Origin of the sequence: Devosia sp., assembly GCF_028290625.1 — a bacterium.
Taxonomy (GTDB): domain Bacteria; phylum Pseudomonadota; class Alphaproteobacteria; order Rhizobiales; family Devosiaceae; genus Devosia.
In genome coordinates this window covers 283,998-331,577 of record NZ_JAQGJM010000008.1, presented here as the reverse complement: position 1 = coordinate 331,577, position 47,580 = coordinate 283,998, and the positions used below count along the sequence as shown (strand labels likewise).

General features: G+C 63.1%; 40 protein-coding genes (1 of these 40 cut by a window edge). 24 read left to right on the top strand and 16 right to left on the bottom strand.

The window, feature by feature from the left end:
- On the top strand, positions 1 to 2,442 hold a 2,442-nt coding region (locus tag JWR51_RS03690), incomplete at its 5' end, for an efflux RND transporter permease subunit (RefSeq protein WP_299743803.1).
- A 4-nt stretch (positions 2,443 to 2,446) separates the two neighbouring features.
- Here JWR51_RS03690 and ugpC read toward each other — a convergent pair.
- The 4 genes from ugpC to JWR51_RS03670 form a co-directional block, all read right to left on the bottom strand.
- Positions 2,447 to 3,460 carry a sn-glycerol-3-phosphate ABC transporter ATP-binding protein UgpC gene (gene ugpC / locus JWR51_RS03685; protein WP_299743801.1) on the bottom strand — a complete coding sequence of 338 codons (1,014 nt, stop codon included), beginning with the start codon at positions 3,458 to 3,460 and terminating at the stop codon, positions 2,447 to 2,449.
- Between the two features lie 12 nt (positions 3,461 to 3,472).
- Positions 3,473 to 4,318, bottom strand: a complete 846-nt coding sequence (locus tag JWR51_RS03680; protein WP_299743798.1) for a carbohydrate ABC transporter permease — start codon at positions 4,316 to 4,318, stop codon at positions 3,473 to 3,475.
- The gene (locus tag JWR51_RS03675; protein WP_299743795.1) at positions 4,318 to 5,298 is read right to left on the bottom strand and encodes a sugar ABC transporter permease; all 981 of its coding nucleotides are present in this window, start codon (positions 5,296 to 5,298) and stop codon (positions 4,318 to 4,320) included. The genes JWR51_RS03680 and JWR51_RS03675 overlap by 1 nt, the downstream gene beginning before the upstream one ends.
- 97 nt (positions 5,299 to 5,395) lie before the next feature.
- The gene (locus tag JWR51_RS03670) at positions 5,396 to 6,661 is read right to left on the bottom strand and encodes an ABC transporter substrate-binding protein (protein ID WP_299743793.1); all 1,266 of its coding nucleotides are present in this window, start codon (positions 6,659 to 6,661) and stop codon (positions 5,396 to 5,398) included.
- Between the two features lie 498 nt (positions 6,662 to 7,159).
- Here JWR51_RS03670 and JWR51_RS03665 point away from each other — a divergent pair, with 498 nt between their 5' ends.
- Positions 7,160 to 8,182 carry a substrate-binding domain-containing protein gene (locus JWR51_RS03665; RefSeq protein WP_299743790.1) on the top strand — a complete coding sequence of 341 codons (1,023 nt, stop codon included), beginning with the start codon at positions 7,160 to 7,162 and terminating at the stop codon, positions 8,180 to 8,182.
- A 123-nt stretch (positions 8,183 to 8,305) separates the two neighbouring features.
- Here the strand turns inward: JWR51_RS03665 and JWR51_RS03660 are convergent, their stop codons facing one another.
- The 4 genes from JWR51_RS03660 to JWR51_RS03645 form a co-directional block, all read right to left on the bottom strand.
- Positions 8,306 to 9,397 carry a DUF1513 domain-containing protein gene (locus tag JWR51_RS03660; protein WP_299743787.1) on the bottom strand — a complete coding sequence of 364 codons (1,092 nt, stop codon included), beginning with the start codon at positions 9,395 to 9,397 and terminating at the stop codon, positions 8,306 to 8,308.
- 2 nt (positions 9,398 to 9,399) lie between these two features.
- Positions 9,400 to 10,470, bottom strand: a complete 1,071-nt coding sequence (locus tag JWR51_RS03655) for an imelysin family protein (protein WP_299743785.1) — start codon at positions 10,468 to 10,470, stop codon at positions 9,400 to 9,402.
- On the bottom strand, positions 10,470 to 11,981 hold the full coding sequence (locus tag JWR51_RS03650; RefSeq protein WP_299743781.1) for a di-heme oxidoredictase family protein: 1,512 nt from the start codon (positions 11,979 to 11,981) through the stop codon (positions 10,470 to 10,472). Before JWR51_RS03650 ends, JWR51_RS03655 begins: the two co-directional genes overlap by 1 nt.
- Positions 11,982 to 12,214: 233 nt before the next feature.
- Complete coding sequence (locus JWR51_RS03645) at positions 12,215 to 13,477, bottom strand: imelysin family protein (RefSeq protein WP_299743778.1); 1,263 nt, start codon at positions 13,475 to 13,477, stop codon at positions 12,215 to 12,217.
- A 664-nt stretch (positions 13,478 to 14,141) separates the two neighbouring features.
- Here JWR51_RS03645 and JWR51_RS03640 point away from each other — a divergent pair.
- The 4 genes from JWR51_RS03640 to JWR51_RS03625 all read left to right on the top strand — a co-directional run bounded on the left by JWR51_RS03640 (position 14,142) and on the right by JWR51_RS03625 (position 18,056).
- Positions 14,142 to 15,242: an ABC transporter substrate-binding protein gene (locus JWR51_RS03640; protein ID WP_299743844.1), complete on the top strand. Its 1,101-nt coding sequence runs from the start codon at positions 14,142 to 14,144 to the stop codon at positions 15,240 to 15,242.
- Between the two features lie 76 nt (positions 15,243 to 15,318).
- Positions 15,319 to 16,206 (top strand): ABC transporter permease subunit, encoded by an 888-nt coding sequence (locus JWR51_RS03635; protein WP_299743775.1) that lies wholly within the window; start codon positions 15,319 to 15,321, stop codon positions 16,204 to 16,206.
- Positions 16,203 to 16,994, top strand: coding sequence for an ABC transporter permease subunit (locus JWR51_RS03630; protein ID WP_299743773.1), 792 nt, complete (start codon positions 16,203 to 16,205; stop codon positions 16,992 to 16,994). Before JWR51_RS03635 ends, JWR51_RS03630 begins: the two co-directional genes overlap by 4 nt.
- A gap of 3 nt (positions 16,995 to 16,997) precedes the next feature.
- Positions 16,998 to 18,056: an ABC transporter ATP-binding protein gene (locus tag JWR51_RS03625; protein WP_299743770.1), complete on the top strand. Its 1,059-nt coding sequence runs from the start codon at positions 16,998 to 17,000 to the stop codon at positions 18,054 to 18,056.
- 55 nt (positions 18,057 to 18,111) lie between these two features.
- Here JWR51_RS03625 and JWR51_RS03620 read toward each other — a convergent pair whose 3' ends face one another.
- Entirely contained in the window at positions 18,112 to 18,594 is a 483-nt protein-coding gene (locus JWR51_RS03620; protein ID WP_299743768.1) for a cupin domain-containing protein, read from the bottom strand.
- 71 nt (positions 18,595 to 18,665) lie between these two features.
- Between JWR51_RS03620 and JWR51_RS03615 the strand changes: the two genes are divergently transcribed.
- Both JWR51_RS03615 and sseA read left to right on the top strand, forming a co-directional pair.
- Entirely contained in the window at positions 18,666 to 19,265 is a 600-nt protein-coding gene (locus JWR51_RS03615) for a TetR/AcrR family transcriptional regulator (RefSeq protein WP_299743765.1), read from the top strand.
- Between the two features lie 65 nt (positions 19,266 to 19,330).
- A complete protein-coding gene (gene sseA, locus JWR51_RS03610) occupies positions 19,331 to 20,164 on the top strand; it encodes a 3-mercaptopyruvate sulfurtransferase (protein ID WP_299743762.1) in 834 nt (277 codons plus the stop codon).
- Between the two features lie 284 nt (positions 20,165 to 20,448).
- Here sseA and mmsB read toward each other — a convergent pair whose 3' ends face one another.
- The 4 genes from mmsB to JWR51_RS03590 all read right to left on the bottom strand — a co-directional run bounded on the left by mmsB (position 20,449) and on the right by JWR51_RS03590 (position 24,626).
- Positions 20,449 to 21,720, bottom strand: a complete 1,272-nt coding sequence (mmsB, locus tag JWR51_RS03605; protein WP_299743759.1) for a multiple monosaccharide ABC transporter permease — start codon at positions 21,718 to 21,720, stop codon at positions 20,449 to 20,451.
- Positions 21,717 to 23,249 carry a multiple monosaccharide ABC transporter ATP-binding protein gene (gene mmsA, locus JWR51_RS03600; RefSeq protein ID WP_299743758.1) on the bottom strand — a complete coding sequence of 511 codons (1,533 nt, stop codon included), beginning with the start codon at positions 23,247 to 23,249 and terminating at the stop codon, positions 21,717 to 21,719. The genes mmsB and mmsA overlap by 4 nt, the downstream gene beginning before the upstream one ends.
- Before the next feature lie 124 nt (positions 23,250 to 23,373).
- The gene (gene chvE, locus JWR51_RS03595) at positions 23,374 to 24,447 is read right to left on the bottom strand and encodes a multiple monosaccharide ABC transporter substrate-binding protein (RefSeq protein ID WP_299743755.1); all 1,074 of its coding nucleotides are present in this window, start codon (positions 24,445 to 24,447) and stop codon (positions 23,374 to 23,376) included.
- A 26-nt stretch (positions 24,448 to 24,473) separates the two neighbouring features.
- Positions 24,474 to 24,626, bottom strand: a complete 153-nt coding sequence (locus JWR51_RS03590) for a hypothetical protein (protein WP_299743753.1) — start codon at positions 24,624 to 24,626, stop codon at positions 24,474 to 24,476.
- A gap of 271 nt (positions 24,627 to 24,897) precedes the next feature.
- Between JWR51_RS03590 and JWR51_RS03585 the strand changes: the two genes are divergently transcribed.
- The 16 genes from JWR51_RS03585 (at position 24,898) to JWR51_RS03510 (ending at position 43,724) form a co-directional block, all read left to right on the top strand.
- Complete coding sequence (locus tag JWR51_RS03585; RefSeq protein WP_299743750.1) at positions 24,898 to 25,662, top strand: FadR/GntR family transcriptional regulator; 765 nt, start codon at positions 24,898 to 24,900, stop codon at positions 25,660 to 25,662.
- A 69-nt stretch (positions 25,663 to 25,731) separates the two neighbouring features.
- Positions 25,732 to 26,685, top strand: coding sequence for a sugar-binding transcriptional regulator (locus JWR51_RS03580; RefSeq protein WP_299743747.1), 954 nt, complete (start codon positions 25,732 to 25,734; stop codon positions 26,683 to 26,685).
- Positions 26,686 to 26,847: 162 nt separating this feature from the next.
- Positions 26,848 to 28,155 carry a sugar ABC transporter substrate-binding protein gene (locus JWR51_RS03575; RefSeq protein WP_299743746.1) on the top strand — a complete coding sequence of 436 codons (1,308 nt, stop codon included), beginning with the start codon at positions 26,848 to 26,850 and terminating at the stop codon, positions 28,153 to 28,155.
- A 202-nt stretch (positions 28,156 to 28,357) separates the two neighbouring features.
- A complete protein-coding gene (locus JWR51_RS03570; RefSeq protein WP_299743743.1) occupies positions 28,358 to 29,230 on the top strand; it encodes a sugar ABC transporter permease in 873 nt (290 codons plus the stop codon).
- A gap of 9 nt (positions 29,231 to 29,239) precedes the next feature.
- On the top strand, positions 29,240 to 30,070 hold the full coding sequence (locus JWR51_RS03565; RefSeq protein WP_299743741.1) for a carbohydrate ABC transporter permease: 831 nt from the start codon (positions 29,240 to 29,242) through the stop codon (positions 30,068 to 30,070).
- A 12-nt stretch (positions 30,071 to 30,082) separates the two neighbouring features.
- Entirely contained in the window at positions 30,083 to 31,087 is a 1,005-nt protein-coding gene (locus JWR51_RS03560; RefSeq protein WP_299743739.1) for an ABC transporter ATP-binding protein, read from the top strand.
- A 117-nt stretch (positions 31,088 to 31,204) separates the two neighbouring features.
- Entirely contained in the window at positions 31,205 to 32,683 is a 1,479-nt protein-coding gene (locus JWR51_RS03555) for a mannitol dehydrogenase family protein (protein ID WP_299743738.1), read from the top strand.
- A gap of 151 nt (positions 32,684 to 32,834) precedes the next feature.
- A complete protein-coding gene (locus JWR51_RS03550) occupies positions 32,835 to 33,518 on the top strand; it encodes an HAD family hydrolase (protein ID WP_299743736.1) in 684 nt (227 codons plus the stop codon).
- Between the two features lie 2 nt (positions 33,519 to 33,520).
- Entirely contained in the window at positions 33,521 to 35,107 is a 1,587-nt protein-coding gene (locus JWR51_RS03545) for an FGGY-family carbohydrate kinase (RefSeq protein WP_299743733.1), read from the top strand.
- Between the two features lie 275 nt (positions 35,108 to 35,382).
- Positions 35,383 to 38,727 carry a transglutaminase family protein gene (locus JWR51_RS03540; RefSeq protein WP_299743730.1) on the top strand — a complete coding sequence of 1,115 codons (3,345 nt, stop codon included), beginning with the start codon at positions 35,383 to 35,385 and terminating at the stop codon, positions 38,725 to 38,727.
- 10 nt (positions 38,728 to 38,737) lie between these two features.
- Positions 38,738 to 41,149, top strand: coding sequence for a circularly permuted type 2 ATP-grasp protein (locus JWR51_RS03535; RefSeq protein WP_299743728.1), 2,412 nt, complete (start codon positions 38,738 to 38,740; stop codon positions 41,147 to 41,149).
- 167 nt (positions 41,150 to 41,316) lie between these two features.
- Positions 41,317 to 42,195, top strand: coding sequence for a transglutaminase family protein (locus tag JWR51_RS03530; protein WP_299743726.1), 879 nt, complete (start codon positions 41,317 to 41,319; stop codon positions 42,193 to 42,195).
- A gap of 129 nt (positions 42,196 to 42,324) precedes the next feature.
- Positions 42,325 to 42,492, top strand: coding sequence for a hypothetical protein (locus JWR51_RS03525; RefSeq protein ID WP_299743723.1), 168 nt, complete (start codon positions 42,325 to 42,327; stop codon positions 42,490 to 42,492).
- Between the two features lie 46 nt (positions 42,493 to 42,538).
- Entirely contained in the window at positions 42,539 to 42,697 is a 159-nt protein-coding gene (locus tag JWR51_RS03520) for a DUF3309 family protein (RefSeq protein WP_082092705.1), read from the top strand.
- A gap of 203 nt (positions 42,698 to 42,900) precedes the next feature.
- Positions 42,901 to 43,275, top strand: a complete 375-nt coding sequence (locus JWR51_RS03515) for a DNA gyrase subunit B (RefSeq protein WP_299743720.1) — start codon at positions 42,901 to 42,903, stop codon at positions 43,273 to 43,275.
- Positions 43,276 to 43,280: 5 nt separating this feature from the next.
- Positions 43,281 to 43,724, top strand: a complete 444-nt coding sequence (locus JWR51_RS03510) for a phage holin family protein (protein WP_299743718.1) — start codon at positions 43,281 to 43,283, stop codon at positions 43,722 to 43,724.
- 168 nt (positions 43,725 to 43,892) lie between these two features.
- On the opposite strand, the gene JWR51_RS03505 is transcribed toward JWR51_RS03510, so the two are convergent.
- The 3 genes from JWR51_RS03505 to JWR51_RS03495 all read right to left on the bottom strand — a co-directional run.
- Positions 43,893 to 45,413, bottom strand: coding sequence for an HWE histidine kinase domain-containing protein (locus tag JWR51_RS03505; RefSeq protein ID WP_299743715.1), 1,521 nt, complete (start codon positions 45,411 to 45,413; stop codon positions 43,893 to 43,895).
- Positions 45,414 to 45,517: 104 nt separating this feature from the next.
- Positions 45,518 to 46,444 (bottom strand): diacylglycerol kinase family protein, encoded by a 927-nt coding sequence (locus JWR51_RS03500; protein WP_299743713.1) that lies wholly within the window; start codon positions 46,442 to 46,444, stop codon positions 45,518 to 45,520.
- Positions 46,445 to 46,460: 16 nt separating this feature from the next.
- Positions 46,461 to 47,580: the 3' portion of a CHASE3 domain-containing protein gene (locus tag JWR51_RS03495; protein WP_299743711.1), read on the bottom strand. Its footprint extends 302 nt past the window's final position; the window shows 1,120 of its 1,422 coding nt (coding positions 303-1,422); its start codon lies off the right edge, out of view — the gene reads right to left on this strand; the stop codon is at positions 46,461 to 46,463.

Below are 47,580 nucleotides of genomic sequence, written 5' to 3'. Positions count from 1 at the left end.
TTCGAGGATATCATCATCAATGGCCGCGTGCGGCTGGGTGATGTGGCCGGCGTGGTGTTCGCACCAAAGTCCAGCGCCAGCGGCCTGCACGCCAATGGCAAGACCGGCATTGGCCTGGGCATCGTGCGCCAGGCGCAGTCCAATTCCATCCAGATTTCCGAGGGCGTGCACAAGGTTGTCGACAGCTTCAAGACCACGCTGCCGGCCGGGGTCAACGTCAACGTTTCCAGCGACGATTCCGTGTTCATCGAAGGCGCCGTGCACGAGGTGGAGGTCGCCCTGATCATCGCCGTGGCCATCGTCATCGGCATCATCTACCTGTTCCTGCTCGACTGGCGGGCCATTGTCGTGCCGGCCCTGTCGATGCCGATCGCCCTGATCGGCACCATTGCCGGCATCTATCTCGCCGGCTTCTCGCTCAATATCCTGACCCTTCTGGCGCTGGTGCTGGCGACAGGTCTTGTGGTGGACGATTCCATCGTTGTGCTGGAAAACATCGTGCGGCGACGCGCCATGGGCGCCGGACCGCGGGCTGCCGCCGTGCTGGGCACCAAGGAAGTGTTCTTCGCCGTGGTCGCAACCACGGCAGCGCTGGCTGCGGTGTTCATTCCGCTATCGTTCCTGCCCGGGCAGACCGGGCGGCTGTTCCGCGAGTTCGGCTTTACCCTTGCCATGTCAGTGGGTCTCTCGGCAGTGGTGGCGCTGACGCTGGGGCCGATGCTCGCCTCGCGCATGCTCAAGAGCCACGACGAAATGGTTGGCGGCAAGAAGCGCAAGCCCAATCTGATCCAGCGCTTCGGCGGCGTTCTGGCCGATATTTATCGGGTCACCCTGCGCTGGTGCCTCAATATGCCGATGGTGATCCTGCTGGTGGCGCTGCTGTTCGCGGGCGCGGCGTATCTGGTTTTCGGCACGCTGCGGCAGGAACTGACGCCGACCGAGGACCGGGCGCAGATCAGCCTGCGCATATCGGCGCCGGCGACGGTCAGCCTCGATTTCACCCGTACGCAGATGCAAAAGATCGAGGACATGCTGCAACCGCTGCGCGCCTCCGGCGAAGTCCAGTCGATCTTTTCGATCTCGGGCTTTGGCAGCAACACCAGCAACGGGTTTTTGACGCTGACACTGGCGCCGTGGGACAAGCGCCTGCGCAGCCAGCAGGCGATCGCGGCCGATGTGACGCAGATCGTGCAGCGCGTGCCCGGCGTCAGGGCGCAGGTGAACCAGCCGAACAGCCTTGGCATTCGCGGCGGCGGCGCGGGCCTGCAGTTTGCCGTTGTCGGCGACAACTACGTAACGCTTGCCGATGCCGCCAACAAGATCAGCACCGAGATGCAGAAGGACCCGCGCTTTGGCCGGGTCACCGTCAACTACGATACCTCGCAGCCCCAGCTGACGCTCACCATCGATCGCGACAAGGCGGCGCAGTTGGGCATCGACATCAACGGCCTCGGCACCACCATGCAGGCGATGATCGACGGCACCAAGGTCGCAACGGTGTTCATCCAGGATTCGAGCTATCCGGTGAACATCCTTTCGACCAGTAACCCGGTGAACGATCCGCACGATCTCGAAAGCATCTTCGTCAAGACTTCAGACGGGCGCTTCGTCCCGATGTCGACCATCGTTTCGATCAACGAGGGACCGATTTCGCCCTCGCTCGGCCGCGAGCAGCAACGCCGGGCCGTGTCGATCACCGCCGCGCTCAGCGACAGCCTGGCGCTGGGCGATGCCTACACCATGGCATATGCCATGGCGAAGCCATTGCTGCCGGCGGGCGCTGCCATCCTGCCGCTCGCCGAAGCCAAGACCATCGGCGAATCCAATAACGGTCTCGCCGTCACCTTCGGCTTTGCACTGGTGGTGATCCTATTGGTGCTGGCGGCGCAGTTCGAGAGCGTCTGGAGCGCCGTTATCGTGATGGCGACGGTGCCGTTTGGCCTCGCCTGCGCGATCTTTGCGCTGCGCCTCACCGGAGGGAGCCTGAACGTCTATAGCCAGATCGGGCTGATCCTCGTGGTCGGCATCATGGCCAAGAACGGCATCCTGATCGTCGAATTCGCGAACCAGTTGCGCGACCAGGGGCTGAGCGTGCGCGATGCCATCGAGCAGGCCTCCAATATCCGGCTGCGGCCGGTGATGATGACGATGATCGCGACGGTTCTGGGCGGCGTGCCGCTGGTGATCGCGCATGGGGCCGGCGCCGAGGCGCGGCAGGCGCTGGGCTATATCATGGTCGGGGGCCTGGGCTTTGCGGCGATCTCGACGCTCTACCTCACCCCGATCGCCTATCTGGGGCTGGCCCGCTTCTCGAAGCCCAAGGCCGAAGAAGAGGCGCGGCTGCATCGTGAGCTGACGGAAGCCAGCCACATCTATGCCGGCCACGCGACGGTCAGCCACCTGCCGCCTGCCGCCGAGCCGGATAGGCTGGCGGCGGAATAGGATTTTACGCGTCGAACGGCTTGCCGACGGCGTCGAATTTGTGCAGCTTTTCGCCTTCGATGAGGCCAACGCTCAAGACGTCGCCGGCCTGGTGCAGGGCGGTGCCGTTCTCGCGCACGATCAGCGGCTCATCGGAGCCGACATTGACATAGATATAGCTGTCCGAGCCGAGGTTTTCCGAGTGGATCACCTCCCCCTTCCAGAGGCCTGAGCCATTGCTCTTGACCTCGAGGTGCTCGGAACGGGCGCCGATAGTCTTGGCCTTGAAGGGTTCGGCGAACTTGCCGGTAAGGAAGTTCATCTTCGGCGAGCCGATGAAACCGGCGACGAACAGCGATTGCGGGTTTTCGTAAAGTTCCAGCGGCGTGCCGACCTGCTCGACCAGCCCATCGCGCAGCACGCAGATGCGATCGGCGAGCGTCATCGCTTCGACCTGATCGTGCGTCACATAGACCATGGTGACGTTGTGCATGTCGTGATGGAGTTTTGCGATCTCGAGCCGGGTGGCAACGCGCAGCGCAGCATCGAGGTTGGAGAGCGGCTCGTCGAACAGGAACACTTTCGGATCGCGCACGATGGCGCGGCCGATGGCGACGCGCTGGCGCTGGCCGCCGGAGAGCTGCTTGGGCAACCGGGCGAGATAAGGCGTGATCTGCAGCAGTTCGGCCGCCGCTTCGACGCGCTTCTTGATCTCTTCCTTGCCGCCGCCCTGCAGCTGCATGCCGAAGGCCATGTTGGCGTAGACCGTCATGTGCGGATAGAGCGCATAGGACTGGAACACCATGGCGATGCCGCGCTTGGACGGGGCCAGGCCATTGACGATCTTGCCGTCGAACGACAATTCGCCCGAGGTGATGTCTTCGAGGCCCGCCACGAGGCGCAGCAGCGTGGATTTGCCACAACCCGACGGGCCGACGAACACCATGAATTCGCCGGACTGGATATCGAGATCGATGCCCTTGATGACTTCGACGGCGCCGAAGGCCTTGCGGACGTTGCGGAGTTGAATATTTGCCATTGTGGTGTTTCCCTAACCCTTGACGCCGCCGGCGGTCAGGCCGGAAACAATTTTGCGCTGGAAGATCAGCACCAATACCACCAGGGGCACGGTGACGATGACGGAGGCCGCCATGATGGCGCCCCACGGAATTTCGTGGCTCGAGCCGCCCGAGAGCAGCGCGATGGCCACCGGCACGGTGCGCGTGTCGTTCGACGAGGTGAAGGTCAGCGCGAACAGGAACTCGTTCCAGGCCCCGATGAAAGCCAAGAGGCCCGTCGTCACCAGCGCCGGCCACATCAGCGGCATGAATACGCGGGTGATGATGACCCAGGGCGTCGCCCCGTCGACGATGGCGGCTTCCTCGATCTCGAGCGGCAAGTCGCGCATGAAGGTGGTCAACACCCACACGGTGAACGGCAGCGTGAAGATCGTGTAGCTGAAGATCAGCGCCCAGGGGGTGTTGTAGATACCCAGCGAGCGGATGACTTCGAACAGGCCGGCCAGCACCGCAATCTGCGGGAACATCGAGACGGCCAGGATCGTCATCAGCAACAGGCCGCGACCACGGAACCGCACGCGGCTGAGGGCGAACGAGGCGGTGATGGCCAGGAACAGCGCCAGCAGCACCGTGGTGGCCGAGATGAACACCGAGTTGAGCAGGTTACGCGGGAAGCTGCCGGTATTCAGCACCGCCGCATAATTGCCCCAGCTAAACGAGTCCGGCCAATAGCTGACGCGGAACAGGTCGGTGCCGGTTTTGAAGCTGGTGAGGATCGCGTAGTAGAACGGAAATACCGACTCCACGACGATGAAGATGACCAGCAGGTAGAACAGGGTCGTCTTGGTGGCGCCCCACAGATTGAATGTGCCGACCATCAGCGATCTCCCCCGTCGAAGCGAACTTTGCCGAGCCAGATATAGAGAATGGTCAGGATGGCGATGATCAGGAACAACAGGGTCGACATCGCCGAGCCGTAGGCGAACTTGTCGAAATCGAACAGGTTCTCGCGCGCCAGCACGGACATGGTCTTGGTGGAGTCGCTGTTGGGCGTCAGCACATAGATCAGGTCGAAAATACGCAGCGCATCGAGCAGGCGGAAGATAATCGCCACCATGAGAGCAGGCCGCACCAAGGGCAGCGTGATGCGGAAGAACTGCTTGACCGGATGCACGCCATCGATCTCGGCGGCCTCATAGATATCCTTAGGGATCATCTGCAGGCCGGCCAGGATCAGCAGCGCCATGAACGGCGTGGTCTTCCAGATATCCACGATCAGCACCGCCGTCATGGCGGTATCGGAATTGGCGGTCCAGGCGACTTTCTGGCTCAGCAAGCCCAGGCGCATGCCCAAGTCGTTGAGAATGCCGAACTGGTCGTTGAGCATCCAGCTCCACATCTTGGCCGAGACGATGGTCGGAATTGCCCAGGGGATCAGGATGGCGGCGCGGACGATGCCGCGGCCCTTGAATTCGGCGTTCAGCACCAGCGCGACGATCATGCCGAAGATAGCTTCGAAGGTGACCGAATAGGCGGCGAACCGCAGGGTATTGCCGACGGCACCCCACCACTTCGGATCGACCAGCAGACCGCGATAGACGGTCTTGCCGCTGTCGAGCGTGGTCCAGCGCAGGTAATTGTTAAAACCGACCCATTCGGCGCCATACAGGTTGTTCAGCGAGGCATCGGTGAATGAGAAGTAGATCGAACGCAGCAATGGCCAGCCCGCCACCACCGCCAATGCGATCAGCATGGGCAGGAGGAACCAACGGGCGGCGCGTACGCGCTGCTGCATCAGTTCCGATTTGATTCTTACGCCGGGCATTGCCATCGGCGGCGCTAGAGTGTCCGTCGCCATCGTTCAGTCTCCTCCCCAGTTTTAAGCTTATCTTTGCGCAAAGCGGACGGCGGGGAAAGCCCTGCCGCCCGCTTCGCGTGGCTTGGTTGGAGGACGCTTACCAGCCGGAGCCCTTGAGGTCGTTCAGATCGGCTTCGAGCAGTTCCAGGTTTTCAGCCGCGGTGCCGTCACCAGCGAGGGTGTTGTGCACGGCGCTCCAGAACTTGGACGACACTTCGTTGTAGTTGGCCTTGGTGGGAGCCGAAGGACGCGGCACGGCATTCTGGAAGATTTCCTTCCAGGCGGCCATGAACGGCGCGGCCTTGAGCACGTCGGCATCGTCATAGAGCGATGCGATCGTGGGCAGGTTGGTCTGCTGGATGGCGCGGTTCTTCTGCACTTCAGTGGAGCTCAGGAAGAGCGCCAGCTTGATCGCCTCGTCGGGCGACTTGGAATACTTGGACACGGCATAGTTCCAGCCGCCCAGCGTTGCTGCCGAGCGCGCATCGGCGCCTTCGCCAGCCGGCAGGGGAGCCACGTCGAACTTGCCCTTGATGGCCGAGTCATCGCCATTGCCCAGCGCATAGGCATAAGGCCAGTTGCGCATGAACACGGCATTTCCGAGCTGCCAGACGCCACGGCTTTCTTCTTCCATATAGGCCAGGTTGCCTTCAGGAGAGATGGTGCCGACGAAGCTCTTGATCTCTTCGAGAGCGGCAATAGCCTGCGGGTTGTTGATCGAGATGGTGCCATCGGCTTCCACGATCTGGCCGCCGCCATAGGACTTCACCCATTCCAGGGCGTTGCAGGTCAGGCCTTCATAGGCGTTGCCCTGGAACACGAAGCCATAGATATCCGGGTTGGAGGCGCGTTCGCCGTCCTGGATTTCCTGGGCAGTTGCCTTGAGCTCAGCCCAGGTCTTCGGCACTTCCTTGCTGTACTTTTCCAGCAGATCCTTGCGGTAGAACAGGGCGGGCGCATCGGTATAGGCCGGGATGGCGACGAGCTTGCCGTTCACGGTCTGGGATTCGATGATCGAGGGGAAATGGTCGGCCACGACGCCCTTGGCGGCATCGGTCAGGTCCAGGAACTGGTCGGCGAGCTGGGGAGCCCAGATCACGTCGGTGGTGTAGACGTCGATATCGGCATTGCCGGCAGCGAGCCACAGCTTGTACTGGCCGAACTGGTCAGTGGTCGAGGATGGCATCGGCACGATGGTGACGGTGTTGCCGGTATCAGCCTCGAACTTCTTGAGCTGTTCCTGCAGGAACGCCAGGCCATTGCCGGTATCGCCGGACACGACGGCCAGCTCGGCTGCCTGGGCAACGCTGGCAATCAGCGTGACGCTGGCGAGCAGACCGGCTAGCAACTTATTGATTTTCATAGATATCCTCCCGAATGAACCAACAGTCAGGGAGAGCGCCCAAACCGGCTGCCGCGCATGGGCGCCAACCAGGTTTCGCAAGTCCTCCCCCAAAAAGCGCCCCGGATCGGTGACTGAAATCACTCGAGTTCCCAAAGCGCTTTGGGGAGAAAACAACCAGAGCGCACAATTTCTGTCAAGCGGCGGTGACACAGATTCTCAGGACAATTTAAGACTTTCAGAATTTATCTTTTATTTACAATGGCTTGTAGAGGAGCAAATCCTAACGTTCGGCTTGCTGCCGGAATCCAGGGTGAGGAACGTACCTCACGAAAACCACGCCAAAATCCGGGCTTGCGCAAAAATTTGAAATCGCTTTGAATGATCCCAGGAGGAGATGCGCGAAACCGCTGTTCAAAGCGGACGCGTGCCCCTAAGGCAAGTTTCAGACAGTCCAAATCGCCCGGTTTTACCGGCATTGCGCGACTGTTCAATGATGGCCCGGGGCAGTTTCAATCAATGCGGCTGAAAGATCTCGCTGAACATCTGGGCCTGTCGCAAACCACGGTAAGCCGCGCTCTGAACGGCTATCCCGAGGTCAATGAGGCAACACGCCTGCGCGTTGCCGAGACCGCTGCGAGGCTGGGCTACCGCCCCAATGCCAGCGCCTTGCGCCTGGCCACCGGCCGCGCCGGGGCCATCGGCATGGTGCTGCGAGCCTCGACCGAATTCGGCCCGCATTCCAGCGAATTCCTTGGCGGCGTCGGGGAGAGGCTGGCGGCCGAGGAGATCGATATCCTGGTCTCGACGGTCGAGACTTACCAGGACGAAATCGCCGCCTATCGCCGCTTCGCCGCCAGCCAGCGCGTCGATGCGGTCATCCTGCAATCGCCCAAGCTCAACGATCAGCGCGCCGAACTGTTGATGGATCTGGGCCTGCCCTTCGTGCTGCACGGCCGCACCAATGCCGCCCGGCCGCTGGCTTGGCTCGATATCGACAATACCGGCGCCATCGAACGCGCCACCTCGCATCTGCTCGATCTTGGGCACCGGCGCATCGCCCTGCTCAATGGCATGAAGGGACAGACCTTCGCGGAGCACCGCCAACTAGGCTATCTGGCCGCCCTGTCGGCCCGTGGGGTGTCTTTTGACCCCGCGCTGATGGGCAATTCCACCTTCACCGACGAAGTCGCGTTCCGCCTGGCCCAGGCCATGCTCGAACTACGACCGCGGCCTACGGCCTTCCTGGCCGGCTCAATGATGACCGCCCTGGGGGTATTCCGCGCCATCCGGCAGGCCGGGCTGACGCTGGGGCAAGAGGTCTCCATGATCGCCCATGACGACGTGTTCCCGTATCTCAATGCCGACAACATGTATCCGACCATGTCGACGACGCGGTCGTCCATCCGAACCGCCGGGGTGCGGATCGCCGAGCTGATCCTGCAGATTTTGTCGGGCAAGCCGGTCGCGGATATCCACGAACTATGGCCGGTGGAACTGGTGTTGCGCGAGAGTTCGGGACCGGTGATGGCGGAGAAGTAGGCCCCCCTTACCCGCCCTTCGGGCACCCTCTCACACGAGGGGAGAGGGGTGGCACCGAGTGTAAAGCGCCCGCAGAGTTTCCCCTCGTGGGATAAGGGGAAACTCAGCGACGGATGAGGGGGCCTACCCTACCCGCAACATGTGATTGTCGAACATGAAATCGAACTGTCGGCGGGCTTCGCCCGAGCCGGCAATGCCGATCAACTCGCCTTCGCCGCTGCTGGCGACGAAGCCGGTGCCATCGGGCGCCAGGCCACAGCCATTGCGCAGGGTTTCGACCAGCACCGGGCGCTTGCCTTCGGCGTCGATGGCAACCAGCAGGTCGCCTTCCGGGGACGATACGGCGATGGTGGTGCCATCGGCCGAGGCGGCGACGGAGCCGACATAGTTGCGCAGATCAAGCAGCGTATCGGAGGGAAGTTCGATCAGCTTGATTTCGCCGTCCATGGTGGCGTAGCCGACCAATTGCGGGCTGGCGCTGGCGCTGCCGCGGAACTGGCAGCCGAACCAGACGCGGCTGCGCGCATCGATGGCCATGTGGCGGATGGAGAGCTGGTGCAGGCCGGCATCGAGCCGCAATTGGCCGATGAGTTCGCCGGTCGTGCGGTCCACGAAAGCCACGGAAGGGTCCATGGTATCGAGGTTAAGCTCGGTGCGGCCGTAATCGGGGTGGGTCTCGATGCCGCCATTGGCGATAACCAGCGTCTTGCCATCGGGCATCAGCAGCAATTCGTGCGGGCCGGTGCCATAGGTGGGAAATTCGGAGATGCGCTGGTAGCCGCCGACGGTGTCATAGACGCCGATGACGCCCTTGGCGGCTTCGAAATCGCTTTCGGTGGCGTAGAGCAATTTGCCATCGGGCGAGAACACGCCGTGACCGTAGAAATGGCGGCCCTCGGGACTGGTCAGGGTGATCGGGGCTTCTTTGCCGGCGGGATCGAATACGACGGCAAACGTACCCGGCTGGCGGGCGAACACCACGCCCCTGCCCGCTTCAAAGCTGACGGTGATGTCATGGCCACGATCCGGCAGCGCCAGCGTGGTGATGACATCGCCACGTTCGCCCATCAGCACGGCGCCATAGCCGCCGGCCTTGGTCTGCACCGAGGAGGCGAAGACCAGCTCGTTCCGCTCCAGCGCCATAAGCTGTTGCGGCATGAGGCTTGCCGCGAAGCCGACGCCGGCCGCTTTCAGGAATGCCCGCCGTTGCCACATGGTCAATCTCCGTCTAGGGAGGAAAATCCGACGCTCAGCCCCAGCGCGGCGGAGAGTTGCTCGCCGATCAGCACGCCAAGCTGTTGGGTCGCGGTGACGACGTCGGCCAAAGCCTGCGCCTGGGTGGGATCGGCGACAGCGGCTTCGACAGGTTCGGTTACGAGGTCCAGCGCGACATCGGCATTGGCGAACTCGGCGGCGATGGCGATTGGCAAATCCGCCTTGTCGTTTGGCACGCCGCCGCTGATGCCGGAGAGCGCGAACAGCGATTGCAGGCCATCGATATTGGCGCGGATCATCGGCACGGTCAGGCCGGAGCGCCAGAACAGCGCCAGCTTGGGCTTGGCGGTGGCATCGCCCTTGGCGAGGAATGGATTGAGCCGCGTATCGCGCACCGCCTCGATGCCATGCGACAGGATGCCGACCAGCTCCTCCTGCGCCTCGATGGGCGTGCGGAAATCGGTGAACGTGGCGTCCGGCTTCATCAGGTGCAGCGCAATGCCGTCCTCGGCATTCCAGGCGGCAACCAGTTCATTGGCGACGCCGGCAACGCTCTGGGCAATGGCCGAGCCGTACTGGCACCGGAAGGCGCCATCGGCGGTTTTCAGCGTGTCGAATCCGATGCCGTAAAGCACGAATTCCAGCGCCGTCAGCCCCTGCACGGCCACGCTCTTGCTGCGCAGAGTATCCGGCGAGGTCGCACTCTCGTCCTGGCTCGACAGAATGGCCTGCACTTGCTTGAGGGCGATACCCTTGCGGTCGGGCCAGAACAGCAGACGCTCGGAGCGGTTTTCCTCCATGATCGGTCCGACGCGGATCGCTTCGATCCGGCCGAACGCGAGCGCGGTATTAGCAAAGGCGGTGTCGACGGCGCTCAGATTGGCTTGCGATGGCGTGGCGCAAAGTTGGGCCACGGCAGTGCTCAGTGCATCGGCCTTGCCGCCGAAATCGGTCATCGCCGGGCGGATGAAGTTGTTGACCGCGCCGCGCATCACCTCGCCGGGCGACGTCGACAATTGCGCCATGGCCGGGCCGGCGCTCAACGCGAAAAGCAGAGCCAGCACAATCCGCATCACAGCGACTCCAGGAAGGCGATGAGGTCATCGCGGGTGGCCTTGGGCAGCTCGGCAAAGGCGTCGCGCGCCTTCTGACCCTCGCCGCCGTGCCACAGGATGGCTTCGGTCAGATTGCGCGCGCGGCCATCATGCAGGAACTGCGTATGCGCCGAAACTGTCTGCGTCAGCCCGATGCCCCAGAGCGGCGGTGTGCGCCATTCGTAGCCATCGGCCTGCCCCTCGGGGCGGTTGTCGGCAAGGCCCTCGCCCATGTCGTGCAGCAGAAAATCCGAATAGGGCCAAATGAGCTGGAACTGGTGGATTTTTTCGGGCGCGTCGCGGCTGGTGACGAATTTGGGCATGTGGCAGGAGGCGCAGCCGGCGCCGTAGAACGCCGCCTTGCCGCGCAGCACCGCCGCATCGCCGACATTGCGCCGCTCGGGCACGCCGAGGGTTTGCGAATAGAATGTGACGAGGTCCATAACCGGGTCTGGCGCTTCCGACACACCCAGCCGCGCCTGCTCGCCGGTGGGCATGGCAAGGCATTCGGGCTGGCCTTCGGTGCAATCGCCATGCGGCAGATTGTTGATGGGCGTCGAAATGCCGATGTCGCCTGCAAAGGCCCCCGCCGATTGGCTACGCACTGTTGCCATACCAGCTTTCCAGCCGAAGCGGCCGAGCATCACCGTATTGCTGACGGGATCGATGGTCCAGTTCGCCTTGCCGGAAATGCCGTCGCCATCAAGGTCTTCGGGATCGGCATGGGCGAGGATATCGGCGGCCGGAATCTGCTCGACCAGCCCCAGCCCGATCATCGGCGGCGCCACGCGGGGCGACAGCATGACATCGGGCGCCATCGGACCGTAGTTGAGGTCGGCGACGGAATAATGCGGGTTCTGGAGGGTCACCACGGTGCCATCGCCCAGCGTTGCCGGCAGATCGGTATAGTCGATCACCATGCGGCCCTCAGCCTTGAGGCCGGGCACGGCGAAATCCTGCAATTGGGTGCCATAGGTAGCGTCGCCCACCTCGCCCGCGATGACGCCGTCCATGGCCAGGCGCGTGTCATGCTCCCCGGGCGGCACCGAGAGGCGGAGGAACATCGAGACGCCGTCATTGCCGATGGTCGGCGGATGTCCGCGACCGTCCTTGAGATGGCAGCTCTGGCAGCCGCGCGCGTTGAACAGCGGGCCCAGCCCATCCGATGCCTGCGTCGAGGACGGCGAGGAGACCCAGATCTTGCGGAACAGCGCATTGCCGAGCTTGAAGGTTTCTTCCTGCTCAAAGCTCAGATTATCCATGAAATGGGAGAACGAGTCGGCATTGACCGTGAATTTGGTCGTGCCCTTGCCCGCCTGCAGGTTTTCCGAAGCTTCGGGCTTGGAGAAATCCGTGGTCGGCGCGGTGACGCGGAGGACGCGGGCGAGGTCTTCGGGGCTCAGGTCGGTGCGGACATTGACCTTGTCCTGCGCGAAGGCAATGCCGCTGGCGAGGAGCGCGACGAGGGTGAGGGTCAGGCCGATTTTCATGGGTGCTGCTTTAAGCGTTTTGCCGGTGAACTCAAGCCGTTCATGGCAGTTTGGCTGCGGCGATGTCGCAGCATGGTTAGGTTTGCCCCCACCCTGTCCCTCCCCCGGACCTGGGGAGGAGACCCTCTCAATCAACCTTTGTAGCCACCAACTCTGTCCAAGCGGTTCATCGTCTCCTCCCCCTCGAGGGGGAGGGACAGGGTCGGGGTGTTTCCCCACCCACGCTTTGTCAGTTACTCGAACACCGAATCCGGGTTCGACAGGCTGTCGCTGTCTTCGATGGTGACGTTGTCGAGCTGCAGCAGCGCCACGGCGCGTTCAATGCCGCGGGTCTGGGCGATCAGCGCGTCGATGCCGGCCTGTACGGTGGCATTGCCTTCGACATTGCCTTCGGCGATCTGCTGGTCATAGGCCTCGCCATTTTCGGCGCGGGTGGCGATGGCGGTCAGCTTGACCACTGTGTCGTCGAGCAGCGCCTTGATTTCGGTGTCCAGCGCCGGGTCCTTGGCGGCCACGAGTTGCGACAGCGACGCGCCTTCGACGACCGAGCCGTCCACGCGGGTATACTTGCCCAGATAGACATTGCGCACGCCGATGCCGTCATTGAGATGCGACACATGGGTGTTGTCGGAGAAGCAATCGTGCTCTTCCTCGGGATCGTGCAGCAGCAGGCCCAGCTTCATGCGCTCGCCGGCCACTTCGCCATAGGACAGCGAGCCCATGCCGGTCAGGATCGAGGCGATACCCAGGCCCGGGCTGGCTTCGCGGGCAGCGCCGCCCTCTGCCCAATCGCCGACCATTTCTTCCAGGTCGGTGACCAAAAGCGTCGTCGCAGCCTTCAGATAGGCGGCGCGGCGGTCGGCATGCTCGGCGGTCGAGTAATCGGTATAGGGGCGCTCGCCGGCGCCCGGACCGGTGCCGTGCAAGTCCTGGCCCCAGAGCAGGAATTCGATGGCGTGGTAGCCGGTTGCCACATTGGACTCGACGCCAGCGGCTTCCTGCAGGCTATCCTGCAGCAGCGCCGGGGTAATCTCGGTGGCGTCGATTTCCTTGCCGTCGACGGTGATCTTCGGATTGGCGATGATATTGGCGACATAGAGCGCATTGCTGTCGCTTTCGGTGCCGTAGCTGGCGTCGACATAGTCGATCAGGCCTTCATCGAGCGGCCAGGCATTCACCTTGCCCTCCCAATCGTCGACGATCGGGTTGCCGAAGCGGAACGCCTCGGTCTGCTGGTAGGGAATGCGGGCGGCCTTCCAGGCGTCGCGGGCGGCGGTCAGCGTAGCCTCGCTGGGTGTCGCGATCAGCGCATCGACGGCTGCTTCCAGCGCCTTGGCGGTGCTCAGCGCATCGCCATAACCGGCTTCGGCAATGTTGGCATAATTGGTCAACACATCGGCATCGGCCGGCGCCTGCGCGAAGGCAGCAACGGGCGCGACGGACAGTGTGAGAACCAGGGCGAAGCGCTTGAGCGCTTTGGTGCCGGTCAGGACCATGGAAAATTCCTCCAGAGGATTAATTTCTGCGCGGGCCACTGGCATGGGACGCGACGATCCAAAGCGGACTATCAATATCAACTTATAAAATCAATAACAATTCCAGTAGTTTAGAAGAGGTCTAAACTGCACATTGATATGCATCGCTTAGCTCGCGATAAAAAACCTGTGCGGTTTCCGATGCTTGCCTCTGTCCATTGCGATTCCCTCGCGCGCTCACGGCAAGTTTCCAAAAATTCCATATGACGGAGTCCGACGTTTCGTTCTGTCATGGGTAAAGTGTCGTAATTGCCTCTCGCAACGTTGCAGCACCAATTTTTGACCATCTGGACTAAGTTCATCCAAACATGCACTGTCACAATTGCAATCGGGGGGATGCTCATGGACCACACAGACAGTCGAACGAACCGGTCGCAGCGGTGCGCATAGCCCGCTGAAACGGTCCTGAGGGCCGTTTTGCTCCGTCATTCAACTGTCATGTCGCCTCATTACTTCACCGGCACTTCGCCAGCGCTCCGGAGACGGGGCCATGGCGTGTGACCGGCGAAACGGGGCACCACATTCGCCGGACTTGCGACAAATCTACCCGCCTGGCGCCCCGTTCCGACCTGTCGGCACGGATAGCGTGAGGCAAGTCAAAAAATCAGGGAGACTGAACATGATCATGAAGAAGGCGCTCGCGGCATCGGTATCGATGCTCACCGTGATGGCAGTAAGCGCTCCGGCGTTTGCCCAGGCCGATCTGACTGCACTCTACGACGCCGCCAAGGCTGAAGGCCAGCTGACCACCATCGCGCTGCCGCATGACTGGTGCGGCTATGGCGCCGTGATCGAAGGCTTCAAGGCCAAGTATCCGGGCATCACCGTCAACGAACTGAACCCCGATGCCGGCTCGGCCGACGAAATCGAAGCCATCAAGGCAAACCAGGGCAATACCGGCCCGCAGGCTCCCGACGTGATCGACGTTGGTCTGGCTTTTGGCCCGCAGGCCAAGGCCGATGGCCTGATCCAGGCTTACAAGGTTTCGACCTGGGACTCGATCCCGGCTGACGCCAAGGACGCCGATGGCTTCTGGTATGGCGACTATTACGGCGTCATGGCGTTCCTGGTGAACAAGGACATCGTGACCACCATGCCAACCGACTGGGCCGATCTGGCCAAGCCGGAATACGCCAACGCCGTCGCCCTCGCCGGTGATCCGCGTGCGTCTTCTCAGGCCATCCAGTCCGTCTACGCTGCCGGCCTTTCGACCGGTGCCGACGCCGCTGGTGCGGCTGACGCGGGCCTCAAGTTCTTTGGCGACCTGAACAAGGCCGGCAACTTCGTTCCCGTGATCGGCAAGTCCGCATCGCTGGCTCAGGGCACCACCCCGATCGTCGTCGCCTGGGACTATAACCTGCTAGCTTGGCGCGATAGCTTCGCCGGCAACCCGGCAGCCGAGATCGTCGTTCCCGCCACTGGCGTCGTCGCCGGTGTCTATATCCAGGCCATCTCCGCCTACGCACCCCATCCGAATGCTGCCAAGCTGTGGATGGAATACCTCTATTCGGACGAAGGTCAGCTCGGCTGGCTGAAGGGCTATTGCCACCCGATCCGCTTCAACGATCTGGCTGCCAAGGGCTCGATCCCGCAGGACATGCTTGACGCGCTGCCGCCGGCAGAAGGCTATGCCAAGGCTGTGTTCCCGACCATCGACGAACAGAACGCCGCCAAGACCGTCATCACCGGTCAGTGGGACGCCGCTGTCGGCGCCAACGTTCAGTAAGCTTTAGACGACAAAACGCTCTCTCACCCATCGGTTCGGGCGAGAGAGCAAAATCCTCCGGGGGTACGAGGACAGCATGACCACACTGGATACCGGCACGACCGCGCCGGGCAAAAAGCGCGCTCTATCGTTTGAATGGCTCGGGGTCGCGCCATTCATCGTCTTTGCCATCATGTTCCTGATCCTGCCGACGCTCTATCTCGTCGGTGCCGCTTTCGTCGATGAGCAGGGCGGCTTCACGCTGGCCAATTTCGCCGGCCTCGGCACGCCGCAGATCGTCGCCGCCTACTGGATTTCCATTCGCATTTCCGGCGCCTCGGCCATTTTGGGCGCGCTGATCGGGTTGGCTATCGCCCTGGCGCTGATCCGAGGCAAGCTGCCTTCTGGCCTGCGCGCCGCAGTCATGACGTTTTCGGGCGTCGCCTCCAACTTCGCCGGCGTGCCGCTGGCCTTCGCCTTCATCTCGACCCTTGGGCGCCTCGGATTGGCGACCGTCATCCTCAAATTCGTCTTCGGCATCGACATCTACAAGGCCGGCTTCAACCTGCTGAGCTTCTGGGGCCTGACCATCACCTATCTCTACTTCCAGATCCCGCTGATGATCCTGATCATCGCCCCGGCGATCGACGGGCTGAAGAAGGAATGGAGCGAAGCCGCCTCGACGCTGGGCGCCACTCCATGGCAGTTCTGGCGCTATGTCGGCCTGCCCATCCTGTGGCCCAGTTTCCTCGGCACACTGTCGCTGCTGTTCGCCAATGCCTTCGGCGCGATCGCCACGGCGTACGCGCTGACCGGCTCGTCGCTGAACATCGTGCCCATCCTGCTCTATGCGCAGATTCGCGGCGATGCCCTGCAGAACCCCGGCCTTGGCGCCGCACTTGCCGTCGGCATGATCCTGATTACCGGCTTCGCCAACGTCATCTACCTTGTCATCAGTTCGCGCGCCGAGAGGTGGCTGAAATGAAACAATCCCGCTTCTGGGCCTGGCTGGTCTTTGGCATCGGCGCCGCCTATTTCCTGATCCCGCTGATCGCCACCTTCGAGTTTTCGCTGCGCATGCGGCGCGGCTATTACAGTTTCGACAGCTACGCCTCCGTGTTCTCCGACCCCAAATTCCAGCAGACCTTCACCTATTCGGCGGTGATTGGCCTGCTGTCGATTATCGTCGGCATCCTGGTCGTGGTGCCGGCGGTTTACTTCGTGCGCCTGCGTATGGCCTGGCTGCGGCCCTACGTGGAATTCCTGACCTTGCTGCCGCTGATCATCCCGGCGATCATCCTGGTCTATGGCTATATCCGGCTCTACAATTCCAGCTCGATCATTCCGTTTACCGGCAGCGCCGTGGGCACCGATATCCTGCTGACCTTCGCCTATGTCACCCTGGCCCTGCCTTATATGTATCGTGCCGTCGATACCGGCATGCGCACCATCGATGTGCAGACCCTGACTGAGGCGGCCCAGATCGCCGGGGCCAGCACTCCCCAGATCATCGGCCGCATCATCCTGCCCAATATCCTGGTCGCGGTGCTGTCGGGCGCCTTCCTGACCTTCGCCATCGTCATCGGCGAATTCACTATCGCCAGCCTCCTCAACCGGCCGGCGTTTGGACCGTACTTGCAGAATATCGGCGCCAACCGGGCCTATGAGCCGGCGGCGCTCGCCATCATCTCCTTCATCATCACCTGGGGCGCCATGAGCATGATCAACCTGCTCTCGCGCTTTGCCCCCCGCACTTCCGCCCGGACGGACTGACCCATGGCCGAATTCCTTCGCGTCGACAACCTCGTCAAAAGCTTCGGCACCACCACGGTGGTCAAGGGCGTCAATTTCACCTTCAACAAGGGTGAGTTCGTCTCGCTGCTCGGCCCGTCGGGCTGCGGCAAGACCACCATCCTGCGCATGATCGCCGGCTTCGAGAACCCAACCAGCGGCTCGATCACAGTCGATGGGCAGGACATTACCCATCTCAAGCCCAACCAGCGCCAGCTCGGCATGGTGTTCCAGGCCTATGCGCTGTTCCCGAACCTGAACGTCGGCGACAATATCGCCTTCGGCCTCAAGATCGCCGGCATGCCGGCCGAGCAGCGCCGCGCCCGGGTCGAAGAGATGCTCAAGCTGATCGGCCTACCCGGCTTCGAGAAGCGCTATCCTTATGAAATGTCCGGTGGCCAGCAGCAGCGCGTGGCTCTGGCCCGCGCCATCGCGCCCCGCCCCCGCATGCTGCTGCTCGACGAGCCGCTTTCGGCGCTCGACGCCAAGATCCGCGTGTCGCTGCGCGAGGAGATCCGCGCCATCCAGCTCGACCTGGGCATCACCACGATTTTCGTGACGCATGATCAGGAAGAAGCGCTGTCGATCTCCGACCGCGTCGTGGTGATGAATGCCGGCAATATCGACCAGCTCGGCGCCCCGCACGAAATCTACAACAAGCCCGCGACCCGGTTCGTGGCGACCTTCGTGGGTCACCTCAATACCATCGAGGCGACGGTGGCGAGCGCCGCCAATCATCAAGTCAATATTGATGGCCAGACCGTGACCCTGCCGAGCTTGCCGTCAGGCGCCAAGGACAACGCACCGATATCGCTGACCCTGCGCCCCGAAGTGCTGTCGGTCGGCGAACGCGCCGGCTCCGACATCGCGCTGACGGGCACGGTATCCGATGTCACTTTCCTGGGCTCGGTGATCCGCGTGCGGGTCGCCCTGGGCAAGAACATCATCAGTCTCGATACCTTCAACGACCAGCGTACCGCCCCTCCCGCGCGCGGCGATGCCATCACGGTGAGCCTCGCGAGCAAGGATCTGCTGATCCTTTAGACTGGAAATATCGTCGGTGTGGCACCCGTGCCCACACCGACGATTTCGCTTCATCCTATGCCTGCGGTGGCAAGAACTCGATGCCATAGCGCGCGGCGGCGGCGCCCAAACGGGGCATGTCGGGCGCGGCGGGAGCGGGAAAACCTGCGCCGACGGCAATCGGGTCACCAGCTTCGAGGAAGAAGTTTTCGTGCAGCCCACCTGGCGAATTGATGATCAGCATCTTCGCCGGGGCCGTGCCGGTATTGCGGAATGCATGCGGCTCACCGCGTTTGATGAACACGTAAGTTCCCGGCACTCCCTTGATGGTTTGGCCATTGTGCATGAACTCGTAGCTCCCCTCGAGCACGAAGAAGGCTTCATCGTCTTCCTTCTGAAAATGCGGCGGAGTGCCGGCGCCCGGCGCCGTGGTCACTTCCACCAGCGAATAGGCATTGCCGGTCGCGGCGCCGACGGCCTTGAACTGTATGAGATTGCCCAGGAGATGGACGACATTGGGCCGGCCGTTGATTTGGGCAGACGTAGCTTGCAAAGTCATGATCGTATCCTATAAGTTTGTGCGAATTGAATCTCGTTATGAGATTTCTGTCTCATAAGGAACGCGATAGAATGAGTCAAGCCGATGTTGGCCGCGTCCAGCAAAAACAGCGGACCCGTAATGCTCTGCTCCTGGCGGCCCGAGAAATGTTAGGCGCTGGCCGGGAGCCGACATTGCAGGAAGTGGCCGATCACGCCGCCATTTCGCGGGCGACCGCCTATCGCTATTACTCCAGCATAGACACCTTGTTGCAGGAGGCGGTGCTCGATGGCATTGCCGTTCAGGTCGAGGGCCTGCAACTGGCCCAAAACGCCCAGGACGCCGATGGCCTGGAGGAGCGCGTGGACGTCGCCGTCGCCGCCATTGTCGATATGGTGCTGGCCAACGAGGCTCTGTTCCGCACCTATCTCAAAGGGGTCGTCGCCGGTGACGATCGCCAGGGCCGCGGGGCCCGCCGCATTCGCTGGCTACACGATGCCTATGGTTCCGATACAACGCGCATCCCTAAGGCGCTGGTCGATCGGCTGACCCATGCGCTGGCGCTGCTGACCGGCATCGAGACGGTGATCGTCGCCAAGGATGTGTGCGGGCTCGATGACGCGGGCACGCGGTCCCTCGTGCAGTGGACTGCGCGCGCCGTTCTGACCGCTGCGCTCCGGGATATGCGTTAGCGCATTGACCCGCTTCCGCGGTCGCGCCATCTTCGCCGCCGCATAACCGCATCGCAGGAGCCGCCATGAACAATCCCTTCGTCACCACCGACTGGCTGGCCCAGCACCTGAGCGATCCCAATCTCGTTGTGCTTGACGGTTCCTGGCACATGCCGGCGGCCAATCGCGATCCACATGCCGAATATCTCGCCGGGCACATTCCGGGCGCGGTGTTCTTCGATATCGATGCCGTGGCCGATACCAGCACCGACCTGCCGCACATGCTGCCCTCGCCCAATGACTTCGCCCGCATGGCCGGCGCGCTGGGCATTGGCGAGGACATGACCATCGTCGTCTATGACGAGGTGGGCCTGTTCAGCGCGCCGCGCGTGTGGTGGACGCTCAAGACCATGGGCGCGACGGATGTTCGCATTCTCGAGGGCGGCGGGCCGAAATGGCGGGCTGAACGCCGGGCCATCGAGGCCGGCGCAGTATCGCGCCCGGCAGCGAGCTTCCGCACCAGCTTCGATCCCGCGCGCGTCGTTGATTTCGACACCGTGCGCGATCGCAGCAAGGATCACGCCGCCCAGATCGCCGATGCACGCGCCGCCGGCCGCTTCACAGCCGAAGTGCCCGAGCCCCGCGCTGGCCTGCGTGGCGGCCACATCCCCGGCAGCGTCAATGTTCCGGTGGGGTCGCTGACGGTGGACGGCAAGATGAAGCCGGTGGCAGAGCTGCAGGCGCTGTTTGCCGAGCAGAAGCTGGACCTCAACAAGCCCATCATCACCAGCTGCGGCTCTGGCCTGACGGCGGCAAGCCTGGCTTTGGCGCTGGAACTCAGCGGCGCCAGGCAGGTCGCAGTCTATGATGGGTCATGGACGGAGTGGGGTGGACGGAAGGACGCTGAGGTTGAGATGTGAAGGCGTAGGCGGCATTCGAGATATGAACCGCCACGTTTGCCGCTAATCACCACATCCTCCCCAAACTCGCCCTTCCCGCGGACTTGATCCGCGGGCCCCTCGCAGCGCGGCGTGAGTGGTTAGTGGCCCGCGGATCAAGTCCGCGGGAAGGGCGGTGGGTGGGGTAAATACCGTGTCTCAGGACACGGGCCTCCAGAGGAGGCGTCTCAAAACACCCCCCTCAAAACAAATCCGCCGCGATCGTGCGATCGCGGCGGATTCATAAACTCCCGATCGAAAACCGATTAGGCCTTGTTCTTATTGTACAGATCGAACACCACGGCGCCGAGCAGGACGACGCCCTTGATCATCTGCTGCAGATCGATGTTGATGCCCAGGATCGACATGCCGTTGTTCATCACGCCGAGGATGAAGGCGCCGATCACCGCGCCCGCGACCTGGCCCACACCGCCCAGCGCCGAGGCGCCGCCGATGAACACGGCAGCGATCACGTCGAGCTCGAAACCCTGGCCGGCCTTGGGCGTCGCGGTGTTGAGGCGCGCCGCGAAAATCAACCCGGCCAATGCCGCCAGCGCACCCATGATGGTGAACACGTAGAAGGTCAGCCGCTCGGTCTTGATGCCCGAAAGCTGCGCCGCCTTGGGATTGCCGCCCAGCGCATAGATGCGGCGGCCGATGGTCATGCGCTTGGTCATGAACACGAAGAAAGCGATCAGGATCGACATCACGATCAGCACATTCGGCAGGCCCTTATAGGAGGCCACCAGATAGGTGATGTAGAGCACGAGGCCCGCGATGATCGCGGTCTTGACCACGAAGAGCGGGAACGGCTCGGAGTCGTAGCCATGGCTGCGGCGACGGGCCCGGGTGCGCAGGCTGGAGAACACCATGGCCAGCACGATCAGGATGCCGATGACCATCGTGGTAGAATGCAGCACGATGCTGCTGCCCACAATTGCCTTGCCGGCGGCATCGAGCTTCGGCGCGACCAGCGTGATCGGGCCAATGACATCGGGAATGAAGCCGGCGCTGAGCAGCTGGAATTCGGTGGGGAACGGGCCCACCGACTTGCCGCCGAGCACCGCCAGCGACAGGCCCTTGAACACCAGCATGCCCGCGAGGGTCACGATGAAGGACGGAACCTTCACATAGGCGATGAAATAGCCTTGCGAAGCGCCGATGATGGCGCCCAGCACCAGGCACAACAGGCCCGCCGGAATGGCCGGCACGTGATATTGCACCATCAGGATGGCCGCGATGGCGCCGATGAAGCCCGAGACCGAGCCGACCGACAGGTCGATATGGCCGGCCACGATGACCAGCAGCATGCCCAGCGCCATGATGATGATGTAGGAGTTCTGCAGCACCAGGTTGGTCAGGTTGACCGGCTTGAACATCGTGCCGGCCGTGAAGATCTGGAAGAACACCATGATGGCGAGCAGCGCGACGACGAGGCCGTAATCGCGCAGGTTGGCCTGCAGGATCGAGCGGCCCGATGGGCCCGCCGACACTGGGGTCGGCACTTCACTGGGAGTGGGTGCGGTTTCGGTGGTCATGCGGTTCTTCCTTCTGCACGCACGATTGCGCGCATGATCTTTTCCTGGCTGGCCTCATCCCCTGAGAGTTCGCCAACGATGCGGCCTTCGTTCATCACGTAGATGCGGTCACAAATCCCCAGCAGCTCGGGCATTTCCGAAGAAATGACCAGAATGCCCTTCCCCTCGCCCGCCAGCTTGTTGATGATCGTGTAGATTTCATACTTGGCGCCGACGTCGATGCCGCGCGTGGGTTCGTCCAGGATCAGCACTTCGGGGTCGGAGAACAACCACTTGGAGAGCACCACCTTCTGCTGGTTGCCGCCCGACAGGTTGCCGGTGAGCTGCAGCACGCTCGAGGAGCGGATATTGGTGGCCTTGCGATAGTCGTTGGCGACTTTCATCTCGGCCATGTCGTCGAGCACGCCATTGCGCGACACGCCGGGCAGGTTGGCGATGGTGACGTTGTTCTTGATGTGGTCGATCAGGTTGAGGCCATAGGTCTTGCGATCCTCGGTGGCATAGGCCAGCCCCGCATCGACCGCCCGGCGCACGGTGGAGGTGTCGACCACCTTGCCGTTCATCAGCACCTGGCCGCTGATCTTCTGCCCGTAGGTGCGCCCAAAGACGCTCATGGCAAATTCGGTGCGGCCCGAGCCCATGAGGCCCGCAATGCCGACGACTTCGCCCTTGTTGACGTGCAGGGCGATATTCTTGACCACCTGCCGGTCGGCATGCAGCGGATGATAGACCGACCAGTCCTTCACCTCGAACAGCGTCTCGCCGATATTGGGCACGCGGTCGGGGTAGCGATCTTCCAGCGAGCGGCCCACCATCGAGGTGATAATGCGGTCTTCGCTGATATCGGCCTTGTCCATGGTCTCGATGGTGCGGCCATCGCGGATCACGGTGACGCGGTCGGCGACGCGCTTGATCTCGTTCAGCTTGTGCGAAATCAGGATCGAGGTAATGCCCTGCTTCTTGAATTCCAGCAGCAGTTCGAGCAGCGCCGTGCTGTCCTTTTCCGACAGCGACGCGGTCGGCTCGTCGAGGATCAGCAGTTTGACTTCCTTGGACAGCGCCTTGGCGATTTCCACCAGTTGTTGCTTACCGACGCCAATGTGCGTGATCAGCGTGTCGGGGTCTTCCTTGAGGCCCACCATGGCGAGCAACTTGCGCGCTCCAGCCCGGGCTTCGTCCCAGTTGATCACGCCGTTCTTGGCCACTTCGTTGCCGAGGAAGATGTTCTCGGCGATCGACAGCAGCGGCACGAGAGCCAGCTCCTGGTGGATGATGACGATGTTCTGGTGTTCGCTGTCGCGGATATTCTTGAACTGAACTTCGCCGCCGCGATAAATGATCTGGCCGTCATAGCTGCCGGCGGGATAGACCCCGCTCAGAACCTTCATCAGCGTCGACTTGCCGGCGCCATTTTCGCCCACGATGGCGTGGATTTCGCCCTCGCGCACATCCAGGTTCACATCCGACAGCGCCTTGACGCCGGGGAAAGTCTTGGTGATGCCGCGCATCTCCAGAATTGTCGTTTCCATCGTTATCTCTCGATTTCACGCAAGCGCGGCGCTTAGCGCTTATTCTCGCCCGGCACAATAGAGGCACATGGACGTGACGGGAAAAGGCCCCGCGTTACCGCGGGGCCTCGTCGTTCAGTGTGGCTTACTGCAGTTCTTCGGCCTTGATGTAGCCCGAGTCGACGACGAGCTTCTGATAGTTGGAAGCATCGACCGCATACGGGGTCAGCAGGATCGAGGGAACAACCTTGACGCCATTGTTGTAGGTGGTGGTGTCGAGGCCTTCAGGGGTGCCACCGGTGAGCAGGGTGTCGACCAGTTCAGCGGTCTTGGCAGCCAGTTCACGAGTGTCCTTGTAGATGGTCGAGTACTGTTCGCCGGCAATGATTGCCTTGATGGACGGTACTTCGGCATCCTGGCCCGAAATGATCGGCCAAGGCTGATCGGCAGTGCCATAACCAACGCCGCGCAGCGACGAGATGATGCCACGGCTCAGGCCGTCATAGGGAGCCAGAACGGCGTCGACGCGCGAGCCGTCCGAGTAATTGGCGGACAGGATGTTGTCCATGCGGGCCTGTGCGACAGCACCGTCCCAACGCAGGGTACCAACGGTGTCCATGCCGAGCTGGCCGGACTTCACGACCAGGTCACCCTTGTCGATCAGCGGCTGCAGAACCGACATCGCGCCATCATAGAAGAAGAACGCGTTGTTATCATCCGGCGAACCGCCGAACAGCTCGATATTGAACGGGCCGGGCTTTGCAGGGTAGCCAAGGCCGGTCAGCAGCGAATTGGCCTGGAGCACGCCCACCTGGAAGTTGTCGAAGGTGGTGTAGAGGTCAACGTTGGCGCTGTCACGGATCAGGCGGTCATAAGCGACAACCTTGATGCCGGCATCAGCAGCCTGCTGCAGCACGGCGCTGAGCGTGGTACCATCGACGGCGGCGATGACCAGGGCCTTGACGCCCTTGGTGACCATGTTTTCGACCTGCGAGAGCTGGTTCGGGATATCGTCTTCTGCGTACTGCAGATCGACGGTGTAACCCTTTTCGGTCAGCGCCTTGACCAGCGCATCACCGTCCGAGATCCAGCGCAGCGAGGACTTGGTCGGCATGGAAATGCCGATCGAGCCCTTGTCCTGAGCGAAAACCGCGGTCGATGCAGTCAGCGCCATGGCGCCGACGGCCAGCACGGTAGCAAGTGTCTTTAGAACCTTCATCTCGACTCCCTTTGTGTCTTTCGAGTTCAGAAGCTTGAATGGATATCCTGGGGGGATGACAGAAGAAGAAAGGCCGCAGCATAAATCCCGCTGGCCTCGTTAATGACTTCACAACCGCAAAACCACGGTGCAACAGCCCAAGCAGACACGCCGGAGCGAGCCACCAGATTGATTTGCATGAAGTCCTCCTGCACGGCGGTAAACCCGCCGGGGCCCTCCCAAGCCCATGGGCAATTGCTTAGGATAATCAGATACCCTTGTAAAGCGGGTTCGACGTGCTTCCGGTATTTTTTTCGAGCATCGAAAGTTAATCATAATTCCAGCGTTTTCGGCGATTGCGTCGCTTTGGCGCTCTGGATATGGTGCGGCCGATTGATGCCTCGAATCCGTCTGTATCGACCACCAAGAGTCGTAACGTTACTAAAAGGTATCTGATATCTCGGAGGAGATATGACACAACCCGATCCGGAAGACCGGCACGATTCCCACAGTGCCGCCAGCACTGTTGCGGACGATTTGGCGCGCCTGATTTTGGGCGAGATGACGCCTGGCACCAGCCTGCCCAGCGAAGCCGATCTCGCCACGCGTTATGACGTCAGCCGCTTGACCATCCGCGAGGCGGTCAAGATGCTGGAGGGCCGGGGCCTGTTGGAAATCGCCCGTGGCCGCAAGGCGCTGGTGCGCGCGCCCGACGGTTCGGCCTTCGCCGATTTCCTCACCTCGGTGATCCGGTACGACGCCAAGGGCCTGTTCGACCTGATCGAGGTGCGGCTGTCGCTCGAAGTGCAATCGGCAACCCTGGCGGCCCGCCACTCCACCCGCGCCGGTGTCGCGGCGATCGAGTCCGCGTTGCAGGGCATGCGCGAGGCCGCCGATGGCGCCATCGACCTTCCCACCGACGCGGTCGAACTGCGCTTTCACAGTTTCGATGTCGGCTTCCATGAAGCCATTGCGCTGGCCAGCGGCAACCGCGTGCTTGGCTATCTGTTCGAAGCCATGGCCCAGCCACTGCGCGAGGGCTTCTATATCAGCCGGCGCGGCCACGAGCGGCGCGGCCACACCATTCAGGACACTATCGACGCCCATCAGCGCATCCTCGATTGCATCAAGGACGGCAATGGCCGAGCCGCCGCCGACGCCATGCGTTTTCACCTCAAGGATACCGAACGCGACATCCGAGCTGCGCTGAGCGGCCGCCCCCTGCGCACCGAGTAGCGACCATAAGGCCCTTGCGGCTTGGCGCTGCATGGCAGAATAATCCGCCGCAAAGTGCGGGACCGGTTCATGGCGCCAAGACAAGACAGTTCCAGCCACCGGCTGGATGACGCGGCTCGCGCGGGCTGGCTGTATTACGTCGCCGGCAATACGCAGGAAGAGATCGCCACCAAGCTCGGCATTTCGCGGCAATCGGCGCAGCGGCTGGTATCGCTGTCGGTCAGCGAAGGCCTGATCAAGGTGCGGCTCGACCACCCGATCGGGCGCTGCATGGACTTGGCCGCCCGCCTCAAATCGCGTTTCGCGCTCGACCTGGTCGAGGTGGTGCCGTCCGATCCGGCCAGCGAATCGACCACGATCGGCGTTGCCGAAGCCGCCGCTGCCGAGATCGAGCGCTGGCTGCGCCATCCCGAGCCCATCATTATGGCGGTCGGCACCGGCCGTACGCTCAAGGCCGCCATCGAGCAGTTGCAGCCGATGGAATGCCCGCACCACAAGGTGGTGTCGCTCACCGGCAATATCGCGCCGGACGGCTCGGCCGCGTTCTACAACGTCATTTTCAACGTCGCAGACACGGTGAAAGCGCGCAGCTTTCCCATGCCCCTGCCCGTCATTGCCTCCTCGGCGCGCGAACGCGAACTGCTGCACGCCCAGCCGATGATCCGCGAGACCCTGGCGCTCGCCGCCAAGGCCAATGTCACGTTCCTCGGCATCGGCGATATCGGGCCCGACGCGCCGCTGTTCCTCGATGGCTTCATCACCGAGAGCGAACTCAAGGCCTTGCAGAAGGCCGGCGCGGTCGGGGAAATCTGCGGCTGGTGCTTCGATGCCGATGGCAAGCTGATCGAAGGGCTGACCAATGACCGCGTCGCCAGCGCCCCGATGCCATCGCGCGAACGCTCTCTGGTCGTGGCAATTGCCATGGGGCGCAGAAAATTGCCCGGCATTCGCGCCACGCTGAACCGCCGACTCGTTAACGGACTGATCACCGACGAGCGAACCGCTGAAGGTTTGTTAGCTTAGCACAACCCCTTGTATCGATAAGCATTTCCGGCGTTCGGAAACGTTTTCTGCTATACGTACATCACGCGATGAGCGCATAGCACGCTTGACTCTCACGCATAAGTTGTGAGTATTTGCCCATCGCCGGAACAAATGCTCGTTTCGGTTACTGGGAGGATATCCATGAAACTGACACCCTTTATCGTGGGCGCGCTCAGCCTTGCCCTCGTCGGGACGGCATCGGCCGAAACCATCACCATCGCCGTCGTCAACAACGACGACATGATCCGCATGCAGGCGCTGTCGCCCGCTTTCACCGCTGCCAGCGGCGTCGACGTGAACTGGGTCGTGCTTGAAGAAAACACGCTGCGCCAGAACGTCACCACCGACATTGCCACCAATGGCGGCCAGTACGACGTGATGATGATCGGCCCATACGAAGCGCCGGTTTGGGCCAAGCAGGGCTGGCTAACGCCGCTCGACGCTCTGGCCGCTGATCCGGGCTTCGATATCGACGACCTGCTGCCCGCCATGCGCGGCGCCCTGTCGGTCGATGGCACCCTCTATGCGTCGCCATTCTATGGCGAAAGCTCGATGGTCTATTACCGCAAGGACCTGATGGAAAAGGCCGGGCTGACCATGCCCGACGCCCCCACTTGGGAATTCATCGGCAAGGCCGCTCGCGCCATGACCGACCGCGCCAATGACATCAACGGCATCTGCCTGCGCGGCAAGGCCGGCTGGGGCGAGAACATGGCCTTCCTGACCGCCATGTCCAACTCCTTCGGCGCCCGCTGGTTCGACGAGAGCTGGCATCCCCAGTTCGACCAGCCAGAATGGAAAGCCACGCTCGACACCTATCTGTCGCTGATGGCCGATGCCGGCCCGGCCGGTGCTTCGTCCAACGGCTACAACGAAAACATGACGCTGTTCCAGCAGGGCAAATGCGGCATGTGGATCGACGCCACGGTGGCGGCCTCGGCGCTGATCGGTGACAAATCCACCGTTGCCGACCAGGTCGGTTTCGCTCTTGCTCCCGATACCGGGCTCGGCAAGCGTGGCAACTGGCTGTGGACCTGGGCTCTCGCCGTTCCCAAGAGCAGCCAGCATGCCGACGCTGCCCAGAAGTTCATCAACTGGGCAACCAACAAGGCCTATATCGAGACCGTAGCGGCCAAGGAAGGCTGGGCCAACGTGCCCCCGGGCACTCGTACATCGCTGTACAACAACCCAGCATACCAGGCGGCCGCGCCGTTCGCCAAGACCACGCTGGACTCGATCAACTCGGCCGATCCGCAGCATCCGACGGTCAAGCCGGTGCCCTATGTCGGCGTCCAGTTCGCCGCCATTCCTGAGTTCGCCGGTATTGCCACCAATGTCGGCCAGCTGTTCTCGGCAGCCCTCGCCGGCCAGATGTCGGCCGACGACGCCCTCAAGCAAGCCCAGGACTCCACGACACGCGACATGACCCGCGCCGGCTACATCAAGTAAGTCTCCCCCCGACGGCAACTGCAGCCGGTCCAAAGCCGGCTGCAGTCCGCCAGGGATATGAGCTTTCGAGGCGCGGCTGCCCCGCGCTTCGTTCAGAGACTGCCCGGCCAATAGCACCCTCTAGAAGTCGGGCAGACTCGGACTAATACTGAGTTCAAAATCATGCCGGTCCACGCACCGGCCCTCGGGGGAGGATCAGCAGATGGCTACCGCGCAGACGCGCAACCTTGCGCGCACCATGATGGCACCGGCAGTCGTGCTGCTGTTCATCTGGATGATCGTGCCGCTGGTGATGACGCTGTGGTTCTCGTTCCAGAACTACTCGCTGATCAACCCGATGATGACGGGCTTCGCCGGCCTCGCGAACTACACTTACGTCATCAGCGATCCGTCTTTCGTCCAGGCGCTGATCAATACCTTGATCCTGGTGCTCGGCGTCCTGATCATCACCGTTATCGGCGGCACCTTCATTGCGCTGCTGCTCGACCAGCCGATCTGGGGCCAGGGCATCCTGCGCATTCTGGTGATTTCACCCTTCTTTGTCATGCCGCCCGTGGCCGCGCTGATCTGGAAGAACGGCTTCATGCATGCCGACTACGGCCTGATCTCGCATCTGATGCGGTTCGTCGGCCTCAAGCCGATCGACTGGTTCGCACAATATCCCCTGCTCTCGGTCATCATCATCGTCGCCTGGCAATGGCTGCCGTTCGCCACGCTGATCCTGCTGACTGCCCTGCAGTCGCTCTCCGAAGAGCAGCGCGAGGCCGCCGAGATGGATGGAGCCAATGCCGTCAACCGGTTCTGGTACATCATCATGCCGCACATGTCCCGGGCGGTGACCATCGTCATCCTGATCCAGACCATATTTCTCTTGGGCATCTTCGCCGAAATCCGCGTCACCACCGGCGGCGGACCGGGCTTTGCCTCCACCAACATCGCCTTCTTGGTGTTCCGGACGGGTATCCTCTCCAATGACATCGGCGCCGGCTCGGCCGGTGGCGTGGTCGCCGTCATCATCGCCAACATCGTCGCCTTCTTCCTGATGCGCGCCGTTGGCAAGAACCTGGACGCGTAGGAGAACATCATGGCACGCAACGTATCAACGCAAGCCAAAGTCGGCTTCACCATCGGCGCCTGGGCCATCGCCCTGCTGCTGTTCTCACCGATCCTCTGGGTCATCCTGACCGCCTTCAAGACCGAGGCGGAAGCCATCGCCAATCCACCGACATTCTTGCCGGAGCACTTCACGCTGGAAAACTTCGGTGCCGTTCAGGATCGCTCCGACTATATCAAGCACGTCACCAATTCGATCCTGGTCTCGGTCGGCTCGACCTTGCTCGGCCTGATCATCGGCATCCCCGCCGCCTGGTCGATGGCCTTCGCGCCATCCAAGAAGACCAAGGACATCCTGATGTGGATGCTTTCCACCAAGATGATGCCGGCCGTGGGCGTCTTGATCCCCATCTACCTGATCTTCCGCGACCTGCACCTGCTCGACACAGTGCATGGCCTGACCATCATCATGACGCTGATCAACCTGCCGATCATCATCTGGATGCTCTACACCTACTTCAAGGAAATCCCGGTCGACATCCTCGAAGCCGCCCGCATGGATGGCGCCGAGCTGTGGAACGAAATCACCCACGTCCTCGTCCCCATGGCCGTCCCCGGCATCGCCTCGACCCTGCTGCTCAACGTGATCCTCGCCTGGAACGAAGCGTTCTGGACCATCACGCTGACCTCGGGCCGCGCCGGAACGCTGACCGCCTTCATCTCATCGTTCTCGAGCCCGCAGGGGTTGTTCCTCGCCAAGCTCTCCGCCGCGTCGCTGCTGGCGATCGCGCCAATCCTCATCCTTGGCTGGTTCAGCCAGAAGCAACTCGTCCGCGGCCTCACCTTCGGCGCTGTTAAGTAAGGACTGATCAAAATGGGCTCCATCGCACTCGACCACGTCAACAAGTCCTTCGGCGACGTCCAGGTCATCCCGGACATTACCCTCGACATCAAGGACGGCGAATTCGTCGTCTTCGTCGGCCCCTCGGGCTGCGGCAAGTCCACGCTGCTGCGCCTGATCGCCGGCCTCGAGGACACCACCAGCGGTCATATCCTGCTCGACGGGCAGGATATGACCAAGGCACCCCCAGCCCGCCGGGGCCTCGCCATGGTGTTCCAGTCATACGCGCTCTATCCGCATATGACAGTGCGCGACAACATCGCCTTCCCGCTCAAGATGGCCAAGATGCCCAAGGAGCAGATCGACGCCAAGGTGGAATATGCCGCGCGCACGCTGAACCTGGCGTCCTATCTCGACCGCCGCCCGCGGGCCCTATCCGGCGGCCAGCGCCAGCGCGTCGCCATCGGCCGCGCCATTGTGCGTGAGCCAAAAGCCTTCCTGTTCGACGAGCCTCTGTCCAACCTCGATGCGGCGCTGCGCGTCAACATGCGGCTGGAAATCACCGAACTGCACCAGCAGCTCAAGACCACGATGATCTACGTGACCCATGACCAGGTCGAAGCCATGACCATGGCCGACCGCATCGTCGTGCTTAATGCAGGTAATGTCGAACAGTTCGGCAGCCCGCTCGATCTCTACAACAAGCCCGCCAACCGCTTCGTCGCCGGCTTCATCGGCTCGCCCAAGATGAACTTCGTCGACGGCGCCGAAGCCGCGAAGCACCAGGCCCACTCCATCGGCGTGCGGCCGGAGCACTTCACCCTGAGCCGCACCCCAACACCGGGCGCCTGGAAGGGCACAGTGGCGGTTGCCGAACTGCTCGGCTCCGATACGTTCCTCCACGTCAATGTCGACAGTTTTGGCCTGTTCACCGTGCGCACCGGCGGCGAAGATACCTACAAGCACGGCGACGATGTCTACCTGACGCCCGAGCCGACCCGCATCTACAAGTTCGGGCCGGACGGCAAAGCGCTGTAGCGCAACCACCGCGTCATTCCCGCGCAAGCGGGAACCCACTCTCGGGCCGGCGCAGACAGAATAGGTTCCCGCTTGCGCGGGAATGACGTCGTGGATTGAACGACAAGGACTAAGAATATGACCACCAAGCTCTCCGCCGCAACGCTCGACGCCGTCGCCAAAACGGCCTCAGTCCCGCAATACGACCGGAGCAGCCTCACCGCCGGCATCGTCCATTTCGGCGTCGGCAATTTTCACCGCGCGCATCAGGCCGTCTATCTGGACGACCTGTTCGCCACGGGCTCTGATCATGACTGGGCCCTCGTCGGCGCGGGCGTGCGCGAGGCTGACGAAGCCATGCGCCAGAAACTTTTGGCGCAGGACCTGCTCACCACCGTGGTCGAGCAGGAGGCCGATGCCAGCACCGCGCGGGTGACCGGCGGCATGATCGATTATCTCAAGCCCGGCGACAGCGCCGCGGTAATCGCCAAGCTCATCGACCCTGCCATTCGCATCGTCTCGCTGACCATCACCGAGGGCGGCTATTACATCGATCCGGCATCGCAGAAGTTCGATCCCAAGCACCCCGACATCGCCTACGACGCCGCCCACATCCATGCGCCCAAGACCGCGTTCGGCCTGATCCTCGCCGGCCTGCTCGACCGCCGGACAGCTGGCATCGAGCCCTTCACGGTGATGAGTTGCGACAATATTCCGGGCAACGGCCACGTCACCGAAAACGCCGTGATCGGGCTGGCCCGCCTGATCGATCCCGAGCTGGCATCCTGGGTAAAGGACAACGTCGCCTTCCCCAATGGCATGGTCGACCGCATCACCCCCGCCACCTCGGATCGCGAACGCGACCTCCTCGCGCAGAATTTTGGCATCGAGGATAACTGGCCGGTGTTCTGCGAAAGCTTCCGCCAATGGGTGCTGGAAGACAAGTTCCCTGCCGGCCGCCCGGCGCTGGAAAAGGTCGGCGTACAGTTCGTCACGGACGTCGCGCCCTACGAGCACATGAAAATCCGCATCCTCAACGGCGGCCACGCCACCATCGCCTATCCGGCCGGGCTGATGGATATCCATTTCGTCCATGAAGCTATGGAAAACGCGCTGGTCGCGGCCTTCCTCAAGAAGGTCGAAAACGACGAGATCATCCCCATCGTGCCGCCCGTGCCCGATACCAATCTTGATGACTATTTTGCCCTATGCGAGCGCCGCTTCGGCAATCCCAAGATCGGCGACACTATCCGCCGGCTGGCGCTGGACGGCTCCAACCGCCAACCCAAATTCATCATCCCCTCCGCCGCCGACAGGGTTGCGGCGGGGCAATCGGTCACCGGCCTGGCCTTGGTCTCCGCCCTCTGGTGCCGTTACTGCTATGGCACGACGGACTCGGGAATCGTGATCGAGCCCAACGACCCAAGCTGGGACCGCCTGACCGCCCAAGCTAAGCTGGCCAAGGACGAGCCTAAGGCTTGGCTGGCCATGACCGACATCTACGGCGACCTCGCCCGCAACACGACGTTTGTCGGCGCGTTCAGCCACGCGCTGACGACGCTGTGGTCAATCGGGACCAAGGCCACGCTGGAGCGGTATCTGGCGAATAGCCTCTGATCATGAACCGGGCGCCAAAGCTGCCCCACCCACCGACCCTTCCCCCGGACTTGATCCGGGGGCCACTCACCACAACCGCTGATCGCCTGAAAGACCCGCGGATCAAGTCCGCGGGAAGGAACGGTGGCCGGGGCGGAATTATAGACAGCCCATGACTATCGACCTCGTCATCTTCGACTGCGACGGCGTGCTCGTCGATAGCGAGCCCCTTGCCATGCGCGTGCTCGTCGCCGCGATTGCCGCGCAGGGCATTGAGGTCACGACCGAAACCGCCTACCGCGATTTCCTTGGGCGCTCGCTCGCCTCCATCTCCACCAGCCTGCTCGATTCCCACGGCGCTCCCCTAGGCCCAGCCGCCCTCGCCAGCATGCGCGGCGACCTTTACGCGCTCTACCGCCGGGAACTGCGCCCCAGCCCCGGCCTGCCCGAAATGCTGGGCCGGCTCAAAATCCCGTTCTGCGTCGCCTCCTCGTCGGAACTCGAACGCATCCGCCTCAGCCTCGAATTGACCGGCCTGCTAGACTGGTTCGAACCCCATATTTTTTCAGCCAGCATGGTGGAAAACGGCAAGCCGGCGCCCGACCTGTTCCTCCACGCCGCCGCGCAAATGGGTGTCGCTCCCGCCAACTGCCTCGTCATAGAGGACAGTCCGGCGGGGATCATTGCCGCCCGCAATGCCGGCATGGCGGTGTTCGGCTATACGGGCGGCAGCCACGTCGCGCCGGCTGGTCTGCGCGCCGCCATCGCCGCGCTCCACCCCGACGCGATTTTCGACGATATGCACGCCCTGCCCGATCAGCTAAGCTCGCTCCGAACCGAGAAGAAGGCGCGATAGCGTTGAAGCAAAGCCTCCTGGTGGCAGTCGATGTGGGCACGGGGAGTGCCCGGGCCGGAGTGTTGACGCCGCAAGGCGCGCTGCTCGGCCGCGCCGAAATGCCCATCGCCATGAACCGCACCGACGCCAATCACGCCGAGCACGACAGCGAGGATATCTGGTCGGCCGTCTGCGCCGCAGTGCGCGAAGCGATGGCGCTGGCCAAGACCGATCCCGTCAATGTCGTCGGCCTCAGCTTCGACGCCACCTGCTCCCTCGTCGTCCGCGATGCCCAAGGCGCGCCGCTGACCGTTTCCACCAATGGCCTTGCTCGTTGGGACACCATTGTCTGGCTCGATCACCGCGCTCTCGCCGAAGCCGAGGAATGCACTGCCACCGGCCATGAAGTGTTGAAATATGCCGGCGGCGTCATGTCGCCGGAAATGGAAGTGCCCAAGCTGATGTGGCTCAAGCGCCATATGCCCGACACCTGGGCCAGCGCTGGGCAAATCTTCGATCTCGCCGATTTCTTGTCCTGGAAAGCCACGGGCTCGCTCGCCCGCAGCCAATCGACGCTGGTGTGCAAATGGACCTATCTGGGCCATGTCGCCGCCCCCTGGCGCCGCGATTTCCTCGCCACGGTGGGCCTCGACGACCTGTTCGATCATGCCGCCTTGCCCGAAGCCGCTAGTGAAGTCGGCGCCGATCTCGGCCCGCTGACCGCTAACGCCGCCGCTGAACTCGGCCTCACCCCGGCCTGCCACGTCGGCGCCGGCCTGATCGATGCCCATGCCGGCGCGCTCGGTGTGCTCGGCACCTTTGCGGGCGATGTCGAGACCATCGACCGTCACCTCGCCCTGATCGCCGGCACCTCCAGTTGCGTCATGGCGCTCTCGGCTGAAGACCGTCCAACCCCCGGCGTCTGGGGTCCCTATTTTGGCGCCGTCCTGCCCGGCGTCTGGCTCAACGAGGGCGGTCAATCCGCCACCGGCGCGCTGCTGGATCACATCATCAAATGGCATGGTGCCGGTGGCGAGCCCGTTCCCGCCATGCATCGCCGCATCGCCCAGCGCATCATGGAACTGCGCGCGATCGAGGGCCAAAACTTCGCCCTGCGCCTTCACGTCCTGCCCGATTTCCACGGCAACCGCTCGCCCTTGGGCGATCCGCATGCGCTGGGCGTTATCTCCGGTCTGACGCTGGACAGCGATTTCGACCAGCTCTGCCGTCTCTACTGGCGCACCGCGGTCGCTATCGCGCTGGGCGTCCGCCACATCCTCGAAACCCTCAACACGCGCGGCTACGCCATCGACACGCTGCACGTCACCGGCGGCCACACCAAGAACCCGCTGCTGATGGAACTCTACGCCGACGCCACCGGCTGCACCGTGGTCGAACCCGCCGCGCAAGATGCGACGCTCCTCGGCATGGCTATGGTTGCCGCCACGGCGGCCGGGCTTTATCCCAGCCTCGACCAGGCCTGCATGGCCATGCACCAGGGCGGCACTGAGCGAAAACCCGACGCCTCGGCACGCCCCCGCTTCGATAAGGACTACGCCATTTTCCTAGAGATGCTGCGGCAAAGGCAGATTATTGACGCGATGAGCTGAACACCACTCCCTGCCAGCACCTAACCCCCTCTGCCCTTCCCGCGGGCTTGACCCGCGGGCCGCTCTCAACCCGGCGCAAGGAGCGAAAGGCCCGCGGGTCAGGCCCGCGGGAAGAACGGTGGGTGGGGGAACATTGGGAGCCTCACAACTCAAATCCTCCTCCAAATCGCAACCCACCCACGCCTCCATCCTGCCTATCCCTCCTCGCCAAAGCCCGCTAAGCTCCTCCTTGGGAAGTCAAATTTCGTGGCACTTGAAGCGAGCGACGCGAACGCATGTCGATCAAAGCCGCCGTCTATCATCTGACGCACTATAAATATGATCGCCCGGTTGTCCTGCAGCCCCAGATCATCCGGCTCCAGCCCGCCCCGCACAGCAAGACCAAGGTTCTGAGCTATTCCCTCCGGGTCTCGCCCAGCAATCATTTCGTCAATGTGCAGCAGGACCCCTACGGCAATTTCCTGACGCGCTTCGTCTTTCCCGAGCCGGTTACCGAGCTCAAGATCGAAGTCGATCTCGTCGCCGACATGACGGTCTACAATCCGTTCGATTTCTTCGTGGAAGAGAGCGCCGAAATCTGGCCGTTCCAGTATCCCGAGGATATCCGGGCTGATCTCTCCATCTATATGCAGCCCGAACCGGTTGGGCCGCTGCTACAGCAATTCCTCGACGGCATCGACAAGACGCCGATGAACACGGTGAACTTCGTCACCGCCGTCAATGCCTCGATCCAGCAGCACATCGCCTATATCGTGCGCATGGAAACCGGCGTGTGGACGCCCGAGGAAACCCTCGGCAACGCCCGCGGCTCCTGCCGCGATTCGAGCTGGCTGCTGGTGCAGACCCTGCGCAATCTCGGCCTCGCCGCCCGCTTCGTCTCCGGCTACCTGATCCAGCTCAAGCCCGATTTGGTCTCGCTCGATGGGCCGGCCGGCACCGACCATGATTTCACCGACCTGCACGCCTGGTGCGAAGTCTATCTTCCCGGCGCCGGCTGGGTCGGCCTCGACCCCACCTCGGGCCTTCTTACAGGCGAAAGCCACGTCCCGCTCGCCGCCACGCCGCATTATAAGAATGCCGCGCCTATCTCGGGCTTCGCCAGTTACGCCGAAGTCGATTTCGCCTTCGACATGACGGTGACCCGCGTCGCCGAGCATCCGCGCATCACCAAACCCTTCTCCGACGCCGCTTGGGATGAGCTCAACGCACTCGGCCATCAGGTCGATAAAGTGCTGGCCGAAAACGACGTCCGCCTAACCATGGGTGGCGAGCCCACCTTCGTCTCCATCGATGATTTTGAAGCCGACGAGTGGAATACCGGCGCTGTCGGCCCCACCAAGCGGGCGCTTGCCGATGACCTGATCCGGCGCCTGCGCACCCGTTTTGCCCCCACCGGCCTGCTGCATTACGGCCAGGGCAAGTGGTATCCGGGCGAGACCCTGCCGCGCTGGACCTTCTCGCTCTATTGGCGCGTCGATGGCAAACCTGTGTGGAAGGACGAGGCCCTCGTCGCCCGCGAAGGCGTCAAGACCGCAGCGACGCACGAGGACGCCAAGAAGTTCCTCGATGCCTTCGCGCACAATCTGGGCCTCACCGGCGAGACCATCGACGAGGCCTATGAGGACCCGGGCGAGTGGTTGCTCAAGGAGGCCAATCTTCCCGCCAATGTCGATCCCGCCAATTCCGAACTCGCCGATCCTGAAGCGCGCTCGCGCATCGCCAAAGTGTTCGAGCGCGGTCTGACCAATCCAACCGGCTATGTGTTGCCGGTGCAGCGCTGGAACGCCCAGGCGTCGAGCCCATGGCTGACCGAAAAGTGGAAGACCCGCCGCGGCAAGCTGTTCCTCGCACCGGGTGATAGCCCTGCCGGCTATCGCCTGCCACTGTCCTCACTCAAGCACCTTAAGGCGACAGACTACCCGCATGTGGTCCAGCAGGACCCCGGCGAAGCGCGCGGTTCACTGCCTGAGCCCGACGAAATCCTGCGCCGCAATACCGGCGGTCCGGCCGTCGATCCGCGCACGCAGACCACCTCCTCGTTCACCGCCGCCTCCGAGCAGCAGGATCGCACCGAGCAGGAGATCAGCGAGATCGAGGGCCAGGTGCGCACCGCCGTTACCGCCGAAGTGCGTGACCACCGCATCTGCGTCTTCCTGCCGCCGGTGGAAAAGCTCGAGGACTATCTCGAACTCGTCGCCGCCACCGAGGCCGCAGCGAAAGCCGTCGGCTATCCGGTGCATCTTGAGGGCTATGCCCCGCCGCACGATCCGCGCCTCAACGTCATCCGCGTCGCGCCCGATCCAGGCGTCATCGAGGTCAATATCCACCCGGCCTCGAACTGGGATGACTGCGTCGCCACCACCACGGCGATCTATGAGGAAGCTCGCCAATCCCGCCTCGGCGCCGACAAGTTCATGATCGACGGGCGCCATACCGGCACTGGCGGCGGCAATCATGTCGTGGTCGGCGGCGCCACGCCGAACGACTCGCCATTCCTGCGCCGCCCGGACATGCTCAAATCCCTGGTCCTGCATTGGCAGCGCCATCCGGCGATGAGCTATATGTTCTCGGGCCTGTTCATCGGCCCCACCAGCCAGGCGCCGCGCTTCGACGAGGCGCGCCACGACAGCCTCTACGAACTCGAAATCGCCATTGCCCAGGTGCCGCATCCCGCGTCCGGCCAGCCGGCACCACGCCCATGGCTGGTGGACCGGCTGTTCCGCAACCTGCTCGCCGACGTCACCGGCAACACCCATCGCTCCGAAATCTGCATCGACAAGCTCTACTCCCCCGATGGCCCCACCGGCCGGCTTGGCCTTGTCGAATTCCGCGGCTTCGAAATGCCGCCCAATGCCCGCATGGCCCTGGCGCAGCAGGTGCTGGTTCGCGCCCTCATCGCCCGGTACTGGACCGATCCGCTCGATGGCAATTTCGTGCGCTGGGGCACAACCTTGCATGACCGCTTCATGCTGCCACATTACGTCTGGGCCGACTTTCTCGATATCCTGGCCGATCTCGATAGCCACGGCTTCAAGCTCGATCCCGCCTGGTTCGCCGCGCAGCTCGAATTCCGCTTCCCGTTCTGCGGCGAGGTCGAATATGAGGGCGTTCGCCTCGAACTGCGCCAGGCGCTCGAACCTTGGCATGTCATGGGCGAACAGGGCGCCATAGGCGGCACCGTACGGTTCGTGGACTCTTCGGTCGAACGCCTCCAGGTCAAGCTCGAAGGTATCAACCCCGAGCGCTACGCGGTAACCTGCAACCAGCGCCCGGTCCCGCTGCGCACCACCGACACAGCAGGAACCGCCATTGCCGGCGTCCGCTACAAGGCCTGGCAACCGGCCTCTGGCATGCACCCGGAACTGCCGGTCAACACGCCGCTGGTCTTTGATATCTACGACAAATGGAGCCAGCGCCCGGTCGGCGGCTGCGTTTATCACGTCGCCCATCCGGGCGGGCGCAGCTACGACACCTTCCCGGTCAATGGCAACGAGGCTGAGGCCCGCCGCCTGGCGCGGTTCGTGCCGCAGAACTACACTGGCGGCGGGTTCATCCTGCGCGATGAAAAGCCTGCGGATGAATTCCCGCTGACGCTTGACCTGCGCCGTCCGCCCAGATGATTTGACTGCGATGGAAACACGACAGCAAAAGCCTCGCGGCAAGCCCCCAGCCGGTCCCAGCATCATCGCTGATTACCGGCTGCAACCGGGCGTGCCTGACGAAATGATCGACCCGGCGGGCAATATCCGTCCGGGTTGGTCGGCTTTGATGTCGGCCTTCGACGATCTCGGCCCCACCGAACTGGCCGCCCGCTTTGAGCGTGCCGATCAATATCTGCGTGATGCCGGCGTGTTCTACCGCAAGTACGACGGCGCTGCCGGCAAGGAACGCTCCTGGCCGCTGGCCCATATTCCGCTGCTGATCGATGAAGCCGACTGGACGCGCATCAGCCACGGCCTGATCGAGCGCGCCGAACTGCTCGAACAGATCGTCGCCGATATCTACACCGACAATACGCTGGTGCAGCGCGGCCTGCTGCCCCCCGACCTCGTGGCGCGCAATGGCGAATTCCTGCGGCCGCTCGTTGGTGTCAAACCCGCCTCCGGCCATTTCCTGCACTTCTGCGCTTTTGAACTCGGCCGCGGTCCCGATGGCAATTGGTGGGTCTTGGGCGACCGTACCCAGGCTCCGTCCGGCGCCGGTTTCGCCATCGAAAACCGCGTCGCCACGACGCGCGCGCTCAGCGAAATCTACGCCGACATGAACGTGCATCGTCTCGCCGGCTTCTTCCGCGGCTTCCGCGATACACTGTTCGAGCAGGGCCGCCGCGATGGCGGCCGCGTCGGCATCCTCACCCCCGGCCAGCTCAACGAAACCTATTTCGAGCACGCCTATATCGCCCGCTATCTCGGCCTGATGCTGCTCGAAGGCGAGGACATCACCGTCGAGGACGGCAAGGTGATGGTGCGCACCGTGGCCGGCCTCAAGCCCGTCAGCGTGCTGTGGCGCCGCGTCGATGCGTCGTTCACCGACCCGCTCGAGTTGCGCTACGACAGCCGCATCGGTACTCCCGGCATGGTCGAGGCTCTGCGCCAGGGCTCGATCTCGATGATCAACGCGCTGGGCACCGGCATTCTCGAAACCCGCGCGCTGGCCGCTTTCCTGCCGCGCCTCTCCAAGGCCATCGCCAGCAAGCCGCTCGAACTGCCCGAAATCGCCACTTGGTGGTGCGGCCAGCCGGCCGAGCGCGATTACGTCATCGACAATTTCGACAAGCTGATGATCGGCCCCGCCTTCGCCACCACTTTGCCCTTCGACGATCCGCGCGGCACCGCGTTGGGCTCATCGATGACGCCGGAGCAAAAGGCCGACCTGATCGCGCGCATCCGCGCCAACGGTGCCGACTATGTCGGCCAGGAACAGGTGCAGCTCTCCACCGCCCCCGTCTATGTCGAGGGCAAGCTGCAACCGCGCCCGATCACCCTGCGCGTCTACGCCGCCCGCACCGACAAGGGTTGGACGATCATGCCCGGCGGCTTCGCCCGCGTCGGCTCCTCGCTCGATACCACCGCCATCGCCATGCAGCGCGGGGGCCAGGCCGCCGACGTCTGGGTGCTGTCGAGTAAGCCGGTCGACCGCTTTTCGCTGCTGCCGCAGGATGGGCAGAAGCTGGTCCGCAACTCGCCCGGTAGCCTGCCGAGCCGCGCCGCCGACAACCTGATCTGGCTCGGACGCTACGCCGAACGCTGCGAAGCCACGGTGCGCATCCTCCGCGCCTACAATGCGCGCCTGGCCGAACTCTCCAAGCCCGACCTGCCCATCCTGACGCACGCGCGAAAATTCCTCGAAACCATCGACGTCGACGCCACCGATGCGCTGCCCCAAGGCCTGTTGTCCTCCATCGACAGCGCCGTGCACAGCGCCAGCCAGATCCGCGACCGCTTCTCGCCCGATGGCTGGCTCGCCCTCGCCGATCTGCAAAAGAGCGCCCAGCGCTTCGCCGCCCGCGTGCAGCCCGGCGACGACGCCACCCGCGCCATGACGGTGATCCTGCGCAAGCTGGCCGGATTTTCGGGTCTCGTGCACGAAAACATGTACCGCTTTGCCGGCTGGCGCTTCCTCGAACTCGGCCGCCGGCTCGAGCGCGCCATCCAGATCGCCCGCATCGCCGCCTGGCTGACCGACAAGGAAGCGCCGGACGGCTCGCTCGAAATGCTGCTCGAAATCGGCGACAGCGTCATGTCCCACCGCCGCCGCTATTCGGTGAGCGCCGGCACACAGAGCGCCATCGACCTGCTGGTCCTCGACCCGCTCAATCCGCGCTCGGTGCTGTTCCAGCTCACCGAACTGCGCGCCCAGATCGAAATCCTGCCCGGGGGCGTCGATGACGGCCAGCTCTCCCCGGCCGCCAAGGCCGCGTTGCAATTGCACACCGACCTCGTCATCGCCGAACCCGCCGACATGACCCCCGAACGCCTCGAAAGGCTGGCGGCCGATATCGGCATGCTGTCCAGCCTCGTTGCCGCCGCGTATTTCGTATGATGGGGCGGGCGATGGAACGATCTTTCCTGCACACCGCCCTTCCCGCGGGCTTGACCCGCGGGCCGCTCATCGCACCCACCATGATCGCGGCTTCCGCTGAGGCCCGCGGGTCAAGCCCGCGGGAAGGCCACGGTGGGTTTTGGGCCCCTGGAGCGGAAAACTAACTCATGCTCTACGATGTGAAACTCGATCTCCATTACGACTACGACGCTACCGTCCATGGCGGCCGTCACCTGATCCGCGTCGCGCCGATCAGCGTGCCCGGCGTGCAGCGCGTCGTCGCCTCCAGCCTGTCGTTCGAACCGCGACCGCATCGCGAAAGCCATTTCACCGATTTCTTCGGCAATTCGGTCACCACCATCGCCTATGACGCGCCGCACGACACGCTCGACGTGCGGCTCTCCGCCCGCGTCCAGGTCGAGGACATTCATCCGCCCGCAGACCTGTCACCCACGCTGCCCAGCCTTGCCGCGGAAATCGCCCGCTTCTGGTCGGTGGCGCCCGATAGCCCGCATCATTTCCTGGCCAGCTCACCCCGCGTGCAGCTGGTGCCGGCCATCACCGAGTATGCAAGCGAAGTGGTCGATACCGCCTCTTCCGTGCAGTCGGCCGCGCTGGCGCTCTGCATGGCCATCCATCGCGATTTCGCCTACGACCCCAAAGCCACCGACGTCGCCACCAAGCCCGCCGAGGCCTTTGCCCTGCGCAAGGGCGTGTGCCAGGATTTCGCCCATATCATGATCGCCGGCCTGCGCGGCGTCGGCATTCCCGCCGGCTATGTGTCGGGCTTCTTGCGCACCATCCCGCCCGCCGGCAAGGCCCGCCTCGAAGGCGCCGATGCCATGCATGCCTGGGCCCGCGTCTGGTGCGGCCAGCATGCCGGCTGGATCGAGTTCGACCCCACTAATGCGATGATCGCCGGCCCCGATCATATCTCCATCGGCCATGGCCGCGACTATGGTGATATCTCGCCCATCGTCGGCGTATTGCGCACCCATGGCGGCCACGAAACTACCCAATCGGTCGACGTTATCCGGGTCGAATAACCCCTTACGCTTCTGTAATGGAACCAAAATCGCGCGTTGCCCGTTCATTGGGCAAGCGCAACAAACGCGCTCCAAAGTTCAAACAATCTCCACCCAATACTTGGCTGGTGATGAGTTGCGGAGGCCGACATGACCCACATGGAAATCAAGGCAATCGAAGACGCCGGCCGCAGCTCGATGGTTTGGTCCACCGAAGGCTATGATGGGCAGACCCATTACGCCGACGTGTTCAAGGCTCTGGCGCCCGCGCTGTTCATTCTCGCCGCCGCCGCCGCCCTCATGTTGCTTATTCTGTAAGCGTTCGCGTCCGGAACCTTAGCGTCAACCGTAAAGGAGAGTTCCAATGACTTTAGGCACCATTCTCATCATCATCCTGATCCTGCTGTTGATCGGCGCTCTGCCCAATTGGGGCTATTCGCGCGGCTTCGGCTACTTCCCTTCCGGTATTCTCGGCGTCGTCCTCGTGGTCATCCTCATCCTTGTGCTGATGGGACGCATCTGACGCAGATCCAGAAACGGGCACCCGGCTTCGGCCGGCTTCTACCTCAAGGTAGATTGTGCCCTGCGGGCCAAGGTCGCCCCACCTTCCGCCCGCCCCATGACGCCTCGATGCGCTCCCCCAGCGTATCGGGGCGTCTCTTTTTGCCGGCCCAAGGAACTCCGCGCTGCGCGCAGCGTTAAACTCCCAACTCATGGAGCGTCGTAATGTCCACAACACCCGATCTCGCCCCCAACCGCACGCCTGCCGCTGCCTCCGCTCGCCGCCGGGCCAACCGCGCCAGCAGCGCCGCCAAGGAAGCCCAGCTCGAGGAGCAGATTTCCCAGTTGCAGGCTGACCTCAAGGGGATCGCCTCCACGCTCGCCAAGCTGACCAATAGCAAGGTTTCCGAAGTGCGTGATGTGGCCACCAGCGAAGCGCGCCATTTGCAGCGCCAGGGCCAGAACGTCATCGAGGACGTACAGGACCAGGCTGGCGCGCTGGAGCAGCAGCTCAAGGACACAATCCGCGAAAAGCCCCTGACCGCCGTTGCCAGCGCCATCGGCATTGGCTTTGTGCTCGCTTTGCTGTCGCGCCGCTGATCGCCATGCATTTGCTGATTCCCATCGCTGCCCTCCTCGGCTTTGAAGTCGAGGAGATCACCGATCGTCTGAAAGCCTTGGCGATCGCCAATGCGGTGATCGCCCTGTTCGGGCTGTTGACGCTGGTGTTCCTACTGGTCGCCGGGTTCCTGGCGCTCGCGGCCCAGCTTGGTCCGATCTATGCGGCGCTGATCTTTGCCGGTGTGTTCTTCGTCATCACCGTGGGGATCGTCATCGGCATGCAGATCTCGGAAAATTCCCGCAAGCGCCGCCTCGCCGAAAAGCGCCGCTCCACCGACACCAGCGCCTTCGTCACCACCGCTGCGCTGACCGCCCTGCCGGTCCTGCTGAAATCGCCGCTGATCCGCAATGTGGGATTGCCACTGGCCGCCGTCGTGGCCGCGGCGATGTTCATTGGCAAGTCGCGGGATGACAAGACGGACGAGTAGGCCCCCTCATCCGCCCTTCGGGCACCTTCTCCCACCAGGGGAGAAGGGGGCACTGCGGCATAACCCAAACTCGATGCTATCCCTCGCCCCTTGTGAGAGAGGGACAGGCTATTCTGCGTTCAGCAGAATAGTCAGGGTGAGAAGCGCGGTCTCTCCGCACCCACCGTCTCACCCCTCATACAACGGCAGTGGCATCCAGATATCCGCGGCAACACCTTGCGGCTCGAAGCGCAGCTTGACCTCGCTATCCAGCACCTTGGCGAGGCTCCGTTCGATCAGCCGCACGCCCAGGCCCGCTTCGCTGGGGGTAGTCACCTGCGGACCGCCGGTTTCGCGCCAATGAATGGACAGCCCACGCACCGGCGCACTGAGCACTTCCCAATCGATGGCGACAACGCCGGTGATGCCCGACCACGCACCATAGCGATGCGCATTGGTGGTCAGTTCGTGCAGGATTAGCCCCAGCCCCAGTGCATGATCGGCCGGAAGGGTCACATCCTCACCGCTCACCTCGGCCCGGTCCGGCTCGCGGATGAAGTTTTCGCCCAGTTGCGAGCTCAGGACTTCATAAAGCTGCACCCCCGACCAGTCGCGGTCGGCCAGCAGCACATGCGCATCCGAAATCGTCCGCAGCCGGCCCGAAAATGCTTCGATGAACCGCTCGGGATCGGGATTTTTCTTGATGGTCTGGCGCGCCACCGACTGGATCATCGCCAGCGTGTTCTTGACCCGGTGGTTAAGTTCGCGCAGCAGCAGCCGCGTCTGTTCGGCGCTCTGCTTGCTCTCGGAAATATCGAGACTCGCGCCCATCATGATGAGCGGCTTGCCCTCGGCATCGCGCTGATAAACCCGGCCGCGCATGGTCAGCCAGCGGCCGTTCTTGCCCACCCGCGCCTCGGCATTGTAATCCAGCCCGTCGGCGAAACTGGCCGCAATGCCCTCTTCCACCAGCGGACGGTCGCGCGGATCATGTGCATCCAGGATCTGCTCGACATGGATCGAGCCGACCTCGGGCAGTTCGTACATGCGCCGGAAGGTGTCGTTGCACGACACTGCCCCGGTACGAATATCCCACACCCAGCTACCGACCTTGCCGGCCTCCAACGTCAACGCGTGGCGCCATTCTTCCTTGATCAGCGCCGCGGCCGTGCGCGCCCGCACCCGCGCCTCGTCCTTGAGCGAGAACAGCGTCGCCGCCACTTCCGCCATGTCGATCAATTGCGTGATCAAATCGGGATCGACGCTTTCCCGCGTCTTGGTGCCCAACACGCAGAGCGTGCCGATACGCTGCCCCCGCACCGTCACGGGCGCCCCGGCATAAAACCGCACGCCCGGCCATCCGGTCACGAAGGGATTGCTCTTGAAGCGCTCGTCCTGGGTCATGTCGAGCACGACCAGATGATCGCGATCCACTGCCGCGATAGTGTGGGCACAGAACGAAACCTCGGTCACCGTCTCGGTCAGGCCATCCACGCCAAAGCAGGAGCGGAACCACTGCCGGTCTACGTCTACCAGCGTCACCTGGGCAAATTCAGTGCCAAACAGACGCGCCGCAATGCGGGTCAGACGATCAAAATCCGGATCGGGCTCGGAATCCATCACCTCCAGCGCTGCGAGCACGTCGCGCCGCGCGGGGTCATCCACAACCTTGCGGACATCGTCCGAAAGGGGGGTTATCTGATCAATCACTTGTCGTCCTGAAGCTAACGCGCCCACCCGGCTGGAGACTCACAAAACACCATCGCCATACGCGCAAACGCGGACCAGACGACAAGGTTGCAAACATTTTACATTTATTCGCTGGCATCGGCCGTGGAAGCCGCTGCCTTGGGCAGCACCACCTTGAGCGCCTGCGGATGCACCTTGAGCGTCACCGAGCGGTCGAGCCGGATCAGTTCACCGTCGATCACCGCCATGGCTCCGCGCTTGCGATTGGGGAAATGCAGCGTCACTTCAGCCACCTCTTCTTCCGACACCACCGGGCTTTCCCGCCAGGTGCCGAGAAACAGATCGATCGCCAGTTTCAGCAGCGCCGGCGTGGAGAGTGGCGCTGCCACATAGACACCGAGCACCGCCCCGTCGAGCCGGTCGGCATGCAGCACGCGCCCACTGCCCAGCGGATTATTGCTGACCGCGATGCCCGCCACCCGGCGCGTCTCGACGCCATGCTCGGTGCGGATTTCCGCGGTGAATTCGGGCGGATTGATCGCGGCGGCGGCGATCGCCCGTAGGCTCGCCAGCATTTTGCCGATGCGGCTGCCATAGCTCATGTTCTCGCGAATACGCACCAGCCGCGCATGCACGCCGACGCCGAACTGGTGCACGAACGGCCGGTCATTGGCGCTGGCAATATCCACCGCGCCGATTTCGCCACTCGCAATCGCCTCCAGTGCCTCGGGCAGCGTCAGCGGCATGCCGAGCGCCCGCGCGAACAGGTTCATCGTGCCCGCCGGCAGCACGCCAAGGGGCACGCCCGATGCAAACGCAATCCCGGCCGCCGATGAAATCGTGCCGTCGCCGCCCCCGGCCAGCAGCGCGTCGATACCCTCGCTTTGCGCGGCGGCGCGCAAAGCGGCCTCCACCTGCTTGCCCTTGACCAGGCGGCAATCCAGTTCGTGCCCATGCTGCTGGGAAATCGCCTTGGCTTGCACGCAGAATGCGTCGAGGTCCATGGTCCGGAGCGTGCCGCCATCGCGGTTGAGGATGGCTACAAAGCGCAATGGGCAGGTCTCCAAGTCAGGCTGATGGCGTCTCGGAAGCTGGCTTGCCGGCGCCTTCGAGATTGGGCAGCGGCACCGTTACCGTCAAGCCGCCTGTGGCGCCGCCTTCGTAAACCGGCACGCCACCAAACTGTTGCGCCAACTGCTTGATGATCACCGATCCCAGCCCGCCATCGCCCGCTTCGATCCCCTCGGCCATGCCCTGCCCATCATCTTCCACCGCCAGTGTCGGCACGCCGGCGCCGTTCCGGAACAGCTTGACCACGATCCGGCCTCGCCGTCCGTTGGGGAAAGCGTGCTTATAGGCATTGGTCACCAGTTCCCCAACCACGATACCGATCGTGGTGGCGTCGCGCGCATTGATGACGATCGGCTCGACCTCGCCGACCAGCTCAATCGCGCCTGCGTCGGTCGTGGTGCCCTTGAGATCGTCCAGCACCGCGTTGAGGAATTCCTGCGCGTCGGTGGTTTCGAGATCACCCCCCAGCCGCAGCCGGCGATGCGATGACGCGATGGCGTGCACGCGCCCCCGCGCCGCCTCCAGCGCTTCGCGCACCTCGCCCGATTTCGAGCGCATCAGTTGCAGCCCCAGCAGCGACGACACCGTCGCCAGAGAATTGCCGATGCGGTGATTGGTGTCCTGCAACAGCGCCTCGACCCGTTCGCGCTCGCGCTCGGCATGGGTCGTGGCCTCTTCCAGCGCCTGGGTCCGCTCACGCACCCGCGCCTCCAGCGTTTCATTCTGGCTGCGCAATTCGCTTTGGTTGCGCGACAACATATTGATGTCCTGCCGCGTGCGGCCGAGCAGCGATACCCCCAGGATCGCCGCACCCGCCAGCGCCGCCAGGATCGCGGCGACCAGCCAGCGGCGCGAGCCTTCCATGTCTTCGTTGCGCTGCAGCAGATTGGCGTTCTCTTCGGTTATGAACTGCTCCAGGGTGCCGCGCACTTCCTCCATCATCCGCGCGCCCAGGCCGCTATCGGTCAGGTTCTGCGCCTGCTGCCGGCGCTGCGTCGAATACAACTCCACCGTACGCGCCATTTCGGCTGTCTTGATGTTGATCTGGCCGACAATGGACTTCACCCGCTCGCTTTGCGCCGGATTGGACTTGGTGACCTCGATCAGCGCCGCCACC

Excerpts from the sequence above, each read along its gene's own strand:
- JWR51_RS03660 (WP_299743787.1), bottom strand. The coding sequence starts at position 9,397 with ATGTGGCAACGGCGGGCATTCCTGAAAGCGGCCGGCGTCGGCTTCGCG.
- JWR51_RS03540 (WP_299743730.1), top strand. The coding sequence starts at position 35,383 with ATGTCGATCAAAGCCGCCGTCTATCATCTGACGCACTATAAATATGAT.
- JWR51_RS03560 (WP_299743739.1), top strand. The coding sequence starts at position 30,083 with ATGGGCTCCATCGCACTCGACCACGTCAACAAGTCCTTCGGCGACGTC.
- sseA (WP_299743762.1), top strand. The coding sequence starts at position 19,331 with ATGAACAATCCCTTCGTCACCACCGACTGGCTGGCCCAGCACCTGAGC.
- JWR51_RS03585 (WP_299743750.1), top strand. The coding sequence starts at position 24,898 with ATGACACAACCCGATCCGGAAGACCGGCACGATTCCCACAGTGCCGCC.
- JWR51_RS03640 (WP_299743844.1), top strand. The coding sequence starts at position 14,142 with ATGAAGAAGGCGCTCGCGGCATCGGTATCGATGCTCACCGTGATGGCA.
- JWR51_RS03615 (WP_299743765.1), top strand. The coding sequence starts at position 18,666 with ATGAGTCAAGCCGATGTTGGCCGCGTCCAGCAAAAACAGCGGACCCGT.
- mmsA (WP_299743758.1), bottom strand. The coding sequence starts at position 23,249 with ATGGAAACGACAATTCTGGAGATGCGCGGCATCACCAAGACTTTCCCC.
- ugpC (WP_299743801.1), bottom strand. The coding sequence starts at position 3,460 with ATGGCAAATATTCAACTCCGCAACGTCCGCAAGGCCTTCGGCGCCGTC.
- JWR51_RS03520 (WP_082092705.1), top strand. The coding sequence starts at position 42,539 with ATGACTTTAGGCACCATTCTCATCATCATCCTGATCCTGCTGTTGATC.
- JWR51_RS03590 (WP_299743753.1), bottom strand. The coding sequence starts at position 24,626 with ATGCAAATCAATCTGGTGGCTCGCTCCGGCGTGTCTGCTTGGGCTGTT.
- JWR51_RS03525 (WP_299743723.1), top strand. The coding sequence starts at position 42,325 with ATGACCCACATGGAAATCAAGGCAATCGAAGACGCCGGCCGCAGCTCG.
- JWR51_RS03570 (WP_299743743.1), top strand. The coding sequence starts at position 28,358 with ATGGCTACCGCGCAGACGCGCAACCTTGCGCGCACCATGATGGCACCG.
- JWR51_RS03550 (WP_299743736.1), top strand. The coding sequence starts at position 32,835 with ATGACTATCGACCTCGTCATCTTCGACTGCGACGGCGTGCTCGTCGAT.
- JWR51_RS03510 (WP_299743718.1), top strand. The coding sequence starts at position 43,281 with ATGCATTTGCTGATTCCCATCGCTGCCCTCCTCGGCTTTGAAGTCGAG.
- JWR51_RS03665 (WP_299743790.1), top strand. The coding sequence starts at position 7,160 with ATGCGGCTGAAAGATCTCGCTGAACATCTGGGCCTGTCGCAAACCACG.
- JWR51_RS03650 (WP_299743781.1), bottom strand. The coding sequence starts at position 11,981 with ATGAAAATCGGCCTGACCCTCACCCTCGTCGCGCTCCTCGCCAGCGGC.
- JWR51_RS03675 (WP_299743795.1), bottom strand. The coding sequence starts at position 5,298 with ATGGCGACGGACACTCTAGCGCCGCCGATGGCAATGCCCGGCGTAAGA.
- JWR51_RS03575 (WP_299743746.1), top strand. The coding sequence starts at position 26,848 with ATGAAACTGACACCCTTTATCGTGGGCGCGCTCAGCCTTGCCCTCGTC.
- JWR51_RS03645 (WP_299743778.1), bottom strand. The coding sequence starts at position 13,477 with ATGGTCCTGACCGGCACCAAAGCGCTCAAGCGCTTCGCCCTGGTTCTC.
- JWR51_RS03580 (WP_299743747.1), top strand. The coding sequence starts at position 25,732 with ATGGCGCCAAGACAAGACAGTTCCAGCCACCGGCTGGATGACGCGGCT.
- JWR51_RS03655 (WP_299743785.1), bottom strand. The coding sequence starts at position 10,470 with ATGCGGATTGTGCTGGCTCTGCTTTTCGCGTTGAGCGCCGGCCCGGCC.
- JWR51_RS03680 (WP_299743798.1), bottom strand. The coding sequence starts at position 4,318 with ATGGTCGGCACATTCAATCTGTGGGGCGCCACCAAGACGACCCTGTTC.
- JWR51_RS03670 (WP_299743793.1), bottom strand. The coding sequence starts at position 6,661 with ATGAAAATCAATAAGTTGCTAGCCGGTCTGCTCGCCAGCGTCACGCTG.
- JWR51_RS03630 (WP_299743773.1), top strand. The coding sequence starts at position 16,203 with ATGAAACAATCCCGCTTCTGGGCCTGGCTGGTCTTTGGCATCGGCGCC.
- JWR51_RS03620 (WP_299743768.1), bottom strand. The coding sequence starts at position 18,594 with ATGACTTTGCAAGCTACGTCTGCCCAAATCAACGGCCGGCCCAATGTC.
- JWR51_RS03530 (WP_299743726.1), top strand. The coding sequence starts at position 41,317 with ATGCTCTACGATGTGAAACTCGATCTCCATTACGACTACGACGCTACC.
- JWR51_RS03635 (WP_299743775.1), top strand. The coding sequence starts at position 15,319 with ATGACCACACTGGATACCGGCACGACCGCGCCGGGCAAAAAGCGCGCT.
- mmsB (WP_299743759.1), bottom strand. The coding sequence starts at position 21,720 with ATGACCACCGAAACCGCACCCACTCCCAGTGAAGTGCCGACCCCAGTG.
- JWR51_RS03565 (WP_299743741.1), top strand. The coding sequence starts at position 29,240 with ATGGCACGCAACGTATCAACGCAAGCCAAAGTCGGCTTCACCATCGGC.
- JWR51_RS03555 (WP_299743738.1), top strand. The coding sequence starts at position 31,205 with ATGACCACCAAGCTCTCCGCCGCAACGCTCGACGCCGTCGCCAAAACG.
- JWR51_RS03535 (WP_299743728.1), top strand. The coding sequence starts at position 38,738 with ATGGAAACACGACAGCAAAAGCCTCGCGGCAAGCCCCCAGCCGGTCCC.
- chvE (WP_299743755.1), bottom strand. The coding sequence starts at position 24,447 with ATGAAGGTTCTAAAGACACTTGCTACCGTGCTGGCCGTCGGCGCCATG.
- JWR51_RS03515 (WP_299743720.1), top strand. The coding sequence starts at position 42,901 with ATGTCCACAACACCCGATCTCGCCCCCAACCGCACGCCTGCCGCTGCC.
- JWR51_RS03625 (WP_299743770.1), top strand. The coding sequence starts at position 16,998 with ATGGCCGAATTCCTTCGCGTCGACAACCTCGTCAAAAGCTTCGGCACC.